General features: G+C 69.2%; 46 protein-coding genes and 1 pseudogene. 25 read left to right on the top strand and 22 right to left on the bottom strand.

All coding sequences use genetic code 11. The features are described 5' to 3' along the window. The 5 genes from IBL26_RS19855 to IBL26_RS19835 all read left to right on the top strand — a co-directional run. Nucleotides 1-2106 (top strand): hybrid sensor histidine kinase/response regulator (locus tag IBL26_RS19855; RefSeq protein WP_241749588.1); only part of this gene is annotated, 2106 nt, incomplete at its 5' end. 12 nt (nucleotides 2107-2118) lie between these two features. Then, the gene (locus tag IBL26_RS19850) at nucleotides 2119-2613 is read left to right on the top strand and encodes a chemotaxis protein CheW (RefSeq protein WP_187786248.1); all 495 of its coding nucleotides are present in this window, start codon (nucleotides 2119-2121) and stop codon (nucleotides 2611-2613) included. 16 nt (nucleotides 2614-2629) lie between these two features. Beyond that, nucleotides 2630-3022, top strand: a complete 393-nt coding sequence (locus IBL26_RS19845) for a response regulator (protein WP_187786247.1) — start codon at nucleotides 2630-2632, stop codon at nucleotides 3020-3022. Continuing rightward, a complete protein-coding gene (gene cheB, locus IBL26_RS19840) occupies nucleotides 3019-4122 on the top strand; it encodes a chemotaxis-specific protein-glutamate methyltransferase CheB (protein ID WP_187786246.1) in 1104 nt (367 codons plus the stop codon). The genes IBL26_RS19845 and cheB overlap by 4 nt, the downstream gene beginning before the upstream one ends. Beyond that, nucleotides 4119-4940: a CheR family methyltransferase gene (locus IBL26_RS19835; RefSeq protein WP_187786245.1), complete on the top strand. Its 822-nt coding sequence runs from the start codon at nucleotides 4119-4121 to the stop codon at nucleotides 4938-4940. Before cheB ends, IBL26_RS19835 begins: the two co-directional genes overlap by 4 nt. A 208-nt stretch (nucleotides 4941-5148) precedes the next feature. On the opposite strand, the gene ctrA is transcribed toward IBL26_RS19835, so the two are convergent. The 3 genes from ctrA to IBL26_RS19820 form a co-directional block, all read right to left on the bottom strand. Continuing rightward, nucleotides 5149-5895 carry a response regulator transcription factor CtrA gene (gene ctrA / locus IBL26_RS19830; protein WP_187786244.1) on the bottom strand — a complete coding sequence of 249 codons (747 nt, stop codon included), beginning with the start codon at nucleotides 5893-5895 and terminating at the stop codon, nucleotides 5149-5151. A gap of 398 nt (nucleotides 5896-6293) precedes the next feature. Beyond that, nucleotides 6294-7466, bottom strand: a complete 1173-nt coding sequence (locus IBL26_RS19825) for an acetyl-CoA C-acetyltransferase (protein ID WP_187786243.1) — start codon at nucleotides 7464-7466, stop codon at nucleotides 6294-6296. Between the two features lie 123 nt (nucleotides 7467-7589). Further along, nucleotides 7590-8825, bottom strand: a complete 1236-nt coding sequence (locus IBL26_RS19820) for an alpha/beta fold hydrolase (protein ID WP_187786242.1) — start codon at nucleotides 8823-8825, stop codon at nucleotides 7590-7592. Between the two features lie 520 nt (nucleotides 8826-9345). Here IBL26_RS19820 and phaR point away from each other — a divergent pair. From phaR to IBL26_RS19805, 3 genes are all read left to right on the top strand, one after another. Further along, on the top strand, nucleotides 9346-9957 hold the full coding sequence (gene phaR, locus IBL26_RS19815) for a polyhydroxyalkanoate synthesis repressor PhaR (RefSeq protein WP_187786241.1): 612 nt from the start codon (nucleotides 9346-9348) through the stop codon (nucleotides 9955-9957). 200 nt (nucleotides 9958-10157) lie between these two features. Continuing rightward, nucleotides 10158-10589, top strand: coding sequence for a helix-turn-helix domain-containing protein (locus IBL26_RS19810; RefSeq protein WP_187786240.1), 432 nt, complete (start codon nucleotides 10158-10160; stop codon nucleotides 10587-10589). Nucleotides 10590-10795: 206 nt separating this feature from the next. Further along, nucleotides 10796-12010 (top strand): TRAP transporter substrate-binding protein, encoded by a 1215-nt coding sequence (locus IBL26_RS19805; RefSeq protein WP_187786239.1) that lies wholly within the window; start codon nucleotides 10796-10798, stop codon nucleotides 12008-12010. Here IBL26_RS19805 and IBL26_RS19800 read toward each other — a convergent pair. Beyond that, complete coding sequence (locus IBL26_RS19800) at nucleotides 11929-13326, bottom strand: amidase family protein (RefSeq protein ID WP_187786238.1); 1398 nt, start codon at nucleotides 13324-13326, stop codon at nucleotides 11929-11931. The genes IBL26_RS19805 and IBL26_RS19800 overlap by 82 nt on opposite strands. Before the next feature lie 134 nt (nucleotides 13327-13460). On the opposite strand from IBL26_RS19800, the gene IBL26_RS19795 reads away from it, so the two are divergent. Continuing rightward, complete coding sequence (locus IBL26_RS19795; protein WP_187786237.1) at nucleotides 13461-13979, top strand: hypothetical protein; 519 nt, start codon at nucleotides 13461-13463, stop codon at nucleotides 13977-13979. A 320-nt stretch (nucleotides 13980-14299) separates the two neighbouring features. Here IBL26_RS19795 and IBL26_RS19790 read toward each other — a convergent pair whose 3' ends face one another. Continuing rightward, complete coding sequence (locus IBL26_RS19790) at nucleotides 14300-14749, bottom strand: TlpA family protein disulfide reductase (protein WP_241749586.1); 450 nt, start codon at nucleotides 14747-14749, stop codon at nucleotides 14300-14302. Nucleotides 14750-14857: 108 nt separating this feature from the next. Here IBL26_RS19790 and argH point away from each other — a divergent pair, with 108 nt between their 5' ends. Further along, a complete protein-coding gene (argH, locus tag IBL26_RS19785; protein ID WP_187786236.1) occupies nucleotides 14858-16258 on the top strand; it encodes an argininosuccinate lyase in 1401 nt (466 codons plus the stop codon). After that, nucleotides 16255-16383, top strand: a complete 129-nt coding sequence (lptM, locus tag IBL26_RS26005; protein ID WP_277817344.1) for an LPS translocon maturation chaperone LptM — start codon at nucleotides 16255-16257, stop codon at nucleotides 16381-16383. The genes argH and lptM overlap by 4 nt, the downstream gene beginning before the upstream one ends. Here lptM and IBL26_RS19780 read toward each other — a convergent pair. Then, complete coding sequence (locus tag IBL26_RS19780) at nucleotides 16352-16888, bottom strand: 2'-5' RNA ligase family protein (protein WP_241749585.1); 537 nt, start codon at nucleotides 16886-16888, stop codon at nucleotides 16352-16354. The genes lptM and IBL26_RS19780 overlap by 32 nt on opposite strands. A 273-nt stretch (nucleotides 16889-17161) precedes the next feature. Between IBL26_RS19780 and lysA the strand changes: the two genes are divergently transcribed. The 4 genes from lysA (at nucleotide 17162) to IBL26_RS19760 (ending at nucleotide 22710) form a co-directional block, all read left to right on the top strand. After that, the gene (gene lysA, locus IBL26_RS19775; protein WP_187786234.1) at nucleotides 17162-18520 is read left to right on the top strand and encodes a diaminopimelate decarboxylase; all 1359 of its coding nucleotides are present in this window, start codon (nucleotides 17162-17164) and stop codon (nucleotides 18518-18520) included. Continuing rightward, complete coding sequence (locus IBL26_RS19770; protein ID WP_187786233.1) at nucleotides 18517-21084, top strand: TIGR02302 family protein; 2568 nt, start codon at nucleotides 18517-18519, stop codon at nucleotides 21082-21084. Before lysA ends, IBL26_RS19770 begins: the two co-directional genes overlap by 4 nt. 67 nt (nucleotides 21085-21151) lie before the next feature. Next, nucleotides 21152-21706 (top strand): lipocalin family protein, encoded by a 555-nt coding sequence (locus IBL26_RS19765; protein WP_187786232.1) that lies wholly within the window; start codon nucleotides 21152-21154, stop codon nucleotides 21704-21706. Between the two features lie 320 nt (nucleotides 21707-22026). Then, the gene (locus IBL26_RS19760; protein WP_241749598.1) at nucleotides 22027-22710 is read left to right on the top strand and encodes a PEP-CTERM sorting domain-containing protein; all 684 of its coding nucleotides are present in this window, start codon (nucleotides 22027-22029) and stop codon (nucleotides 22708-22710) included. A 436-nt stretch (nucleotides 22711-23146) separates the two neighbouring features. On the opposite strand, the gene mdoH is transcribed toward IBL26_RS19760, so the two are convergent. The 7 genes from mdoH to IBL26_RS19725 all read right to left on the bottom strand — a co-directional run bounded on the left by mdoH (nucleotide 23147) and on the right by IBL26_RS19725 (nucleotide 31630). Next, nucleotides 23147-24889, bottom strand: a complete 1743-nt coding sequence (gene mdoH, locus IBL26_RS19755) for a glucans biosynthesis glucosyltransferase MdoH (RefSeq protein ID WP_187786230.1) — start codon at nucleotides 24887-24889, stop codon at nucleotides 23147-23149. A gap of 113 nt (nucleotides 24890-25002) precedes the next feature. Beyond that, nucleotides 25003-26094, bottom strand: a complete 1092-nt coding sequence (locus tag IBL26_RS19750) for a malate/lactate/ureidoglycolate dehydrogenase (protein ID WP_187786229.1) — start codon at nucleotides 26092-26094, stop codon at nucleotides 25003-25005. Nucleotides 26095-26382: 288 nt separating this feature from the next. After that, nucleotides 26383-27126: an SDR family oxidoreductase gene (locus IBL26_RS19745; RefSeq protein WP_187786228.1), complete on the bottom strand. Its 744-nt coding sequence runs from the start codon at nucleotides 27124-27126 to the stop codon at nucleotides 26383-26385. Further along, complete coding sequence (locus IBL26_RS19740; protein WP_187786227.1) at nucleotides 27123-28223, bottom strand: ABC transporter ATP-binding protein; 1101 nt, start codon at nucleotides 28221-28223, stop codon at nucleotides 27123-27125. The genes IBL26_RS19745 and IBL26_RS19740 overlap by 4 nt, the downstream gene beginning before the upstream one ends. Nucleotides 28224-28376: 153 nt before the next feature. After that, nucleotides 28377-29276 (bottom strand): carbohydrate ABC transporter permease, encoded by a 900-nt coding sequence (locus tag IBL26_RS19735; RefSeq protein ID WP_187786226.1) that lies wholly within the window; start codon nucleotides 29274-29276, stop codon nucleotides 28377-28379. 1 nt (nucleotide 29277) lies between these two features. Then, entirely contained in the window at nucleotides 29278-30210 is a 933-nt protein-coding gene (locus IBL26_RS19730) for a carbohydrate ABC transporter permease (protein ID WP_187786225.1), read from the bottom strand. Between the two features lie 64 nt (nucleotides 30211-30274). Continuing rightward, the gene (locus tag IBL26_RS19725; RefSeq protein WP_187786224.1) at nucleotides 30275-31630 is read right to left on the bottom strand and encodes an ABC transporter substrate-binding protein; all 1356 of its coding nucleotides are present in this window, start codon (nucleotides 31628-31630) and stop codon (nucleotides 30275-30277) included. Between the two features lie 182 nt (nucleotides 31631-31812). On the opposite strand from IBL26_RS19725, the gene IBL26_RS19720 reads away from it, so the two are divergent. From IBL26_RS19720 to IBL26_RS19695, 6 genes are all read left to right on the top strand, one after another. Then, entirely contained in the window at nucleotides 31813-32790 is a 978-nt protein-coding gene (locus IBL26_RS19720) for a threonine ammonia-lyase (protein WP_187786223.1), read from the top strand. Continuing rightward, entirely contained in the window at nucleotides 32787-33413 is a 627-nt protein-coding gene (locus tag IBL26_RS19715; RefSeq protein ID WP_187786222.1) for a DUF1345 domain-containing protein, read from the top strand. The genes IBL26_RS19720 and IBL26_RS19715 overlap by 4 nt, the downstream gene beginning before the upstream one ends. A 194-nt stretch (nucleotides 33414-33607) precedes the next feature. Then, entirely contained in the window at nucleotides 33608-34510 is a 903-nt protein-coding gene (locus IBL26_RS19710) for a bestrophin family protein (protein ID WP_187786221.1), read from the top strand. A gap of 484 nt (nucleotides 34511-34994) precedes the next feature. Continuing rightward, the gene (locus IBL26_RS19705; protein ID WP_187786220.1) at nucleotides 34995-36065 is read left to right on the top strand and encodes an ABC transporter ATP-binding protein; all 1071 of its coding nucleotides are present in this window, start codon (nucleotides 34995-34997) and stop codon (nucleotides 36063-36065) included. Then, nucleotides 36062-36973 carry an ABC transporter ATP-binding protein gene (locus tag IBL26_RS19700; RefSeq protein ID WP_241749584.1) on the top strand — a complete coding sequence of 304 codons (912 nt, stop codon included), beginning with the start codon at nucleotides 36062-36064 and terminating at the stop codon, nucleotides 36971-36973. Before IBL26_RS19705 ends, IBL26_RS19700 begins: the two co-directional genes overlap by 4 nt. Nucleotides 36974-37080: 107 nt before the next feature. Continuing rightward, a complete protein-coding gene (locus IBL26_RS19695) occupies nucleotides 37081-37626 on the top strand; it encodes a DUF4893 domain-containing protein (protein ID WP_367615472.1) in 546 nt (181 codons plus the stop codon). Nucleotides 37627-37955: 329 nt separating this feature from the next. Here the strand turns inward: IBL26_RS19695 and IBL26_RS19690 are convergent, their stop codons facing one another. Then, nucleotides 37956-38738 (bottom strand): FkbM family methyltransferase, encoded by a 783-nt coding sequence (locus IBL26_RS19690; protein WP_187786218.1) that lies wholly within the window; start codon nucleotides 38736-38738, stop codon nucleotides 37956-37958. A gap of 346 nt (nucleotides 38739-39084) precedes the next feature. On the opposite strand from IBL26_RS19690, the gene IBL26_RS19685 reads away from it, so the two are divergent. From IBL26_RS19685 to IBL26_RS19675, 3 genes are all read left to right on the top strand, one after another. Continuing rightward, complete coding sequence (locus tag IBL26_RS19685) at nucleotides 39085-39834, top strand: aspartate/glutamate racemase family protein (RefSeq protein ID WP_187786217.1); 750 nt, start codon at nucleotides 39085-39087, stop codon at nucleotides 39832-39834. A gap of 31 nt (nucleotides 39835-39865) precedes the next feature. Next, complete coding sequence (locus IBL26_RS19680; protein ID WP_187786216.1) at nucleotides 39866-40300, top strand: PaaI family thioesterase; 435 nt, start codon at nucleotides 39866-39868, stop codon at nucleotides 40298-40300. Between the two features lie 281 nt (nucleotides 40301-40581). Beyond that, on the top strand, nucleotides 40582-41103 hold the full coding sequence (locus IBL26_RS19675) for a pyridoxamine 5'-phosphate oxidase family protein (RefSeq protein ID WP_187786215.1): 522 nt from the start codon (nucleotides 40582-40584) through the stop codon (nucleotides 41101-41103). Nucleotides 41104-41184: 81 nt separating this feature from the next. Here the strand turns inward: IBL26_RS19675 and IBL26_RS19670 are convergent, their stop codons facing one another. The 4 genes from IBL26_RS19670 to gloB are packed head-to-tail and all read right to left on the bottom strand — an operon-like array spanning nucleotide 41185 to nucleotide 43580. Further along, nucleotides 41185-41793: a class I SAM-dependent methyltransferase gene (locus IBL26_RS19670; protein WP_187786214.1), complete on the bottom strand. Its 609-nt coding sequence runs from the start codon at nucleotides 41791-41793 to the stop codon at nucleotides 41185-41187. Beyond that, nucleotides 41790-42236 (bottom strand): cupin domain-containing protein, encoded by a 447-nt coding sequence (locus IBL26_RS19665; protein WP_367615473.1) that lies wholly within the window; start codon nucleotides 42234-42236, stop codon nucleotides 41790-41792. Before IBL26_RS19665 ends, IBL26_RS19670 begins: the two co-directional genes overlap by 4 nt. Then, nucleotides 42236-42856 carry a glutathione S-transferase family protein gene (locus tag IBL26_RS19660; protein ID WP_367615471.1) on the bottom strand — a complete coding sequence of 207 codons (621 nt, stop codon included), beginning with the start codon at nucleotides 42854-42856 and terminating at the stop codon, nucleotides 42236-42238. Before IBL26_RS19660 ends, IBL26_RS19665 begins: the two co-directional genes overlap by 1 nt. Continuing rightward, nucleotides 42849-43580: a hydroxyacylglutathione hydrolase gene (gene gloB, locus IBL26_RS19655; RefSeq protein WP_187786212.1), complete on the bottom strand. Its 732-nt coding sequence runs from the start codon at nucleotides 43578-43580 to the stop codon at nucleotides 42849-42851. Before gloB ends, IBL26_RS19660 begins: the two co-directional genes overlap by 8 nt. Before the next feature lie 201 nt (nucleotides 43581-43781). Between gloB and IBL26_RS19650 the strand changes: the two genes are divergently transcribed. Continuing rightward, a complete protein-coding gene (locus IBL26_RS19650; RefSeq protein ID WP_367615470.1) occupies nucleotides 43782-44462 on the top strand; it encodes a methyltransferase domain-containing protein in 681 nt (226 codons plus the stop codon). 402 nt (nucleotides 44463-44864) lie between these two features. Here IBL26_RS19650 and dmeF read toward each other — a convergent pair whose 3' ends face one another. From dmeF to IBL26_RS19630, 4 genes and pseudogenes are all read right to left on the bottom strand, one after another. After that, a complete protein-coding gene (gene dmeF, locus IBL26_RS19645) occupies nucleotides 44865-45782 on the bottom strand; it encodes a CDF family Co(II)/Ni(II) efflux transporter DmeF (protein WP_187786210.1) in 918 nt (305 codons plus the stop codon). 7 nt (nucleotides 45783-45789) lie between these two features. Continuing rightward, nucleotides 45790-46071, bottom strand: coding sequence for a metal/formaldehyde-sensitive transcriptional repressor (locus tag IBL26_RS19640; RefSeq protein ID WP_187786209.1), 282 nt, complete (start codon nucleotides 46069-46071; stop codon nucleotides 45790-45792). Between the two features lie 196 nt (nucleotides 46072-46267). Further along, the gene (locus IBL26_RS19635; protein ID WP_187786208.1) at nucleotides 46268-46555 is read right to left on the bottom strand and encodes an RNA-binding S4 domain-containing protein; all 288 of its coding nucleotides are present in this window, start codon (nucleotides 46553-46555) and stop codon (nucleotides 46268-46270) included. Nucleotides 46556-46567: 12 nt separating this feature from the next. Next, a pseudogene (locus tag IBL26_RS19630) lies at nucleotides 46568-46955 on the bottom strand (hypothetical protein); the annotation flags it as partial.

Genomic DNA, 46955 nt, shown 5'->3' with positions numbered 1-46955 from the left:
GCCCCCGAGCCAGCCGCGGCGCCGGCCACCGCGGCCGCAGCCCCGGCCGCCGGCCAGGGCGTGGTGCCGCCCCAGACCATCCGCGTCTCCGTGGATGTGCTGGAAGACCTGATGACGCTGGTCAGCGAGCTGGTGCTGACGCGCAACCAGCTGCTGCAGCTGGTGCGCGCCCGCAGCGACGCGGCGCTGACCGTGCCGTTGCAGCGCCTCTCCCACATCACCTCCGAATTGCAGGAAGGGGTGATGAAGACGCGTATGCAGCCGATCGGCAATGCGTGGCAGAAGCTGCCGCGCATCGTGCGCGACCTGGCCAACGAGCTGGGCAAGAAGATCGAGCTGGTGATGAAGGGCGCCGAGACGGAGCTGGACCGTCAGGTGCTGGAGCTGATCAAGGACCCGCTGACGCACATGGTGCGCAACAGCGGCGACCATGGGCTGGAGACGCCGGACCAGCGCCGCGCCGCCGGCAAGCCGGAAACCGGCCGGGTGATGCTGAACGCCTATCATGAAGGTGGCCACATCATCATCGAGATCGGCGACGACGGGCGCGGCCTGCCGGCCGAGAAGATCAAGCAGAAGGTGCTGAACCAGGGCCTGGCCACGGAAGCCGAGCTGGCCGGGATGAGCGAGCGGGAGATCCAGCACTTCATCTTCCGCGCCGGCTTCTCCACCGCCGCCGCCATCACCTCCGTCTCCGGCCGCGGCGTGGGCATGGACGTGGTGAAGACGAATGTCGAGAAGATCGGCGGCACCATCGAGCTACGCTCGGTGGAAGGGAAGGGCACGACCTTCTTCATCAAGATCCCGCTGACGCTGGCCATCGTCTCCGCCCTGATCGTCGAGGCGGGGAAGGAGCGCTTCGCCATCCCGCAGATCGGTGTGGTGGAGCTGGTGCGCGCCGGCAGCGGCGGCAGCACCATCGAGCGCATCGACCAGACGCCGGTGATGCGGTTGCGGGACCGGCTGCTGCCGCTCGTCTCCCTCTCCAAGCTGCTGAAGCTGGATGATGCGGAGATGGTGCGGGAGGAGGATGCCGGCTTCGTCGTGGTGACGCAGGTGGGGCCGAACGTCTTCGGCATCATCGTCGACAAGGTGTTCGACACCGAGGAGATCGTGGTCAAGCCGGTGGCGCCGATCCTGCGCCACGTCACGATGTTCAGCGGCAACACCATCCTTGGCGATGGCAGCGTCATCATGATCCTGGACCCGAACGGCATCGCCCGCGCCACGGGCGTCGGCGCCGATGGCCCGGCCGAAGATGCCGGCCGCACCGATGGCATGACCGGCTCCCGCTCCACCGAGCGGACGGCGCTGCTGCTGTTCCGCGCCGGGGACGAGACGCCGAAGGCGGTGCCGCTCGGCCTCGTCTCCCGCCTGGAGGATCTGCCGGCGGAGAGCATCGAAATGTCCGGTGGCCAGCCGTTGGTGCAGTATCGCGGCAAGCTGATGCCGTTGGTGCCGATGTCCGGCCACTGGATGGCGCCGGCGCCGGGCACCCGCCAGGCAGTGCTGGTATTCAGCGACCAGCATCGCGCCATGGGCCTGATGGTCGATGCCATCCTGGACGTGGTGGAGGAGCACCTGGAGATCGAGGGCAACCACGACCGGCCGGGCTTCCTGGGCGGCACCGTCATCGGCGGCAAGGTGACCGACGTGATGGATTGCGCCTGGTGGCTGCGCCAGGCCGGCGACGACTGGTTCAAGCCGCAGCCGACGCGGGAGAATTCCGGCAAGCGGCTGCTGCTGGTGGAAGATAGCGCCTTCTTCCGCCACCTGCTGGTGCCGGGTCTGACCGCCGCCGGCTACGACGTCACCGCCGTGGATACCGGCCTGCAGGCGCTGCGGTTGCGCGAGCAGGGGGCGATGTTCGACATCATCGTCTCCGACATCGAGATGCCGGAGCTGGACGGGCTGGGCCTGGCCCGCGCGGTGCGGGAAGGCGGCCCGTGGCAGCACCTGCCGATGATCGCGATGAGCGCGCGGGCGGAACCGGGCCATGCGCAGCGCTGCCGTAACGCCGGCTTTACCAACAATGTTGGAAAATCGGACCGCGAATCGCTGCTCTCCGCGCTGCGCGAGAACCTGGCCACCCCGGCAACCTTCTGAGGAGCAAGACCGATGCAGACCGAAGCGCGTGTGTCCGGCCTGCCGGGCGCATTGCCCGGCGTGCCCCCGGTGGCGGACGCCGCCGCCGAGATGTTCCTGACCCTGACGGTGGCGGGGCAGTTGTGCGGCGTGCCGGTGCTGGCAGTGCGGGACATCCTGTCCTCCCAGGCCATCACCCGCGTGCCGCTGGCGCCGGCCGAGGTGGCGGGTAGCCTGAACCTGCGAGGCCGCATCGTCACGGCGATCGACCTGCGCCGGCGCCTGGGGCTGCCGAAGCGCCCCGCCGGCAGCCCTTCGCCGATGAGCGTGGTGGTCGAGCAAGGGGGCGAACTCTACAGCCTGCTTTCCGACTCTGTCGGGGAAGTGGTGCCGCTCTCCGCCGAGGGCTTCGCCGGCAATCCGCCGACGCTGGACCCGGTGTGGCGGGAAGTTTCACGTGGCGTGCACCGGCAGGGCGACAGGCTGCTGATCGTGCTGGACGTCGACCGCATCCTGGCGATCGGCTGAGAGAGGAACGAGCAAAATGAACACTGCGGTGAACTGCCTCGTGGTGGATGACAGCCGGGTGGTGCGCAAGGCCGCGCGCCGGATCCTGGAACGGCACGGCTTCCTGGTGCGGGAGGCGGCCGATGGCGCCCAGGCGTTGGAAGCCTGCCGGGAAGCGCTGCCCAGGCTGGTGCTGCTGGACTGGAACATGCCGGTGATGGACGGCTTCGAGTTCCTGCAGGCGGCGCGGGCCGAGTTCGGCGCCGAGGAACCGCTGATCATGCTGTGCACGACGGAAAGCGAGTTCGAGCGCATCGTGATGGCGCTGGAGGCCGGGGCGCAGGAATACATCATGAAGCCGTTCGACGACGCCATCCTGACCGGCAAGCTGGCGCAGCTGGGGCTGGTGAGCGAAGACGCGGACGCATGACACCCGCCTCGCCGCAGGCATCGCCCGCCGTGCGCGTGATGCTGTGCGATGACAGCCCCACCGCGCGCACCGCGATGGGCCGGGTGCTGGAGACCGACCCACAGGTGAGGGTAGTGGCCCGTGCCGGAGATGGCAGGCAGGCGCTGGAGATGCTGGAAGCCATGCCGCCGGCCAACCGCCCCGACGTGGTGCTGCTGGACCTGGAGATGCCGGTGATGGATGGCATGACGGCGCTGCCGCTGCTGCTGAAGGCGCAGCCGAAGCTGGCGGTGATCGTCGCCAGTGCGCTGACGCAGCGTGGCGCGCAGGCGGCCATGGCGGCGATGCGGGCCGGTGCCGCCGATTACCTGCCGAAGCCTACCGCCGAGGGTGGCGGGCTGCGCGACCCTGCCTTCCAGGCGGAGTTGCTGGCAAAGGTGAAGGGCTGGGCGCGCATGCAGGCCCGGCCGGTACAGCGCCCTTCCGTGCCGACGGTGGCGCGGCCTGTCCCACGACTGGGCGGGATGGTGGCGCGGCCGAAGGTGCTGGCGGTGGGCTCCTCCACCGGGGGGCCGCAGGCTTTGGCCAGTTTCGTGCGTGCCCTGCGGATGCCGGTGCCGGTGCCGATCGTGATGGTGCAGCACATGCCGGCAGGCTTCACCGCCATGCTGGCCGACCATCTCGGCCGGCTGGGCGGCCCCGCCGCCGCCGAGGCGCTGGATGGCGAGACGCTGAAGGCCGGCCGCATCTACCTGGCGCCGGGGGACAAGCACCTGCTGGTGGAAAATCATGGCGGCAGCCTGGTGGCGCGGCTGGATACCGGCCCGCCGGAGAATTTCTGCCGCCCCGCTGTCGACCCGACGCTGCGCAGCCTGGTGGCCGCCTGCGAGGGGCGGATGACGGTCGTGATCCTGACCGGCATGGGTTCGGACGGGATGCTGGGCTGCAAGGCGGTGGCGGCGGCGGGCGGGATGGTGCTGGCGCAAGATGAGGCCTCCAGCGTCGTCTGGGGGATGCCGGGCGCCGTGGCGCGGGCGGGGCTGGCACAGGCGCTGTTGCCGCCGGACCAACTGGCGGAACGGGTGATGGCGCAATTCAACGCGGTGGGAGGAACGGCATGAACGCCGAAGGGTTTGCTTCGATCGCGGCGCTGGTGAAGGCGCGGTCGGGAATCGTATTGACGCCGGACAAGGAATACATGCTCGACACGCGGCTGGCGCCGCTGATGAAGCAGGCCGGCATTCCCAACCTTGATGCCCTGGCCTTGAAGTTGCGCGACCCGCGCGCCGACGCGCTGGCAAGGGACGTGACCGAGGCGCTGACGACGAATGAGAGCAGCTTCTTCCGCGACGGCAAGCCATTCGACCATCTGAAGCGGCTGCTACCGCCGCTGATGGCCAAGCGTCCGCCGGGGCACCGGCTGCGTATCTGGTCCGCCGCCTGCTCCACCGGGCAGGAAGCCTATTCGGTGGCGATGATCCTGCAGGAGCTGGGCATCAAGAATGCCGAGATCCTTGGCACCGACCTGTCCCGCGAGGTGGTGGAGCGGGCGCGGGACGGCGTGTTCACCCAGTTCGAGGTGCAGCGTGGCCTGCCGGTACAGATGCTGGTGAAGCATTTCCGGCAGGAGCGTGGCAAATGGCGCGTCGGCCCCAGTTTGCGGGAGATGGTGCGCTTCGAGGAACGCAACCTGCTGGGCGACCACCGGGCGCTGGGCAAGTTCGACGTGGTGTTCTGCCGCAACGTCCTGATCTACTTCGACCCGCAGACCAAAGGGCGCGTGCTGAATGCCCTGGCGGCGCAGATGGCGCCGGATGGCGTGATGTATCTGGGCGGTGCGGAAACGGTGCTGGGGCTGACAGACAGGCTGGCCCCTGTCAGCGGAGAGCGCGGTGCCTATGCGCTGGCGGCAGCGGGCCAGGCGCGCATGGCTGGCTAGGGCGTCATCGCCGCAGGTCGGGCCGACTGACAAGGTGGGATACGCGGTGGCTGGTGCGGGCTGCCGCATCCGCCAGTGGCGGATATGCGCAGGGCCTGCGCCGGCCGCGATTCACGCTGAGAGAGAGGCTGTGCATGAATCGCGGCAAGGTGCGCACCAGCCCCGCAAGGGGCCGGCGCGCACCGTCAGGCGCCTAAGGCTGGAAGGGTCAGGCGGCGGCGTGGGCACTCAGCGGCGCGGGGGCCGGCACTTCGGGGATGCCGCCGAAGCGGTTGGCCAGGGTGTTCGGGTCCCGCAGCACGTAGCCGCGGCCCCAGACTGTGCCGATCAACTCACCGGCGCCGGCCTGGGCTAGCTTCTTGCGCAGCTTGCAGATGAAGACGTCGATGATCTTGGCTTCCGGCTCGTCGATGCCGCCATACAGGTGGTTGAGGAACACTTCCTTGGTCAGCACCAGGCCCTTGCGCAGGGTGAGCAGCTCCAGGATGGCGTATTCCTTGCCGGTCAGGTGCACGTCCCGGCCATCGACGCGCACTTCGCGGGAGCCGAGGTTCAGCGTCAGCGGCCCGACCGAGAGGGTCGGCTGGCTGAAGCCCTTGGCGCGGCGGACGATGGCCTGGATGCGGGCCAGCAATTCCTGCTGGTCGAACGGCTTGGTAATGAAGTCGTCGGCGCCCATGCCGAAGCCCTTCACCTTCGCCTGCGGGCGGGAGAGCCCGGAAAGGATGAGGACGGGGGTTTCGACCCGGTTGCCGCGCAGGCGGCGGACCACCTCGTAGCCCTCCATATCCGGCAGCATCAGGTCGAGGATAACGATGTCGTAGTCGTAGAGGGCGGCGAGTTCGAGCGCCTCCTCACCAGTGGTGGCGATGTCCACCATCATGGAAGCGGCCTTGAGCATCATGGACACGCCACGAGCGGTGGTCAGATCGTCTTCAACCAGGAGTGTACGCATTTTTGGGTGCCTCTCAATCTATGCGTGTATTGATACCACCCAGAGGCGAGTTGCGAAGATGTTTTTCATCTTTGAGACGTATCAAGAAATATGTTAAGCGTAAAAAAAGATACTAAAAAGGTAGGTCTGCGGGTTTAGGAGCTGATAAATAACGCTTTAGGCGGGACAGCCTCTGTTCGAAGAAGCGCGAAAAATTTTCGCCTTAAAGTTGTATAGCCTGTCGCACAGAGCTCAGCAGGAACACAAAACAGAGATTTACGAAAAATGAGACGATTTTGGTAAAGGGATCTGCGCTCTCTCACCGAATCGCCGCCAAGCAAAAGGGCGCCGGATCTCTCCGACGCCCTTCCTGGCCAACATGCCGCATGCCGTTCAGGCGTGGCGGCTGCGCGGTTCCCTTAGCGCTCCAGGCAGAGCGCCACGCCCATGCCGCCGCCGATGCACAGTGTCGCCAGGCCCTTCTTGGCGCCGCGGCGCTGCATCTCGTACAGCAGGGTCGTCAGCACCCGGGCGCCGGAGGCCCCGATCGGGTGGCCCAGGGCGATGGCGCCGCCATTGACATTCACCTTGGACGTATCCCAGCCCATGTCCTTGTTCACCGCGCAGGCCTGGGCGGCGAAGGCCTCGTTGGCCTCGATCAGGTCGAGGTCGTCGATGCTCCAGCCGGCCTTCTTCAGCGCCAGGCGGCTGGCGGGGATCGGGCCGGTGCCCATGATGGCGGGATCGACGCCCGCCGTCGCCCAGCTGACGATGCGCGCCATCGGGGTGATGCCGCGCTTCGCCGCCTCGGCCGCGCTCATCACCACGGTGGCGGCGGCGCCATCGTTGATGCCGCTGGCATTGCCGGCGGTGACGGTGCCTTCCTTGCTGAAGGCCGGCCGCAGCTTGGCCAGGATTTCCCGCGTCGTCTCCGGCTTCGGGTATTCGTCGGCGCTGATCACCGTGTCGCCCTTGCGGCCCTTCACGGTCACGGCGGCAATCTCGTCGGCAAAGCGGCCGGCGGCCATCGCCTCGCCCGCCTTGCGCTGGGAGTTGTAGGCGAACTCGTCCTGCTCATCGCGCGTCAGCTGGAATTTCTGCGCCACGTTCTCGGCCGTGTTGCCCATGTGGTAGCCGTTGAAGGCGTCCCACAGCCCGTCGCGGATCATGGTGTCGATGAAGGCGAGGTCGCCCATCTTCTGCCCCGCGCGTAGATAGGCGGCGTGCGGCGCCAGGGTCATGCTCTCCTGCCCGCCGGCCACCATGATGGTGGCATCGCCAGTGGCGATCTGCTGCGCCGCCAGCGCCACGGCCCGCAGGCCGGAGCCGCAGAGCTGGTTGATGCCGAAGGCGGTGTGCTCCACCGGGATACCGGCGGCGACCGAGGCCTGGCGGGCCGGGTTCTGCCCGGCGGCGCCGGTCAGCACCTGGCCCAGGATGACCTCATCCACCTCTCCGGGCTCGACCTTGGCGCGGGCCAGCGCGGCCTTGATGGCGGTGGCGCCCAGTAGATGGGCCGGCACGCTGGCGAAGGCGCCGTTGAAGGCGCCCACAGGCGTGCGGGCCGCCGAGGCGATGACGATGTCTGTCATTGGAAGTCTCCCTGATCTGGGCCGTGCGACAGGTTTCACTCTGCGCTGCGGCCCGGGGCGCCACAAGCCTGTGCGAGGGCGGGCCGGCAGGCCCCAGCGCCTGGGCGCGCGGACGGCCGGTGCCTAAAGGCGCGACAGCCACTGCAGCAGGGGCGCCCACAGGGCTTGTTCCGCCCGGCTGCCGGCGGCCATGCCGATATGCCCGGCCGGCGTCATGTGGATGTGGGCGTGCGGGATCTGGCCCGCCAGGGCCAGGGCGGAGGCCGGCGGCACGATGCGGTCCGCCTGCGGAATGGCCAGGAAGCAGGGCAGGGTGAGCGCCTCCGGCCGCACCGCCGCGCCCGCCACCTGCCAGCGGCCGGAACCTGGCTCGTTGCGACCATACCAGCCGCCCAGGCATTCGCGGGCGACCGGGGCGGCCAGCGGGACGCCGTCGTTCAGCCAGTCCTCCAATGCCACGAACAGGGTGGCGCGCCGGTCGGCGGGGTCCAGCCGGCCGAAGGCGCGGAACTTGCGGGCGATGGCCCAGGGGTCCAGCCCGGCGAACAGCGCTTGCAGCACATCCACCGGCAGCGCGCCCTGCGCCTGCAACAGCGGTTCCAGCATCGGCAACATGCGGGCGGCGCCCTGCGCGCGGGCGGCTACGTCGGCACCGCCGGCGGCGAAATCCCACGGCGTAGCCAGCAGCGCCAGCGCGCGCACCCTGTCCGGCCGCCGCAGGGCCTCGGCCAGCACCAGCAGGCCGCCCATGCAGTAGCCCACCAGCACCGCCGGCCCCAGCGCCGCCACGGCGGGGGCGGTGAGGGCGCGTTCCAGCCGCCCGGCGATGTAGTCGGTCAGCGTGAAGCGGCGCTCGGCCTCTCCAGGCCAGCCCCAGTCCAGCAGCAGAACGCGGGTGCCCTGCGCCGCCAGGTGGCGCAGCATGGAATGGTCCGGCAGCAGGTCCAGCACATGGGCGCGATTGACCAGCGACGGCACCACCAGCAGCGGCACGCCATCCCCGCCATAATCCAGCAGGCGGCTGCCGCCTTCCTGCCAGAGCACCGGAGCCTCCGCCGCCTGCCGCTGCCAGGGGTGGCGGCGATAGGCCGCGATGCCGCTGATCAGCCCGCGGTCCTGCCGCGCCAGCCGGCGCAGCACGGCGGCGCGGAAGGCCTCAGGACTGTGGCGGCCGCCGGCGAGGGCGGCGCCGATCCGCTGGCTCTCCACCTGTCCCGGCTTCGAGAGCGGCCAGCCGGCGTTCAAGCCGTTCGATGTGCTGGCGTAGGGCGCTGTCGCCACCGCCGCCATCCCCCGGTTCAGGGCGAGGCTCAGATGCAGGGGCAGCGGGCGTGGGCCGCGGCGGAGCGGCGGTGTCATGCGGCGGGGCTCCCGCAGGCGGGAAAGGCCAGGCTGTTGCCGTGAAGGGGGGCATGCCCATGTTGGGCTGCATGGCTAAGCCGGGCCAGGCCTGGGGCCAACTGCCCGGCCAACCGCTTGGGCCCTGGAAGCCTTGTTGCGGAAAGCCCATCGGCGGCGGTCCGCCAGCGCCCTGCGGCGTCATTCCCGCGCGCATCCAGCCGGATGCCAGCGCCATGCCGTGCGCGGCCCAGTTGGCCCAGCTTTCCGCCAACTCCCGGTCGGCCGCCAGGGCGGAGATTTCGCTCTGCCAAAGTGCGATCCAATCGTCCGCGAGCCTTTCCAGTTCCTCCGGGGTATCGCCCGGCCCGTCCGTCTGCATCCGCTTCCTTTCGGTCCGCCGGCGCCGGTTGTCCAGCCGTGGTCCGGCACAGGAACGGAACGTGCCAGAACTGACACAGTTGGTTCGCACTGCACCAAAACGCGTGCTAGGCTTTCTGCGCGCGAAAAGTTGCGCGCGGGAAAGAAGGGCGGAACCCCCATGGGCGAAACGGCGAAACAACGCGAGAGCGGCGATCAAACCCTGCCGCCCGTCGTCATCAAGAAATACGCCAATCGGCGCCTCTATAACACCGAGGCCTCCTCCTACGTCACCCTGGAGGACCTGGCCGGCATGGTGCGGGAAGGGCGGGACTTCGTTGTCTACGACGCCAAGTCCGGCGACGACATCACCCGCGGCGTGCTCACCCAGATCATCGTCGAGGAAGAGTCCAAGGGCCGCCACCTGCTGCCGATCCCGTTCCTGCGGCAGTTGATCGGCCTGTATGGCGACAGCCTGCAATCCCTGGTGCCGCGCTACCTGGAAGTGGCGATGGGCAGCTTCTCCCGCCAGCAGGAGCAGATGCGCCAGTCGGTCGAGCAGGCGATGGGCGGCTTCAACCCGTTCGGCGGGTTGGAAGAGGTCAGCAAGCAGAACATGGCGATGATGGAGCGCGCCATGAGCCTGTTCAGCCCCTTCCCGCGCAAGGACTTGCCCGGCGCCCCGGCACCGTCGCGCGAGGCAGAGGAGCTGGAGGTTCTGAAGGCCGAGCTGCTGGCCGCCCGCCAGCAACTGGCGAAGCTGCGGCGCGAGGCCGGCAACCGGGATAGCTGATCCGCCAGGGCGCGGTCACCGCCACGGCGCGGTGGCCACGCCCGCCAGCGAAGACGGCTGTCTTGGCCTGTATGACCGCGCTGTGGCGGCAGGGCGTGGCGGCGGCCTCACGTATTGTTCACGCGCCGATTTAGCCTTCCAGGCATCGGGGTGCGCCACGGCATCCTATCTATGGTTGAATGACACATCGGATAGCAGGCATGGCTGACACGATGGCCGGATCTTCCACGGCCGCTGAGCAAGATGACCGTCCCACCGCCCGGGCGAAGCAGGCAGACCGCCATGTCGGTGCCCGCATCCGCGAGCGGCGCCTGATGCTGGGCCTTTCCCAGCAGCAGCTGGCTGCCATGATCGGCGTGACCTACCAGCAGGCGCATAAATACGAACGTGGCCTGAACCGCATTTCCGCTGGGCGCCTGTTCGAGATCGGCATCGTGCTGGACGTCCCTGTCTCGTGGTTCTTCGAGGGGCTGGGCGAGGACGGCGCGGCGCAGCCCCTGGGCACGCGCCAGCGCATGTGCCTGGAACTGGCCCGTAATTTCGCGCTGATCGATAACGAGAAGCACCAGGAGGCGCTGAGCCAGATGGCCCGTGCCCTGGCCGCACAATCCCAAGGCCGCCCGGTCGATTAAGGCGCGCCCGCCGCGGCAGAGCAGCCGGCCCTTGCTGGTTGATGAAGCGCCAGGAAGACCGATCTGGCCTGCGCGTCTGTCCGCAGCTTGAGAGGTTCGGATATTTCGAACCTTGGGGTGTCCTTACACTCGATAGTGATTGATTAACCCCCCGCGCGGCCTATCCTGGGCCCGTGCCAGATTGTCGCGACCTTTTGATGTCACGGATGCGTGGCCGGCTTCCGCTCCAATCGCTCAGGCGGTGGGGTATCGGGGCGATCTGTGCCGCCAGCGTCGGGCTGGCGCCGCTGCCCGGCGCGGCGCAGGCACCGCAGCCCGTCGCCCGGCTCACCGCCGCCAGCGTACCCAGCGTCAACCGGCTGGCGGTGGTCGGCGGCCTCGCCGGCGTCCGGCTCTACGAGGATTACGAGCGGGTCTTCTGGCGAGAGACGCTGCCGCAGCTGACGGGTGGGCGGGTCCAGGCCGACATCGTCGCCTTCGACAGCAGCGGCATCCGTGGGCAGGACATGCTGCACTTGATGCGGCTGGGCGTCGTGCCCTTCGGCACCGCGCTGTTGAGCCTGGCCGCCAATGACGAGCCGGAACTGGCGGCGCCCAACCTGGCGATGCTGGCGCCGGATCTCGGTACGCTGCGGCGTGTGGTGCAGGCCTACCGGCCGCATCTGGCGACGCTGCTGAAGCAGCAATACGGGGTGGAGATGCTGGCGGTCTACGCCTACCCCGCGCAGGTGTTGTTCTGCCGCCAGCCCTTCTCCCGGCTGGAGGAATTGCGCGGCAAGCGCGTCCGTGTCTCCAACGCCAGCCAGGGCGATGCGATGACGGCGCTGGGCGCCATCCCGATGGTCACGCCCTTCGCGGCGATGATGGAGGAGATCAGCGCAGGGCGGATGGATTGCGCCATCACCGGCTCGCTCAGCGGCAACCAGCTCGGCCTGCATCGGGTGACGGCGCAGATCCACCCGATGGCGATCGCCTGGGGCCTCTCGGTCTTCGGCGCCAATGAGCAAGCCTGGGCCGCCCTGCCGCCCAACGTACAGCAGACGCTGCGGCGCGGCCTCGCGCGGCTGGAATCGGATGTGTGGTCCGCCGCCGGGCAGGACACCGAGGACGGTTTCCTCTGCAATGCCGGCCGGCCGGAATGCCGCGCCGGGTCCGTCGGCCAGTTGCGCTGGCAGCCCGTCATCTCGCCCGAGGACGAGACGATGCGCCGCCGCCTGCTGGCCGAGACGGTGCTGCCCGCCTGGGTGGAGCGCTGCGGCGAGGATTGCCGCACCGCCTGGAACACCTACCTGGCGCCGATGACGCGCATCTTCCTGTCGGAAGCCGGCAAGCCGGCCAGTCAGGCCGGCTCTGCGATGCTGACAGCGGGGCCGCCGGCCTCAATCACCGCGCCGACATCCAGCAGCACGTCCTCGCGGTAGCGCCCGGCAATCAGCTGCACACCGACCGGGGCGCCGCTCCTGGCCTGGCCGGTGGCGACCGTCAGGCCCGGCAGGCCCATCAGCGGCAGGCCCACCTGCGTCAGCTGCGCTTCCATCGCGCGCCGGAAACCCTCCGGCGATTCGACGTCCAGCAGGTCGGGGAAGGGTAGCTCGGCGCAGACCGGCACCAGCAGCACCGGGTAGTTCTTCAGGAAGGCCTGCCACTGGCGGGTGAAGCCGGCGCGGGCCTGCAAGGCATCCTGGAAGGCGTTGAGATCCGGCTGGGCGCAGAGCGCTTCCATCTGCGCGAAGACGAAGCTGGCATCCGGGTCGCCCTCCCGCTCCAGCGCCGCATTCAGGCCGCGGCGGCTCTCGGCCAGCCACAGCATGGCCTGCAGGGCGGCGGGCTCGCGCAGCGGCGGGCAGGCGGTCTCGACGATGCTCCAGCCGGCGGCCTGCAGGCGCAGGGCAGCATCGCGCAGGGCGTGCTCCACCTCCGGGCTGGTGTTCAGGCCTTCCGGCCGCACGCAGAGCGCGGCACGCTTGGGGTAGGCCGGGCCTTCCAGCGGCGCCGGCACCCACCAGGGGTCGCGCAGATCCTCGGCCGCCATCGCCGCCAGGGAGAGGCGGATATCGGCGATGCTGCGCGCCATCGGGCCGGATACAGCCATCAGCTGCGCGCCCACCGCGCGTTCAGGGCCAGAGGGGTTCCAGGCCGGCACGCGGCCCAGGGTCGGCCGCAGGCCGTGGATGCCGCAGGCATAGGCCGGGTAGCGGATGGACCCGCCGATATCCGTGCCATGCCCGATGGCGCCGATGCCCGCCGCCGTGGCCGCGGCCGCGCCCCCCGAGGAGCCGCCGGGGGTGAGGGAAGGGTCACGCGGGTTCAGCGTATGGCCGTGCAGGCTGTTGCGGGTGAACCAGCGGAGCGAGAAGGCTGGCGTGTTGGTGCGGCCGATGATGATCGCACCGGCCTTCTTCATGTTGGCGACGACCGGGTTGTCCTCCGTCGCCACCAGGTCCTGCTGGATGCGCAGGCCGTTGGTGGTGGCGAAGCCCTGCTGGTCCACATTGACCTTGATGGTCACCGGCACGCCGGCCAGCGGGCCGGGGTTCTCGCCACGCGCGATGGCGGCATCCACCGCATCGGCGGCGGCGAGGGCCTGCTCCGGCATTTCCTGCACGACGGCGTTGATGCGCGGGTTCACCGCTGCCAGCCGTTCCAGCGCCGCCTGGGTCACCTCCCGGGCCGAGACCGCGCGGGATGCGACGCGGGCGGCGGTTTCCGTGGCGGTCAGGCGCCAGAGTTCGGTCATGCGAAGGCCTCCGTAAGCTCGGGCGTCAGTGTGAGTCCGCTGGAACGATCCGTCAAAGGGGCAGAAGCTGTGCAACGGATCGAACATGAATGTTTTGTCATGTTTGCCGAACACGAATAAGGAGAGGAACCACCATGAGCGCACCCATCGCTACCGAGCGCCGCATCCTGACCGACAGCGAGTTCGAAGCCGTCTCCCGCTCCCACTACCCGGCCGTCAGCCAGCTGGACCGCCCCGGGCTGGTGGAACTGGCCCGTGTCGTGCGCGAGTTCCGCGACAAGGCGCGCGATGTCTCCCGCCAACGCCGGCGTGAACTGCGCGGCAAGGCCGAGCCGCGGGGCGCAAACGTGGCCCGGGACGAAAGCGGGCTGGGCCGCAAGAAGGAAGTGTTCGTCTCCGCCCTGAAGCGGGTGAACCGGGAGATGACCCGGCAGGCGGAACTGGCCCGGCCGCGAAGCCAGGGTGAGATCAGCCAGGAAGCCCTGGCGCTGCATCGCGCTTCTCTGCTGCGCCACTACCCGGCGCCAGGCCGCACGCCGGACCAGGGCATGCGCGCCGTACCGAGCGGGCGGCGCCGTATGCAGGTTGATCCCCGCAAGGTCGGCAGCGTCTCGCAGGCCAACAGGAACGCCCAGGCGCGCCGGGACGGCTGACCGGAGGGGGGCCTGGAGAGGTTCAGGTTTGGAACCGGGGGAGAATGAATTCTCCCCCCCCGACCCCTGGTCCTTTTCTTTTTCAATGACATAGTCTTGCAGCCAGTGCTCGCTTCGGCAGCCAGGGAAGGGCTCTGGTGCGGCGCAGCCGTGGGCTCTCTTTGGATCACGAACATAAGGGTGCACGGGCTTAGCCCTGTTCTCAAGAGCAACGCCTCTGGCTCACAGGCCTTCGCTTTCCGAAGCCACGCCCGAAAACTTCCAGAAAAGAAGAAGGGGTCTGGGGAATTCCTTCCCCAGCCTTGCTCTCCCCGCCGGCTTCAGCCGCCGGCCAGTTCCCGCAGGCTGGCCAGCATGGCGGGCGAATCCCACTCGGCCTCGCCCTCCAGCCGGGCTAGTTCCTGGCCTTCCCGGTCGATGATGACGCTGGTGGGCAGGCCGCGCGCGCCCAGGGCGCGGGTGGCGGCGCTGCGGGGGTCCAGCCAGATGCCGAGGTTTTTCAGGCCGGTCCGCTCGTAGAACGGCGCCACCTGGGCCTTGCCGCCACGGTCGGAGGAGAGGGGCAGGACGGTCCAGCCCTCGGCTTCCAGGGCTTTCTGCGCGCGGTCCAGCGCCGGCATCTCAGCCACGCAGGGGGCGCACCAGGTGGCCCAGAGATTGACCAGCAGCATCTTTCCGCGAAAGGCGCCGAGGTCGTAGGGCTTGCCGTCCGCATCGGTGAAGGTGAGGGGCGGCACAGGCTTTGGCGGCGCGATGTTGAGCGTCCGCATCGCCGCCATCCCTTGCCGTGCCGGAAGCAGCGTGGTTAGGGTCGCCCCTGCGGCCAGCGACGAGAGAAGCGGGCGGCGTCCGATCGGCAACACGAGGCGAATCCTTCCTTGTCCACTCAGCAGCGCAGCCAGGGCAACCAGCAGTGGGGAGGCCGGTATAGCGGCGGCCCCTCGGCCATCATGGAGGCCATCAATGCCTCCATCGGCTTCGACCGCAAGATGTGGCGGCAGGATATCCGTGGCAGCCTGGCCCACGCGGCCATGCTGCGGCATGTAGGGATCATTTCCGCCGATGACGAGGCCGCCATCAAGGAAGGCCTGAACGCCATCGGCGCCGAGATCGAGGCTGGCGAATTCCCCTTCAGCGAGGCGCTGGAGGATATCCACATGAATATCGAGGCACGGCTGACGGAGCGCGTGGGCGAGGCCGGCAAGCGCCTGCACACCGCCCGCAGCCGCAACGACCAGGTGGCGCTGGATGTGCGCCTGTGGGTGCGCGATGCCATTGACGGGTTGGATGGCCAGATTGCCGACGTGATGCAGGCGCTGGTGGAACGGGCCGACGAGCACGCCGCCACGGTGATGCCCGGCTTCACCCACCTGCAGCCCGCCCAGCCGACGACGCTGGGCCACCACCTGTTGGCCTATGTGGAAATGCTGGGGCGGGACCGCTCGCGCCTCGGCGATTGCCGGGCGCGGATGAATGAGAGCCCGCTGGGTGCCGCCGCGCTCTGCGGCACCGGCTTCCCCATCGACCGGCACATGACGGCGCATGCGCTGGGCTTCGATGGCCCGACGCGCAACAGCCTGGATGCCGTGGCCTCCCGCGACTTCGCGCTGGAGTTCCTCTCCACGCTGGCGATCTGCGGCACGCATCTCTCCCGCTTTGCGGAGGAGGTGGTGCTGTGGACGAACCCGTATTTCGGCTTCGTCAAGCTCTCCGACGCTTACACCACCGGCAGCTCCATCATGCCGCAGAAGCGCAACCCTGACGCCGCCGAGCTGGTGCGCGCCAAGGTCGGCCGCGTCTCCGGCGCGCTGGTCGGGCTGCTGACGGTGATGAAGGGCCTGCCCATGACCTATGGCAAGGACATGCAGGAGGACAAGGAAGGCATCTTCGACGCCGCCGAGACCATGGCCCTCTCCCTGGCCGCGACCGCCGGCATGGTGCGGGACATGAAGCCCGACGCCGCCCGGCTGCGCGAAGCGGCGGGTGCCAGCTTCTCCACCGCGACGGACCTGGCCGACTGGCTGGTGCGGGAGCTGCGGATGCCGTTCCGCGATGCTCACCACGTCACGGGCCGCCTGGTGGCCAAGGCGGAGGCGAAGAATGTCGACCTCGCCGGCCTGTCGCTGGACGAGATGCAGGCGGAGGAGCCGCGCATTCATAACGGCATCTTCCAGGTGCTGAGCGTCGAGGCCTCGGTGGCCTCGCGCACCTCTTATGGTGGCACGGCGCCGGTGAATGTCCGCCGCATGGCCGCCGAGTGGCGGGAGCGACTGGCATGACGCGCGGTATCCTGGCCCTGCTGGCACTCAGCTTCCTGGTGGCCGCCTGCGGCCGCCCGGGGCCGATCCGCCCGCCCGGGCCGCCGGACCAGATCACCTATCCGCGGACTTACCCGAACCGCTGAAGCGGAAGCTCGCGGCGGGCTCCCACGGCCCGCCGCGATAGTGCCAGAGGGCGAGGCCCTCGCCCTGGCCCTCCCATGGCATGAAGCCGTCCTGCAACTCGGCCATCAGGGCCTGGGCCTGCGGCGTAGTCACCTTGTTCTGCACGGTCACATGCGGGCGGAAGCCCTGCTTGTCCTGCGCCCCCAGCACCGCGTGCCAGGCAGAAGCCAACAGGCCGCGCAGCGCCACCAGCGCCGGGCTCTCCACCGTGAAGGCGACGCCGCCGCCCAGCCCCCGCAGCCCGGCGAAGCGCAGTGCCATGGGCGGCGTACCTGCCGCGAGCGTGGCCAGGTTGGCCGAAATCTCCTCCAGCATCGCGCCGGGCAGGGCGTGGAACAACGTCAGGTGGGCAGAGAGGTGGTTCCGCTCCGGCGGGAAATGCGCCTGGCGCAGCGCGTCCAGCCTGGCGAAGGAGGCCGGGTCCAGTTGCAGGCAGAGGATGAGGGCGGGCTGAGACGTCTGCAAAGGGTGCGGCATCCGGTTCGGGGAGAGATGGACCGCAGCATGAAGCGGCTGCGCGGTCTTTGACAGCCGTGGTCCTCATGCGGAACCCGCCGGCTTTGGGACAGGCCCATCCTGGCGGGGATCACCGCCGTTGCGCGGATGGCGCACGTGGCGCTTGTGGCCTGATGCGGCGAAGGCCTGGTCGCCGGCGCGGCGCCGGAAGAGGGGCTGCCGGCACGGTGCAACCGCACTGCTCTTCCATCCGGCCCCCGGCGGCCCCAGAATAGGGGGATCATGGCCGCCCCCCTCCCCATCGCGCCCGACAGCGCCGATCCGACCTTCGACGAATTGCTGGCTGCCCGCCCGGCGCTTTCCTGGCACGCCCATGACGGGCTGCTGGTGGAGGACGTGCCGCTGGCGCGCATCGCCGCCGAGTTCGGCACCCCCACCTGGGTCTATTCCGCCGGCACGCTGCGCCGGCGCTACCGCGCGCTGAAAGCGGCGCTGGAGGGTGCGGGGCTAAATGCCGGCATCCACTACGCCACCAAGGCGAACGACAACCAGGCCGTGCTGCGCGTGCTGCGGGCCGAGGGCGCCGGGGCGGATATCGTCTCCGCCGGCGAGCTGCGCGCCACCATGGCCGCCGGCATCCCGGCGGGCGCCACCGTGTTCTCGGGCGTCGGCAAGACGCCGGAGGAAATCCGCTTCGCGCTGGGCCACGGCATCTACCAGCTGAATGCCGAGAGCGTGGAGGAGATCGACATGATCTCCGCCATCGCGGCGGAGATGGGCGTGCTCGCCCCGGTCTCGCTGCGGGTAAACCCGGACGTGGACGCCCGCACCCACGCCAAGATCACCACCGGCAAGGCCGAGAACAAGTTCGGTATCGCCTTCGACGACGCGATGCCGCTCTACGCCCGCATGGCCGCGCTGCCCGGCATCCGGCCGATCGGCATCGCCACCCATATCGGCAGCCAGATCACCGATGGCATGTCCGCCTACCGCGCCGCCTATGCCCGGCTGGCGGAGATGATCCAGGCCCTGCGCAGCCGTGGCCTGCCGGTGGAGCGGGTGGATTGCGGCGGCGGCCTCGGCATTCCCTACCGGGACGAGGTGGCGCCGACGCCGGAAGCCCTGGCCGGTGCCATCAAGGCCACGCTGGGCGGCCTGGGCATCCCGGTGATGCTGGAGCCGGGGCGCTGGCTGGTCGGCCCCGCCGGCGTGCTGCTGGCCTCCGTGGTGTTGCAGAAACAGGGCAGCCTGCATGGCAGTGGCGGCCGCCGCTTCCTGGTGCTGGATGCCGCGATGAACGACCTGATCCGCCCCGCTATGTACGAGGCCTGGCATGGCATCCTGCCGGTCTCGCCACTGGCGCGCGCGGCACGGCTCTCCCCCGCCGACATCGTCGGCCCGGTCTGCGAGAGCGGCGACACCTTCGCCAAGGGCCGGCTGATGCCGTCCATGGCGCCGGGAGATTTGGTCGCATTCCTGGATGCGGGTGCGTATGGTGCGGTGATGAGCAGCACCTACAACGCCCGGCCGCTGGCCGCCGAAGTGCTGGTGGATGGCGCCCGCGCCGCCCTGGTACGCGTGCGGCAGACCCATGAGGACCTGCTGGCCCACCAGCGCCTGCCGGAGTGGCTGGCGGGATGAGCGCGGCGCGCGAACCCTTCTCCCGTCGCCTGGCGCGCGGGCGAAGGCTCGCGCGTCTGGCCCTGGGGTGGGAGGCGCTGTGGCCGCGCCTCTGGCCCGTCCTGGGCGTGGCCGGGTTGTTCGTGGCCCTGGCTCTCTCCGGCCTGTTCCTGCATCTGCCCGGCTGGCTGCATGCACTGCTGTTGCTGGGCTTCGCCCTGGCCCTGGGCGCCGCCATCTGGCGCGCCGCGCGCGGTTTCGCGCTGCCGCGGAATGCCGAGGCCGACCGCCGGCTGGAACGCGAATCCGGCCTTTCCCACCGCCCCCTCTCCACCCTGACCGACCGCCCGGCGACGCAGGACGACCCGATGGCCGTCGCCCTGTGGCAGGTGCACCAGGCGCGGGCGGCAGCGGCGCTGGAGCGGCTGCGCGTTGGCACGCCGCGCCCCGGCCTGGCGGCACGGGACCGCCGCGCGTTGCGGATGGGCCTTGTGGTGGCGCTGGTCGCCGCCCTGGGCATCGCCGGGGGTGAGGCGCCGGAGCGGCTGCGGCGCGCGTTGCAGCCGGCCCTGGGCGGTGTCGGCACACCGATTCCAGGGCTGCGGCTGGAAGCCTGGATTTCCCCACCCGCTTATACTGGCGCGGCGCCGTTGTTCCTGCCGTTGAGCGGTGGGGCGTTGAACGTGCCGGCGGGCAGCCGCCTGCAGGTCTCGCTCTCCGGCGGCCAGGGCGGCGTGCCCGAACTGCAACTGGGCGAGGCGACGACGCCCTTCCGCGCCCTGGATGCCACCAGCTTCACCGTGGAAGCGCCGCTGGAAACGGCGGCGCGCATCGTCGTGCGGCGGGATGGGCGGGAGCTGGCGCAGTGGACGCTTTCCACCCAGGCCGACGCGCCCCCCACCATTGCCTTCGCCGAGCCGCCGGCCGCGGCCTCGCGTGGGCTGGCCATTCGGTTGCCCTGGCGGGCCGAGGACGATTGGGGCGTGACCGCCGCTCAGGCCGAGATCCATCTCTCCGTCCGGCCGGACGCGCCGCCGCTGGTGCTGGACCTGCCGATCTCTGGCCAGGCGCGGCAGCCGCGCGGCGTGGCCCAGCCCGACCTTTCGGCGCATCCCTGGGCCGGCCTGCCGGTGCGCATCCGCCTGCTGGCGCGCGACGCCGCCGGGCAGGAGGGACGCTCGGAGGAGGTGGAGCTGGAACTGCCGGAGCGCAATTTCACCCACCCCGTGGCACGCCAGCTGGCGGCGCTGCGCAAGTCGCTCTCGCTGGACCCGCTGGCGCGGGGCGGGGTGCAGCGTGGGCTGGATGAGCTGTCGCTCTCTCCCGACGCCTTCGACAATGACATCACCACCTTCCTGGCGCTGCGCAGCGCCCGCTACCGCCTGACGCATGACCAGCAGCCGGAAGCGGTGCCGTCGGCGCAGGAGCTGATGTGGCAGATTGCCATCGCGCTGGAGGAGGGCCGTACCGACCGCACCGCGCGCGCGCTGGCCGAGGCCCGGCAGGCGCTGCGGGAAGCCATGGCCGAAGCCGAGCGCAACCCGCAGGACGCCGAGCGGCGGGCGGAGCTGGAGCGGCGCGTGCAGGAGCTGCGCGAGGCCATCGCCCGCCACCTGCAGGCCCTGGCCGAGCAGCTGCAGCGCGAGAATGGCGAGACGCCGACACCGGACGCCGAGGCGCGGATGATCGACCCGCAGGAGTTGGACCGCCGCACGCAGGAGATGCGCGACGCGGCGCGCGAGGGCCGTACCCAGGACATGCAGCAGCAGCTGGCCGAGCTGGAGCAGATGCTGGAGGATTTGCAGAACGGCCAGATGGCCCGCCAGGAAGGCGGCCAGAACCGGCAGCAGCAGCAGCGCCAGCAACGCGGCCAGCAGCAGATGGGCGCTATCCAGGACATGGTGCGGCGTGAGGGCGAGATGCTGGACCGCAGCCACCAGCGGGACCAGGCCGAGACGGCCGAGCAGCAGCAGCAATCCCGCCGTGCCCCCCGCCGCCAGCCGCCGCAGGAAGGGCAGAGCGCCGAGCAGCGGGCGCAGGAAGCCCAGGGCGATGCCCGCCAGCAACGGGCGCTGCGCCGGGCGCTGGGCGAGTTGATGCAGCAATTCGGCGACCTGACCGGCGAGGTGCCGGAGGCGCTGGGCCGGGCGGACCAGGCGATGCGCCAGGCCCAGGAAGCGCTGGGCCAGGGTGGCGACGCCACGCCGCACCAGCAGCAGGCCATCCGCGAGTTGCAGGAGGGCGCCCAGCAGATGGCGCAGACCATGCAGCGCCAGTTCGGCCAGGGCCAGCAAGGCCAGGAGGAAGGCGAGGGCCAGGGCGAGGCTCGCCAGGGCCAAGGGCGCGACCCGAACGGCCCGGGGCGGGACCAGGCGCGTGGCCAGCGCGAAGGCCGCGACCCGCTGGGCCGGCCAACGCGCAACGAGCCCAATGCCAACGACCAGGGCAGCGACACCGTGGTGCCGGGGGAGGCCGAGGCACTGCGCACCCGGCAATTGCAGGAAGAACTGCGGCGCCGGGGCGCCGAGCGCGAGCGCCCGCCCTCCGAGCTGGATTACATCGAGCGGCTGTTGAAGACGTTCTGAACCGGACGGCCCGGCGGGGCCGCCGGCAGCGGCTGGAACCTTGGCCCCGCCGCCGAGTTCAAGCCCGATGAATCTGAAACGTGCGCTTCCCCTGCTTCTCATCACCGGCGCCGCGGTGACGCTGGCGGCCTGCGGCACCTTCTCCCGCGGCCCGGTCGGCAACACTTCGGTGCCGGAGCCGGCCAAGCCGGTGGAGCTCAGCCGCTATACCGGCCTGTGGTACGAGATCGCCCGCTACGAGAACAGCTTCGAGCGGGGCTGCGAGGGCGTGACGGCCGTGTATAGCCTGCGCGATGACGGGCTGGTCGGGGTCCGCAACGCCTGCCGGCAGGGTGGCGTGGACGGCGAGGAGAAGGTCTCCGAAGGCCGGGCCAGGATCGTCGAGGGCAGCGAGGGGGCGAAGCTGAAAGTATCGTTCTTCGGCCCGTTCTTCGTCGGCGATTACTGGGTACTGGACCGGGCGGACGATTATTCCTGGTCCATCGTCGGGGAGCCGTCCGGTCGCTATCTGTGGCTTCTGAGCCGGACCGCGCAGCCCACGCCAGAGATTCGCCAGACGATGCTGAACCGGGCGCGGGAGCTGGGCTACGACCTGTCCCTGCTGCGCGAGACGCAACACTGAGCGGAGCCGCCCCGGGCTGAGGCGCGAGCAAGTGCCTCGCCGTGGCGAATGGTGATGGGCCTGCGGGACTGGTGAGGGCCGGGCTATGGCAGTGGAAGCTGCCTCACAGGCGGCGTTGATCTGCGTAACCGGAAGGACGCGCACTGTAAGGCCATGCCCTACCGTCGGCCCGGCCGTGTCGGGATTTATGACAGGTCGCAATTCGTAAGCTTCGCTGATCGTCTACATAATTGATAAATCGCTATTCTATCAGCTGGTATGGTTTGTGCTTCCTGCCTTTTGCTGATGCAGGGGAGGCAAGGATGAGCCGGTTGAGGAAGATGGTCTTCGGCGTGATGGCAGCCGTGGCGCTGGCCGGTGCCGCCCCCCGGGCCGAGGCGGCGTATCTGAAGGTCGATGACTGGAATGCCGCGTTGGGTGCCCTGCCGGCCGTTGCCGCGAGCCCCCTGCCGCTGGTGGCGGAACAGTTCAGCGACACCTATGGCGGCTGGACCCGCGCCACGGCAAACGATCCGGTCTATGTCGGCCCTGGGGCAAGCCCCTATGCCCCGAGCGGCTACAGCGACCGCAGCCTGGCCGCACTGCCGCAGCCGCCGGCGGAAGGGCGGCTGTCGGGCGTATTCAATTGCCATCCGCTGTTCAACGGCTGCCTCGGCGTCAAGGCCATCACCTACAAGCTGCCCTACGAGGTGGTCGGCCTGTATGGCATGCTGGATTACCGGTTCGAGGGCTCGGGCTGGGGCAACGTGCCGTTCTTCGGCTTCCGGCTGGAGGATTTCTCCGGCCCCAGCCCGTTCCGCTACCAGGGCTTCTGGGGTGAGCTGTTCGCGCCGACCGATACCATCACCATCTTTCGCACGGCGGATACCGACAACTTTGCCTCGTTCAAACTGAACGAGGCCATGGTGCTGAGGTACACCCCTGTGCCGGAACCGGGCTCGGTCAGCCTCTTGGCGGTGGCGCTGCTGGGGCTTGGAGTAGCGCTGCGGCGGCGCCGGGCGTGACGCTCCGGCCTTTGGGAGCGATGGCTTAGCCGCCTGGCCTGCTGCCGCATGATGCCAGCAGTAGCGCGGGGCAGATCGACATGCAGCCTTGGCAGGAAGGCCGGGGAAGGAATTCCCCGACCCCTTCTTTTTTTTCTGCGAGTCGTTCGGGAGTAGCTCTGAGGGCGTCGGCCATTCTGGGCCCAGACCAACATCACGTCGTTGGTCAGAGCCGCCGGAGGCAGGCGGTTCCGCCCGAGCGGCCCATGATCTTGCTCACGGCTACACCCACCAGTCCTGAAGCCCCGCGCCAACGGACAGAAAAAGATGGCGTAAACGTATACGTTTACGCAGGGAAATTCGTCCCCCGACCTTCTTCCCCGCCCCACGTTGAATTGTCGATCGGTTCCAGCCCGGCATCACCCTTATCAGGCGTTGCTGTCCGGGGCACAGCTCCTCAGCCAGCCGTCCCCGCCAGTTCCTCTGGCGTGGCGCAGAAGCGACCGCGCCGCAGCCAGGACGACAGAGTGGGAGAAGCAGTGGCGACGCAGAACGGGATGGCCAGCAGCAGCGGCAGCAGAATCGGCGCGCCCCAGAGCGGCGCCGTACCGCCGGCCAACAGCAGCGCCGCCAGGCCGGCGGCCCCCAGCAAGGTCTGCGGCCAGAGCAGCCGCGCCGCGTCCGCCCAGGCCACGCCGCGGGCCTGGCGGTTTTGCGGTGCCCAGCCGGCGCCACCGCCAAAGGGCAACGCCAGCAGGTGCAGGCCCTTGCTGGTCAGGCTCACTGGCTCGAACATCGTGGTGAAGGCAATCTCGGCCACGATGCCGCGTAGCAGCATGCAGCGGCCGCCGAAGCTGCGCGCTAGTGGTGTGCGCAGCAGCGCTTCCAGGTAGCCAGTCAGCTTCGGCGCATAATAGGCGAGCCAGGTGGCGACCAGCACCGCCGCAAGCGCGCCGGGCGGCGTGGTGGCGCCGCCGCCGGAGACGGCGTTGCCCACCGCCGCCGCCAGCAGCACCAGCCAGAGCGGCGCGGTAACGAACAGCAGGATGGCCTGTGCCAGTTGCCAGCGGCCCATCGGCCGCAGCCAGGGCAGCGCCAGCAGCGGCCAGTACTGCATGTTGCCGGCGCCCCAGCGGCGGTCCCGCAACAGGAATTCCGGCATGGCGGGCGGGCTGGCTTCCAGGCTGCCGGTGTCGTCCGGCAGGCAGCGCACCTTCCAGCCGGCGGCATGCAGGCGCACGGCCTCGATCTGGTCGTGGCTGAGCAGCTGGTCGCCATTCGGCAGGTCGTCCAGCCGGGCATGGGCGCGGAAGGCGGGGATGCGGATGATGGCGTTATGGCCCCAATACGGGCCTTCATCCGCCTGCCACCAATCCTGCCCCGTCGCCCAGCTGCGCATGCCGGCGCGCATGCCGAACTGGAACAGGCGCGCGAAGGCGGCCTCGGCCGGCCGGCCGGCGATAAGCTGCTGCAGGATGGCCAGCTTCGGGTCGGCATCCATCGCCGCCACCAGCCGCAGCACAGCGGCGGCGGACATGGCGGAGTCCGCATCGAGGCTCAGCATGAAATCGAGGCCGGCGGCGTGCTGGTCCATGAACTCCATGACATTGCCGGCCTTGAAGCCGGTATTGTGCATGCGGCGGCGGTAGCGCACCGGAATCGGCCGGCCGGCGCGCTGGGCGAGGAAGCCGGCGATGGCCGTTTCCTCCCGTGCCGCCTTCACCGGGTCCTGCGTGTCGGAGAGGAACCAGAGCACGAAGCGGTGGCCTTGCCCGGCCGCTTCCAGCCCATCCAGCAGGGCGGGAAGCGGGGCCAGGACATCGGCCATCGTCTCATTGCGGATGCAAAGCGCGATGGCGGCGCGGGACGTGCCGGTGTGATGGCCCGAGGGGGAGGCGTCTTGCGCCGTGCGGTCGGGCAAAGGCGTGGCGTGTGCCCGGTGCAGGGAAGGAGCGGGCTCCAGCGGCGGCAGCGGGCGGGAGAGGCGCAGCACGAACCCGACCAGTGCATTGGCGGCGGAGATGGCGGACCACGGAATGGTGCCGGCATAGGCCAGCAGGATGGCGATTTCCCATCCCGTCCAGCCCCCCGGGGCCAGGGCCCGCCACAGCAGCGCCAGCAGCAGCAGCCCGATGCCCAGGCAGAGCAGGGTGAAAGCCAGCCGGCGCCGCGCCACGGCCGGTGGGGTGGCGACGCGCATGCGGCCGGCCTCCTGCAGAGCGTGTTCGCCTGGGGCAGGAGCGCCGGGCAGCGTCGGTCACGCAGATCCATGAAGCCGGGGCGGCGCCATGCGCCCGCCCCGGCCCAGGGTTCTTACACCGCGGGTACGGCGACCCCAAGGGTCGTCGCGGTGCGGCGCAGGTCTTCCCAGATGCTGGCGGGCAGGTTCAGGCCATCGCGCAGGCGGCTGGCGCGGTAGCGGGCCTCCACCTCGCCCGGCAGCAGGACGCCGGCGGCGGGGTCGATCGGCCGGCTGGCGGCCACCCAGTCCACGTATTCGCGGCCCATGCGCTGGAACTCCGCCTCGGTGCCGAAATGCGCCGGGGAGAGGTAGATGGAGAGCAGGCCGTTGGTGATGCAGCCGCGCGTCTTGGTCGGGCCGGCGCAGCCGCCGGCGGTGAAGGCACCGGCCAGCAACTCGCACATCAGGGCAAGGCCGGAGCCCTTGTGGTCGCCGAAGGCGCGGATGGCGCCGGGACCGTTGCCGGGGATGCGCGGACCCACCGCGGCATAGTCGCCATACAGGGTGTGCGGGTCGCTGGAGTAGCTGCCATCGGGCTCGATCAGCGCGCCGGCCGGCAGGTCCTTGCCGCCATTGCTGGCCACCAGCACCTTGCCTTCCGCCACCAGGGAGGTGGCGAAATCCAACACCACCGGGCGGCCTTCCAGCGGCATGCCGATGGCGATGGGCGCGGTGGAGAAGCGGCGGTCCACGCCGCCGAACGGTGCCACCAGCACCGAGCCGGCGACGTTGACGAAATGGATGGAGAGCAGCCCGGCGGCGATGGCCTGCTCGGCATAGGTGCCGATGCGGCCGCAATGGCCGGTGTTGCGCAGCGCCACCACGGCGGCGCCGTGCTGCTGCGCGCGCTCGATCCCCAGCGCCACGGCCTTCTTGGTCACGGACTGGCCGAAGCCGTGCCCGGCATCCAGCAACAGGAAGGCGCCGCCATCCGTCACCACCTCCGGCGTACGGCCGACCACCAGGTACCCGGCCTTGTGCCAGTCCACATAGCGCGGCACCCGCACCACGCCGTGGCTGTCATGGCCGGCGAGGTTGGATTCCACCAGGTGATTGGCAATGGTCTGCGCTTCATCCGCATCGCAGCCGATGGCGGAGAAGATGCCGCGGATCATCTCCTCCAGCGCGGCGGGCTGGATGGAAATGGCGGGTTCAGATGTCATGGACAGGGCCTCGGTTGGTATCTGGAAAAGCGAGCCGGGAGATGCTGCAGCATGGCGGCGGTGCTGGACAGGCGAGCACTTCGCGATGTGTCGGCAGGTGGCGCCGTGAGCGGGGCGCACAGGCGGATTCCCCCGTAAAGGCGTAGGGGCGAGCCGGGAGGGTGTGTCCGTGCGCCGCCGCGTGGCGCCTGCCACCGATGCGGCATGGCCGGGGAGGCGGGGGGACGGGCGAAGCCCATCCCCTAGCCAGCATCGTTTCAGGCCGGTGCGCCACGCTCGGCATGACGGTCAGGGCAGACTGTAGACGGCCTTCGCCCCTGCCGCGTGCTCGCGGTTGTAGGTGGGGGTGATGACGATCTCGTTCAGGCAGACATGCGGCGGCATGTTGGCGGCGAACAGCACGGCGGCCGCCACGTCCTCCGGCTGCAGCATGGTGGCGCGGTCCTCGGCCGAGGGCGGCGTCGGGCGCAGATCCAGGATCGGCGTCGCCACCTCGCCCGGGCAGATGCAGGTGCTGCGGATGCCGTGGATGCCGTTCTCCGCGTTCAGCGAGGCGGAGAGGGCGACGAAGCCGGTCTTGGCCGCGATATAGGCGGGGCCGGAGACGGGCGAGGCACCCTTACCGGCCACCGAGGCGATCTGCACGATCAACCCGCCGCCACGCTGCTTCATGCCCGGCAGCACCGCCAGGCTGGTGAGGAAGGGTGCCGTCAGGTTGGCATCCACCAGCGCCCGCGCATTGGCGGGCGAGATGTGGTGCCAGTGCCGCTTCGGCGTGTTGGCGCCGGCATTGTTCACCAGCAGCGAAGGCGCTTCCGGCAGCCGCGCGACGACGGCTTCCACCGCCGCGGAGTCGGTCAGGTCGGCCGGCAGGATCAGGGCGTCCGCCCCGCCGAGCATCGCGGCGGTTTCCCGCAACGCTTCCTCCCGCCGTCCGGTAAGGGCGAGGCGCCAGCCGGCCTTGGCCAGTGCGATCGCCACCGCACGGCCGATGCCGGAGCCGGCACCGGTAACCCAGGCGAAGCCGCTCACAGGACGCGGCCGCTTTGCGGGTCGAGGATATGCATGTTGTTGAGGTCGGCCGCCATTGCCAGCGGCTGGCCGGGATGCGCCGGGGCGTTGGGGTCGACGCGGCCGCAGATCTCGGCGCCGTTCATCTTGAAGTGCACCAGGGTCTCCATGCCCATCGGTTCCGTCACTTCCGGCGTGGCCGGGAAGCGGGCGAAGCCGGGACGTTCCAGGTTCTTCTCTTCCGTCAGGTGCTCGGGCCGCAGGCCGAAGATGACCTCCTTGCCCGCCAGCGCCGCGTAGCGGGCGGTGCGGGATTCCGGCACGTTCAGCACGATGTCGCCCGGCAGGTGCACGCGGAGCGCGCCGGACCCGTTTTCCAGCCGCCCGGGGATGAAGTTCATCGCGGGGCTGCCGATGAAGCCGGCGACGAAGCGCGTCTTGGGGTTGTGGTACAGCTCCTGCGGCGGGCCGACCTGCTCGATGACGCCGTTGTTCATGACCACCACGCGGTCGGCCAGCGTCATGGCTTCCACCTGGTCATGCGTCACGTAGATGGTGGTGGTGTGGACGGCCTGCTGCACCTTCTTGATCTCGGTCCGCATCTGCACGCGCAGCTTGGCGTCGAGGTTGGAGAGCGGCTCGTCGAACAGGAACACCTTGGGGTCGCGCACGATGGCGCGGCCCATCGCCACGCGCTGCCGCTGGCCGCCGGAGAGGGCCTTGGGCTTGCGGGCCAGCAGGGGGGTGATGTCCAGGATGCGGGCGGCGTTATCCACCCGGCGCTTGATCTCGTCCTTGGGGAATTTCCGCAGCATCAGGCCGAAAGCCATGTTCTCGGCCACGGTCATATGCGGGTAGAGCGCGTAGTTCTGGAACACCATGGCGATGTCGCGGTCCCGCGGCGGGACGTCGTTGACGACGCGGCCGCCGATGGCGATCTCGCCGTCGCTGATTTCCTCGAGCCCGGCGATCATCCGCAGCGTGGTGGACTTGCCGCAGCCGGACGGCCCGACGAGCACGACGAACTCGTGGTCCGCGATATCCAGGTCGATGCCCTTCACCGCCTGGACACCGCCCTCATAGGCCTTGACGACCTTCCTCAGCGTCACCTGCGCCATTCTTGTCTTCCCTACCGTTTGTCAGCGTCCGGCCCCCGTTCGCGGGGGTCGCGGCCCCGGCTCCCATGCCGCCAGCAGGTGGCGGGCACGGGCTCCGGCTCAGTGTCGTATCGCGCCTCGCGCCCTGGGTGATGCCACCCCGGGCGCTCGCGCCTAGCCCTTCGTCGCACCGGCGGTGAGGCCGGCGATATAATAGTCCATGAGGAAAGCATAGACGAGCAGCGGCGGCAAAGCCGCCATCAACGCGCCGGCCATGATCTTGCCCCACTGGAAGGTGTCGGCGCGGATGAGGTCCGACACGATGCCCACCGTCAGCACCATCTGGTCCGAGCTGACCAGGAAGGCGATGGGGTAGATGAACGCCGCCCAGGAGACCGTGAAGGCGAAGATCATCGCCGCCAGGATGCCGGGCAGGGCCACGGGGATGAAGATCTTCAGCAGCATCTGGATATGGCTCGCGCCGTCGATCAGCGCCGCCTCGTCCAGCTCCTTCGGGATGGAGGCGAAGTAGCCGATCATGATCCAGGTGCAGAAGGGCACCGTCAGCGTCGGGAAGATCAGCACCATGGCCCAGAGGTTGTTGTAGAGGCCGAGGCTGCCGACGATCTGGAACATCGGGATGAACAGCAGCGTCTCCGGCACCAGGTAGGTGAGGAAGACGCCGGTGGCCAGCGTGGCGCTGCCCCAGAACTTCATCCGCGCCAGGGCGAAGGCCGCCATGGTGGAGATGATCATGCTGATCAGCACCGTGCAGACCGTGACGATCACCGAGTTGCGGAAGTGGATCATGTAATTGCCCTGGGTCAGCAGCTCCCAATAGTTGGACAGGGTGGGGCTGCGGACGATCCAGGGATTGCCGGAGAGGTCGGCGATCTCGGCACTGCTTTTCAGGCTGGTCATCAGCATGTGGAAGGGCGGGATCATGAAGAACAGCACGAACACCGCCAGCGCGATATAGGCGCCGATCATCGCCCAGCGGCGTTCGTTCTTTAGGCTGCCATGCTTGATCTCGGCCGGCACGAAGGGAGTGGGGGAGGCGGCGGTGGAGCTCATCTCACGACATCTCCTTCGTACGCTTGTTGACACCGCGGAGCGTGAAGATCGCGAAGATCGCCAGCAGCGGGAACATGAACAGGCTGACCGAGGCGCCGAGCGGAATGTCGCCCGACTGGATGCCGACCTGGAAGGCGTAGGTGGCGAAGACATGCGTGCTGTCTTGCGGGCCGCCATTGGTCAGGATGCGGACGATGTCGAAATTGGCGAAGGTGACGATCAGGCTGAACAGCACGGTGATGCTGATGATGTTGCGCATCATCGGGAAGGTCACGTAGCGCAGCTTCTGCCAGCCGGAGGCGCCATCGATGGCCGAGGCCTCGTAGAGTTGGTCCGGCACCGATTTCAGCGCCGCCAGGTACATGATCATGAAGAAGGGTGAGCCGTACCAGACATTGACCAGGATGACGGAGAAGCGGGCCCAGCCCGTCGCGCCCAGCCAGGGCACCGGGTCCACGCCGATGCCGGCGAGCGCCCAGTTGAAGGCGGAGTAGGACGGGTCGAACAACCACCACCAGGCGAGGGTGGAGATAGCGGGCGGGATGACCCAGGGCACCAGCAGCATGCCGCGCCACTTGCGCTGGCCCTTGGCGGGCAGGGCGTGCAGCACATGCGCCAGGATGAAGCCGATCATCGCCTTCAGCAGCACCGCCGTCACGGCGAAGAGCACGGACTGGAACACCACGTCCCAGAACGTCTCCCGCCCCAGCAGGAAGGTGAAGTTGTCCAGCCAGACGAAGCGGGTCTGCCGCTTGTTCAGCATGGAGAGGTAGACGGCGTAGAGGAACGGATAGACCACGAGGCAGAGGATCAACAGGATCAGCGGCAAGGTCAGCAGGAAGGCGGTGGTGGAGTTGCGCCGCGCCAGCCGCCGCATGGCGCTGTTGCGCGCCGATGGCGGTGCGACGTTGGAGGATATGACGGCCTGGGACATGCCAGCTCTCCCCTGTCAGGCTTCGGAAAGGCCCGGCGGCGGAGCATGCCGCCGGGCGGGTGCGTCAGCCGCGCTGGAAGCCTTCCAGCTCCCGCGTCACCCAGGCGATGGTGCGGTCCACCGGCTCCTTGTTCTGCACGACGCGGGCGATCATCTTGGCCTGGATGCCCTGGTTGTACATCTGCACCGCGATGGCCGGCGGCGCCGGGTATGCCGCGATGAACTGCTGCGACTTGTGGTGCGGCCGCACCGGGTAGTTGTAGACCACGCCGGTCGGCGGGCCTTCCTTCGCCCAGGTGTCGAAATCCGTCATGCTGGTGAAGGGCGGGATGTCGTAGCCGCCGCTGGCCGCGACCATGGCCTGTGCTTGGTCCCGTTCGCTCAGATGCTCCATCAGCGCCTTGGCGGCGCCCTTGTTGCGGCTGAAGCCCCAGACGCCCCAGAAATACGGCAGGTAGGGCGTGAATCGCCCGGCGGCGCCGGCGGGGGCGGGGAAGGTCCAGCACTGCTCCGCCACCTGCGGCGCATCCCGCTTGGCCACCGCCCAGGCGCTGGGCGGATTGAAGATCAGCGCCGACTTGCCGGAGATCAGCGCGCGGTTGTTGGAGGCATCGTCCCAGGAGAACACGTCGTTCGGCAGGAACTGGCAGAGACGCTGCGCGTAGGCCAGCACGGCGCGGACATTGTCGGAATTGGCGGTGATCTCGCCCTTGGCGTTCACCAGCTCCGCGCCGAAGCTGCGGAACAGGCTGCCGACCCAGTCATTGGCGTCCGGGAAATTGCCCAGCGGCAGGCCGAAGGCGAAGCCGGCCTTCTGGCAGCCTTCCGCCGCCTTCAGGAACGTTTCCCAGTTCCATTGCTCGGCGGTATTGGCCGCGCTGTCGCTGGCCGGGTACATCGCCTGCACGTCGATGCCGCCATGCTGCTTCAGCAGGTCGATCCGCCCGAGGGAGGGCTTGTTCTGGCTGCCCGACACGGCGGGGATGGCGCGCCACTTGCCATCGATCTTGCCCAGATATTCGACGATCGGGTTGATGGCGCCGTATTTCTGCGACAGCCGGGTCATCACGTCGTCCATCGGCTCCAGGAGCTCGGACTGGGCGTGAATCTCCCACGTGGGGAAGGAGAGGACGTCATGGCCCTGCTTGGCCTGCGACTCGGCAGCGATGGTCAGCAGGTTCTTGTTGCCGACGCTGGTGATGAAATCGAGCTGGATGTCGACGCGGTTCTTCTGGCCCCATTCGGTGACCAGCTTCCGCATCGCGTCGTTGCCGACCGGGACCCAATGGTCCCACAGGCCAAGGGCCAGGCGGCCGCCGCCGGTCTGGCCATGCACGTTGACGAGCGGCAGCGCACTGGCCGCCAGGCCTGCCGCACCGGCGCGCAGCGCCGTGCGACGGGTGAACCCGTTGCCTTCCATGTCCGTTACTCCTCTCCCGCGCGGGCGGTCGTGCCGCCTGGGGCCTTGATGGCCCGTCGTCGCTGGCGGGAAGGTTACGCAGCCGGGGTGGCGGCTTGCAATGGTTGTATGACCTCTGCGCGGTGCTGGGACTCGCCGGCCGCCGCTTGTCGCCGCCCCGGCCGGAGCACAGGATGCGGCGCATGAGCACGCTTCCCACCCATGAAGATGTCCTGGCCGCCGCGGAACGCCTGCGCGGCCGCATCGTCCGTACCCCGATGCTGCGCCACCCCCTGCTGGACGAGCTGGCCGGCGGCACGCTGCTGATCAAGGCGGAGCCCTTGCAGCGCACCGGCAGCTTCAAGCTGCGCGGCGCCACCAACGCCGTCCTGGGCCTGGACGCGGCGCAGCGGTCGGCGGGGGTGGTCACGCATTCCTCCGGCAATCACGGCCAGGCCATCGCCTGCGCGGCGGCGGCGGAAGGCGTGAAGGCGCTGATCGCCATGCCCAGCAACGCACCCGCCATCAAGGTGGAGAGCACGCGCCGCTGGGGCGCCGAGATCACTTTCTTCGACCGCGCCACCACCGACCGCGAAGTGCTGGCGAAGCAGCTGGCGGCGGAGCGGGGCGCCGTCGTGCTGCCGCCCTTCGACCACCCGGACGTCATCGCCGGCCAGGGCACCCTGGCGCTGGAACTGATCGAGGATGCGCGCGAAGCTGGCCTGACGCTCGATGCGCTCGCCGTGTGCACCGGTGGCGGCGGGCTGGTGGCGGGCTGCAACCTGGCGGTGGATGGCGCTTCCCCCGGCACCGAGGTCTGGGCGGTGGAGCCGGAGGGGTGGGACGACACCGCGCGCTCCCTCTCCGGCGGCAGCCGCGTCGCCAATGACGGCCAGGGTGCGCAGCTTTGCGATGCGCTGCTCTCCATGGCTCCGGGCGAGATGACCTTCGCCATCAACCAGCCCCGCCTGAAGGGCGCCGCCGTGGTGACGGAGGCGGAGGTGTTCCGCGCCATGCGCCTGGCGTTCGAGGCGCTGAAGATCGTCGTCGAGCCCGGTGGCGCCGTGGCGCTGGCGGCGGTGCTGGCGGGCAAGGTGCCGGCCAAGGGGCGCACGGTGGGCGTGGTGCTCAGCGGCGGCAATGTGGACCCGGCGGTGTTCGCGCGGGCGCTGTCCGCGTGATCATCCCGCTGCGCTACCGCCCGCTGACGCTGCTGGCCCTGATGGCCGGCCTGGCGGTGGGGGCGGTGGCGCGGGGCGTGGGCGATGCCTGGCTGCATGCCGCCATGTTCGGTTGGTGCGCCTTCGTGCTGGTGCATGCCGTGTTGCTGCTGTTCCACATGTGGCCGGCGGATTCCGCCAGCATGCGCCGCCATGCGGAGGCGCTGGACCAGGGGCGGATGGCGGTGCTGCTCCTCTCTCTGGTCGCGGCCGCCGCATCGCTGGTGGCGGTGGGGCTGGACCTCGCGGACTCGACACCGGGCTACACGCTGCTGGGCGTGGTAACGGTGGTGCTCTCCTGGCTCTACGTCCATCTGCTGTTCGCGCAGGATTACGCGCGCGAGTACTGGCTTTCCGGCGGTGGCATCCAGTTCCCGGGCAGCCACGACTCGCCGCCTTTCTCAGATTTCCTCTATCTGGCGTTCAGCGTGGGCACGACCAATGGCGTGACCGACATGATCACCCATTCCCCCGCCATCAGGCGCGTGGCGACCCTGCATTCGCTGATCGCCTTCGCCTTCAACGCAGTGATCGTGGCGGGTACGGTCGGCATCGTCACCGGGTTGCTGAACGGGGGGCGGTAGTACATGTCCGTTGTTGGCGGATGCGGCGGCCATGGTGTCGCCCGCTGCCTTGTTGCGGCGCCGCCACCGGTCGGTTCAGCCATGGCACGTCCGCCGTGGATCGTCGCAGCGGACTTGTTCCAACTTTGTTTGACCGCGTGCCTCCTGTTTCCCGCTGATCCAGCCTGCAACGGTCACGCCCTGAAGAGCCTTGCATGATCCTGCGTTCCCTGCCGCATTCCTGGGCCCTGTTGTTCATCCTCCGCGGCTCCATCGTGCCCATCGTGGCGCCGCGCGTCATCGCCGTGGCGCTGCTGGGCGCCGTGGTGGTGCTGATCGACCGGCGCTGGCCGCATGTGATGCCGGAATTCCCGCTGGGCGGCTTCGCGCTGTTCGGCCTGGCGCTCTCCGTCTTCCTCGGCTTCCGCAACAACGCCTGCTACGACCGCTGGTGGGAAGGGCGGAAGCAATGGGGCCGCCTGATCATCGAGATGCGCGGCCTGGCGCGGGAGGCAGGCGCATTGCTGGGACCGCGCCCGGTGCTGCTGCGGCTGGGCATCGGCTACACCCACGCCCTGTGCGCCCGGCTGCGCAAGCGGGACGTGGTGGCCGCCGCCACGCCCTGGCTGCCGCCCGCCATCGCCGCCACGCTGCCAACCAGCCCCAACCCGCCCGACGCCATCCTGCGCGCCATGAATGCCGAGCTGGTGGCCGCCTGGCGCGACGGAGCGCTGACCGACATCCTCTATCGCGGCCTGGAAGCCCGGCTCACCGGCCTCTCCGAAGTGCAGGCGGCGTGCGAGCGCATCGTCACCACGCCATTGCCCTTCGCCTACACCCTGCTACTGCACCGAACGGCCTTCCTGTTCTGCCTGCTCGTACCGTTCGGCATGGTTAGCGCCATGGGGCTGGGCACGCCCCTGGTGGCGGCCCTGTTGGCCTACGCCTTCTTCGGACTCGATGCCCTGGGCGACCAGTTGGAAGAACCCTTCGGCGAGGAACCCAACGACCTGCCGCTGGACGCCATGACCCGCATGGTCGAGATCGAGCTGCGCGCCGCCAGTGGCGAGACAGACCTGCCGGCCCCGCTGGTGCCGGTACGGTATTATCTGGGTTAGCGGTTGCTTCGCGTATGGCTTTGATGGATGGAGTGAAGGCCGGGGAAGGAATTCCCCGGACCCCTTCTTTTCTTTTTCGAGTTTTTGGGCTGTCGCTGTTGAAGGGTTGAGCTTGAGAGACGGCTGGGTGCGCCAGAGTCCCAGGACCTCCGGCGACTGACGGTTCAGCCCTTGTTGCCCATATTTAAAATCATCAAGCAGCGTCCGCTCTCAGTCCTGCAGCGCCAATGCCAAGCTCGAAAACAGAAGATGGGGTCCGGGGAATTCCTTCCCCGGCCTTTCCACACCGGCCACCCACGCTCGCGCAGCCTGTAGTCCGCGTCTCCACGTCCAAATTCCCCGGCACACTCAGGCGAGGCTTAAGGCGCGGGGTACCGAAGCCACTTCCAGGCCGACTTCCCACCATCCCGCAAGATAGCCTTGCCATCCACATGCGAACGATAATAAGAATCACTCTCATATAAATCTTGCCGGAGAGTTGCCCATGCCATTGCTGGAGGTGAAGGACCTCACGGTTCGCTTCGATACGGGGGGCGGCACCGTCCATGCGGTGAGCGGGGTGACCTATGCCCTGGAACCGGGCGAGACGCTGGGCGTGGTGGGGGAGAGCGGCTCCGGCAAGAGCGTGCATGTGCTGTCCATGCTGGGGTTGATCCCGAAGCCGCCCGGGCGGATCGCCGGCGGCCAGGTGATCTTCGAGGGGCGCGACCTGCTGACCATGCCGGAAGGCGAGTTGCGGGACATCCGCGGCAAGAAGATCGGTGTGATCTTCCAGGACCCGATGACTTCGCTGAACCCCGTGCTGACGGTGGAGACGCAGATTGCCGAGGCCATTACCAGCCACGGCCTGATGTCCCGCAAGGCCGCCAAGGCGCGGGCGGTGGAGCTGCTGGATCTGGTGGGGATTCCGGAGCCGCAGAAGCGGGTGACGCAGTATCCGCACCAGTTCTCCGGCGGCATGCGCCAGCGCGCCATGATCGCCATCGGCGTCGCCTGCGAGCCAAAGCTGCTGATCGCGGACGAGGCGACCACGGCGCTCGACGTGACGGTGCAGGCGCAGATCCTCGACCTCATGAAGGATCTGAAGAAGAAGCTGGGCATGGCGATGATCTGGATCACGCATGACATGGGCGTGGTGGCCGGCCTCGCGGACAACGTGCAGGTCATGTATGGCGGCCGCATCATGGAGCGCGGGCCCTCCCGCGCTGTCTTCAACGATACGCGCAGCGCCTATACCTGGGGCCTGCTGCGCTCCCTGCCCGACCATAGCGAGGGGCGGGTGTACGAGACGCACACCCCCGGCCAGGCCAAGAAGCGCCCGCGCCTGCAGCAGATTGCCGGCGCGCCGCCGGACATGACCAACCCGCCGCCGGGCGATCCCTTCGCCCCGCGCAACCCCTTCGCCACCGAGCGCTGCCACCGGGAGGTGCCGCCGCTGGTGCAGGCGCGGGATGCCGCGCCGGGGCACCTCGTCGCCGCCTGGTACGACCTGCCGCAGGCACTGCTGACCAACCCCACGGGCGCGGTGCCCGCTGCCGCAGGAGAAGCCGCATGAACGCCAAGGCCGCACCGCTGCTGCGCGTGGATGGGCTGACCAAGCACTTCCACACCAGCAAGAACCTGTTCGGCAAGCCGACGCATACCGTGAAGGCGGTGGACGGCGTCTCGTTCGAGATCGGCTATGGCGAGACGCTGGGGCTGGTGGGCGAATCCGGCTCCGGCAAATCCACCACTGGCCGGCTGATCCTGCGGTTGGAGGAGCCGACGGCGGGGCAGGTGCATTTCGAGGGGCAGGAGATCGGCAAGCTTTCCAGCAGCCAGCTCTCGCCCATCCGCAAGAAGCTGCAGGTGGTGTTCCAGGACCCGTTCTCCTCGCTCAACCCGCGCCTGCGCGTGGGCGATAGCGTCGGCGAGCCGTTGCAGACGCACGGGCTGGTCAGCGGCGGGTCGGACAAGCGGGACAAGGTGGCGGCGCTGTTCAGGCAGGTCGGGCTGGACCCGAAATTCATGGACCGCTTCCCGCACCAGTTCTCCGGCGGGCAGCGGCAGCGCATCGGCATCGCGCGGGCCATCGCGCTGGGGCCGAAGCTGATCGTGGCGGATGAGCCGATCACCGCGCTGGACGTCTCCATCCAGGCGCAGATCGTCAACCTGTTCCTGGACCTGCAGGAGGAGCTGGGGATGGCCTATCTGTTCATCGCCCACGACCTCGGCATGGTGCGCCACCTGTGCCACCGGGTGGCGGTGATGCTGCGCGGGCGGATCGTGGAAATGGGCAGCACGGAGCAGGTTTTCGCGAATCCGCAGCACCCCTACACCCAGGCGCTGATCTCCGCCGCGCCGATCCCGGACCCGGACCGGGAGGCACTGCGCCGCCGCATTCCCTACGACCTGGTGCCGCCGCCGCCGGGCGCGGTGCTGCGGGAAGTGGACCCAGGCCACTGGGCCCTCTCGGCAGCTTGAACGCGGGGGCTGCCTGGCACCGCTGGGCAGCCTGCCGGCAGGTCGGTAAACCAGACGGCATGAACGGATCGTCCTTTCGCCGCGCCGCCCTGATGGCAAGCCTGGCCGTGACCCTCACGGCCGGCGCCGCCCTGGCCGAGGGCAGCTTTCCCAACACGCTCTCCGACACCGACCGGCAGGGGCTGGAGGCGTTCGCCCACACCCGCTTCCGGGCCATCGACACCGCCCGTGCCGAGGGCGATCCCGCCGACGTGGACCAGTTGGAACGCGCCCTTCAAGGCGAGGCCACCGCGCTGGCCCCCGCCGCCATGGCGGGCGACTGGCGCTGCCGCTCCATCCAGTTCAGCAAGTACCTCGCCGTCGTCGTCTATGCCGAGTTCCGCTGCCGCATCACCGACGATGCCGCCGGGTTGCGGCTGGAGAAGCTGACAGGCTCCCAGCGCACCTCCGGCACCTTCTACGACATTGGCGAGACCCGGCTGGGATACGCGGGTGCCGAAGCCTGGGGGGACAACGAGCAACCCTACCGCTACGGCCAGGACCCGGAGCGGAACCAGGTGGGCTATCTGGTCCCGGTCTCCTCCCGCCATCTGCGGCTGGAACTGCTGGACCGGGGCGGACGCTCCTTCTCCATTCTCGATCTGCGGCGCTGAAGGGGGCGGGGTACCGCTTTTTTGTCGCACGGGGAGAAGGCCGGGGAAGGAATTCCCCGGACCCCATCTTTTCTTTGTTCGAGTTTTGTTGGCGTGGCTGTTGGCAGGTTCGGTCCTGAGACACGGCTGGGTGCGCGGAGGTCCAGGACCTCCGGCGACTGACGGTTCAGCCCGCGCGGCCTATATTAAATGCATCAAGAAGCGTCCGCTCTCAGTCCCGAGCCGTGACGCTTAACTCGCAGAAAAAAGAACGGGACCGAGGAATTCCTTCCCCGGCCTTGTCTTCTACCCACAAATAGTCCCGTCTCCTGCCGGCCACAGCACCGCCCTCAATGCGCCGCGCCGGTCCCGATCTGCACATCCGCCGGTGCGAGTGCCTTGTTGATCAGGATGCAGTCGATTTCGACAAGGACCGGGAACTTGCCTTCGTTGTTGGGAACGAAGGCACTGACGACGAAGCCCTTGTCCTGGCAGGCGGAGAGGGTGGCGGCGAAATCGGCCGAGCCGTCATAGAGGCGGAGGATGGCCAGCTCCGTTTGCAGCCCGGCGAACGCGGCCAGGCTGTCCCCAGCGCCTTCCATCACCGCAAGGTCGTTGCCCTGGGTGTCCATCTTCAGGAAGGGGCGCTTGAAGCCGAGCTGGGTCTGCCAGCGCTGCATCTGCGCCTGGACGGTGGAGCGTTCGACCTGGATATCGCGCACGATGTCGTTGGCGGCGGCGAAGGTCCCCGGTTGGTTTCCGGCCGGGCGGCGGAGGGAGCTGAACTCGTTCTCGCGCATGACGTGGAAGGTGGCCGTGCCGGCTTCCCGGTCCAGTGCCATGGCCTCGATGTGCCAATCCGGGTCCTGCGCGGCGCGTTCGCGCAGAGAGGCGGCGAGCTCAGGGATGGGTTCGAAGGAGATGATGGGGCCACGATAGCCGACCTGTTCGCGCAGCATCGTCGCGTACTGTCCGGCATTGGCGCCGACATCGAAGACGCAATCGATGTCGAGATAATCGAACAGGCGCCGCAGGTGCAGCCGCTCGGGCAGCAGGTGCAGCTCGTGGGCGGGGATGATCAGGTTGCCGGACATACGCTCCAGCAAGTTCGCGGCCTGTCGCTTGAGGCTCATGGATCAATCTCTCCCAGGGGCGCCGGTACGCTTCGATTTACATGGCGATGTATCGGAGCGTAAAAGCCGGTCAGCGTTACAGATTTGGCCTGTTGATTTGGTTCGCTTTGGCCATCTTTTTCTCAAGTCTTATAGACCAGATACCCGAGATGCTATGGAGCGCGCGCTATTGTGTCTGGAACGGGCGATGTTGCCGAGGGCATTCGGTACGCCCGGCCGGTAAGGCATTCAGGCCGCCACGTCCGCCCAGCCTGGGCATGACCGGCAGGCGGGTCCGTGACACTCTGCCGCCTGCGTGCCGCAGAGCTTGCCTGCCCCAGAGCTTGCGTGCGCCAGAGGAAGACCGATGCGAATCCTGCTGCTGAACGGCAATACCGATACGGCCATGACCGCCCGCATGGCCGCATTGGCAGACACGGCCCTGCCGCGCCTGGGCCTGCCGGCCGTGACCCTGGTGGCGGCGACGGCGCGCTTCGGCGCCCGCTACATCGCCAGTCGCGCCGCCGCGGCCATCGCCGGCCATGCGGTGCTGGAGGCGGTGGCGCAGCACCAGGGACAGGTGGATGCCGTGGCCATCGCCTGCTTCGGCGACCCCGGCCTGGCGGCCGCGCGGGAGATCTCGGCCGTTCCCGTCACCGGCATGGCCGATGCCAGCCTGGACCTGGCGCTGGAGATGGCGCCGCGCGTGGCGCTGCTGACCGGCGGCACCGCCTGGGTGCCGATGCTGGAGGAGTTCTGCCTGCTGCGCGGCCTGGGCCGGGACCGCGTACGGGTCCACGCCGTCACCCCCACCGGTGACATGATCGCGCGGGAGCCGGAGCGCGCCCTGGGCCTGCTGGCCGATGCCGCGGCCCAGGCGGTGGCGCAGGGTGCCGGGGTGGTGGTGCTGGGTGGCGCCGGGCTGGCCGGGCTGGTGCCCCGGTTGCAGCCGCTGGTGGCCGTGCCGGTGCTGGACAGCCTGGAATGCCTGCTGCAAGTCGCGGCCCAGCCCGGGCGCCGACAGCCTGCCCCGCCACCGGGACCGGCCCCGACGCTGGGGCTGGCGGAGGCGTTGGCGCATTGCCTGGAGCATCCCCGCCGGGCCGAGGGCTCTTGACGGCAGCCTCCACGCCGGGCACCCAAATGTCATGTCCAGCGACCCGAATCCCGTGAAGCATTCCGCGCCCTACCACCGCCTGCTGGGCATGGAGGTGGATGAGTGGCGCGAAGGCTTTGCCCGCATGGTGATGCTGGCGGGGCCGGACCACATGAACCGCAGCAACATCGTCCATGGCGGCGCCATCCTGTCGATCATCGACCAGGCGGCGGGCATGTGCGGCCTGTGGTGCAGCGTGCCCGGCAACACCCGCAAGGCGGTGACGATCGACCTGGATTGCCGCTTCACCGGCCAGGTGCCGGCGGGGCGGGTGGTGGCGGAGGCGAAGATGGTCTCGCACGGCCGCAATATCTATTTCGTCCGTACCGAGGTGTTCAACGCGGCGGGCGAGATGGTGGCCTTCGGCAGCTCCACCCACCGCTGGCGCAAGGGCAGCGAGACGGTCGAGGGCAGCCCGGCCACCTAGGCGTGATGGCCTGAGGTGGAGGCACCGAAAGGCCTGAATGACGCGATCAGATAGAGGCTGAGAGCAGGCTGCGTGCACGATAGTGACCGCATCATGCTCCAGGGTTTGATCGTTGCGGACCGGATCGGCCGAGCGCGGACGACATCGGCTCGAGCATAGGTCTGAAATACCTCCCGTGGCTTTCAGGGGCATGGTTCACGCTGCCGGGCGGCCAGGGAGCGCAGGCGCAACCGGATGACGGGCGGGCCGTTCCTTCCCTGACACAGCAGGGAGACATCGCCATGGCCAATGCCGAGCCGCCGCGCAACGAGGATGAGATGCGCATCAAGGTGCGCGAGATGATCCAGGACATCCAGGTCGCCATGATGGTGACGACGGATTCCAATGGCCACCTGCATGGCCGGCCGATGCGGGCGCAGAAGCCCGATGCGGACGGCAAGACGCTCTGGTTCTTCACCCGCGACGACAGCCCGAAGATTGCCGAGCTGGAAAGCGACCGGCACGTGCTGCTGGGCTACTCCGACCCCAAGGGGCAGGACTTCGTTTCCGTCTCCGGCACTGCGCGGGTGGTGCGGGACAAGGCGAAGAACAAGGAACTCTGGACCGAGGACCTGCGCACCTGGCTGCCGGAAGGCCCGGAAGGCGATGGCATCGCGCTGATCGCGGTGCAGATCGAGCAGGCGGAGTACTGGGACGCCATCTCGTCCAACCTGACCTTTGCCTTCGGCTACGCCAAGGCGCTGGCCACCGGCAAGCCGGCCCATTCGGGTGAGAATGCCAAGGTGGGGTTCACCGGGCGCTAAGGCCAGGGAAGCATGAAGCCCGGGGAAGCAGCGAGGCCGGGGAATGAATTTCCCGGCCTTTTCTGCGTGCGGGTGGTGGCGTCAGCCGGGCTTGCGCCATGCCCCGCGTACGACCTCGGCGGGTCCCTGGTGCTTGGGGCCTTCATCGAGATGCACGCAGCCCTCCAGACATTCCAGGACATCCAGCGTCGCGAAGGCGCTGTCCGCCAGCTCGCGCGTCCACAGCAGCGCGGGATCGCGCGGCCCGCCGCTGCGGCGGCCCTGCTGGGCGGGCGAGAAACACTCCAGCACCAGCAGGCCGCCGGGCGCCAGGGCGCGCAGCGCGCCTGCCACCACCGCTTCACGGTCCTCCGGCGGCAGGTGCAGGAAGATCCAGGCGATGACGTCGAACCGCGCTTCCGGCCAGGACCATTGCGTCAGGTCGGCAGTCTCGGTGCGCAGCGCCACCCCCTCCGCCGCCGCCCAGGCGGAAGCGCGCGCCATGCCGGTGGCGGACCAGTCCACCGCCGTCACCGCCAGGCCATGGCGCGCCAGGAATAGTCCGTTGCGGCCCTCCCCATCGCCCAGCGCCAGGGCTTCGCCCCGCGCCGGCAGGCGGGCCGCAAGGCTTTCCAGGTAGCGGTTGGGCGCCTGCCCGAACATCCAGGGCTGGGCGTCGTAGCGGGCATCCCAGGCCTGGCTGTCGCTCATGGCGCGGGTTGCCAACTGGGCGGCGCCAGCTCGAACCCGGCGAAGTCGAAGGCCGGGCTGACGGTGCAGCCCACCAGCGTCCAGCCCGCCAGCGGCCGCGCCGCCTGCCACCAACCCTGTGGCACAAGGCCGAAGGGCTGCTGGCCGGCGGACAGATCCGGCCCCACAAGTTTCTCCTCGACGCCCTGGCCATCCGAGATGGAGAGCGCCAGCGGGCCGCCGGCATACCAGTGCCAGCATTCCGTAGCGTCCACCCGGTGCCAGTGGCTGCTCTCACCGGCTGCCAGTAGGAAGTAGATGGCGGTGCCGCTGCCACGGCCGCCGCCAGCGGGTGTGTCCCGCCAGATCTCGCGGTAGTGGCCGCCCTCCGGGTGCGGGGCGAGGCCCAGCGCCGCGATCACCGCCGCCGCCGGCAAGGCAGGGTCCCGCAGGTCCGGCGGAATCACGCCGGCACCGTCTCCGCCATGGCGGGATGGCTGGCGGCCTTGGTGAACCATGCCGCCAAGCTGGGCCGGCTGTCGCGCCAGGGCTCCGCGCCGAAGCGGAAATCCAGGTATCCCAGCGCGCAGGCGACGGCGATGCTGCCGATGTCGCGCAACGGCCCCGGCGGGTACTGCTCCAGCCAGTCCAGCGAGCGGTCGATGGCGGCTTTCTGCCGGGCGTCGAAGGCCTGGCGGCCCTCGTCCCGCGGCCAGGGCTGTTGGATGCGGCGGGCCACGGCCGCATCCATGATGCCGTCCCCCAACGCCTGCAGCACCAGGGAGCCTGTCCGCTCCGGCCCCGGATCCGGGAAGAGGGGGGAGGCGGTGCCGAGATTGTCCAGGTACTCGCAGATCACCCGGCTGTCGAAGATCGGCAGATCGTCCGATGGCACCAGGCACGGCACCTTGGAGAGCGGGTTCTGCGCCAGCAGCTCCGGCGGGCTGACATGCGGGTTGGTGGTGAGCAGCTCCAGCCGCTTGTCCAGCCCGCGCAGGATGGCGCAGATCATGACCTTCCGCACGAAGGGGCTGCCGGAGGAATAGAACAGCCGCAGCGTCGGCTGGCTGAGGGGCTCAGCCACGGAAATTGTCCTTGGCGCTGCGGATCTCGGCCAGGCGCTCCACCGTCGCCGCGCGCAGGAACGGGTTGGTCTGCATCTCCTCGCCCAGCGTCACCGGCAGGGTAGGCTGGCCGGCGGCACGGGCGGCGGCGACGGCCTCGGCCTTGCGGCGCAAAGCCTCGTTCTCCGGCTCCACCGTCACGGCGAAGCGGGCATTGCTCTCGGTGTATTCATGCCCGGCGCAGACCAGGGTCTCTGGCGGCAGCGGCTTCAGCAGGGAAAGCGCCTTGAACATGTCGGCCGCCGTGCCCTCCAGCAACCGGCCGCAGCCCAGCGAGAACAGGGTATCGCCGCACAGCAGCACGTCGCCATCGGCGAAGTGGTAGGCCACGTGGCCCAGCGTATGGCCGGGGCTGTCGATGACCTGCGCCTCCGTCTCCCCCACCTTGATGGTGTCGCCGGGGATGACGGATTGGTCCAGCGCCGGCAGCCGGTGCACATCCGCCTGCGCGCCGATGACCTTGGCGCCGTACTTGGCCCGCACCTCATCCACGCCGTTCACATGGTCCCCATGGTGGTGGGTGAGGATGATCAGGTCGCAGCGGCCACCGGCGGCGTCCAGTGCGGCGATGATCGGCGTGGCCTCGCCCGGGTCGCAGATGGCCACGGTGCCGGTGGCGGTATCCCGCAGAAGCCAGGCGTAGTTGTCGGAAAGGCAGGGCACTGCCTGGACCGTCACGGTCATCGCATCGTCCTCTTCTTCATCGTCCCGCAGGAAGGACGTGTCAGGTCACGCTTCCCTCCCTATATCGGGTGCATGCGCGCGGAGGTCCACGCCCCCCCCGAGTCCCATCGGCGGGAGGTCCAGCACCGGGAACATTCCCAACGGGAATTCCCCCACCGGGATTTTTACGCATCGCCCACCGGCCGGGTGGCGGCGCGGCTGTTGCGCGCGCGGCTGCAGGAAATGTGGCCGGACCTGACCGGGCGGCAGGTGCTGGGTCTGGGCCATGCCAACCCCTACCTGCGCCTGTGGCGGGACCATGCCGAACGCACCCTGGCCGCCGGCACCGCCGAGGCCGGCGTGCTGCCCTGGCCGCGCGGCGAGCCCAACCTGGCCACGCTGGTGGAGGAGACGGAACTGCCCTTCCCGGACTTCTCCTTCGACAACGTGCTGCTGGTGCATGGGCTGGAGACCGCTGAGAACGGCCGCCGCCTGCTGCGCGAGGTGTGGCGCGTGCTGAAGGAGGATGGCCGCCTGCTGGTGGTGGTGCCCAACAGGCGCGGCGTCTGGGCCCACCTGGATACCACCCCCTTCGGCCAGGGCCGCCCCTATTCCCCCGGCCAGCTCTCCCGCCTGCTGGAGCGCACCATGTTCACGGTGGAGCGCCGTCGGGTGGCGCTCTTCGTGCCGCCCTTCCGCACCCGGCTGCTGCTGCGCGGCGCCGGCATCTGGGAACGCGCCGGGCGCGCCCTGGCCCCGCGCTTCGCCGGCGTGGCCATCGTGGAAGCCCGCAAGGAAATGTTCGGCGCCATGCCGGTGAACGCCCTGCCCGCCAAAGGCCGGCGCGTGCTGATGCCGGCGGCGATGCGCTTCTCACCGGGCGAGGAGCGGGAGGAGAGGTAGGGGTTTTGCGGCCTGAAGCCCATAACCCTGGGGCCGATCGACATTCGGCGGGGGAGAAAAGGTCAGGGGAAAGAGTTCCCCTGGAACCCCATCTTTTTCTGTCAGTTGGCGTGGGGCTTCAGACTGGCGGGTGCGGCCATGAGCAAGGACGTGAGCCATCCGGGCTGAATGATCGGCCTCCGGCGGTCACGCACCTTCGGCGTACTCCGGCCTGGCCCGGAATGGCCGACGCCCCCCCGGTATTCACACCCAAAAGACTCGGAGAAAAAAAGAAGGGGCCTGGGGAATTCTTTCCCCAGCCTTTCTGCCCGCGGCTGCATGTCGATCCGCCCTGACGCGAAACGCGCGGGGAAGAGGCGCGGGTGATCACTTCCCAGCCTTCAGAGTACAACCTCAGACCATTCATGAAGCCGGTTGGCATTCCACTGTCAGATGCGCCAGTTCGTGAACGGGCGCCAGACGGGCGCGGATGGTGCCGGCATCCGGCGTGCCCGTGACGCTGACAATGGCGGCATGGGCTTCCGGCCCGACCCGCCAGACATGCAGGTCGATGATCAGGGCATCGCCCGGACCTTCCACATGCTCGCGCATCTCGGCTTCCAGGGCGGGGTTGGACGTGTCCAGCAGCACGGCGGCGGTCTGCCGCATGAGGGACCAGGACCAGCGGGCGATGACCACCGCGCCAACCACGCCCATCAGCGGGTCCAGCCACACCCAGCCCAGATAGCGGCCGGCCAGCAGCGCCACGATGGCCAGGACCGAGGTCAGCGCATCCGCCAGCACATGGAGGTAGGCGGACCGCAGGTTGTTGTCCGTGCCATGGGCATGGGCATGGTGGTGATCTTCGCCCGGGCCATGATGGTGGTGGTGGCCACCGGATAGCATCAGGGCGCTGACCAGGTTCACCGCCAGCCCCAGCACGGCCACCAGCGTCGCCTGGCCGAAGGCGACCTCGCGTGGCTCCAGCAGCCGCATGCCGGATTCCAAGGCAATTCCTAGCGCCACCAGGCCAAGCACCATGGCCGAGGCGAAGCCCGCCAGATCTCCCACCTTGCCTGTGCCGAAGCTGAAGCGGCGGTCATGCGCATGGCGGCGGGCGAAGGCATAGGCGCCGGCGGCCACCGCCAGGGCACCGGCATGGGTGGCCATGTGGAAGCCATCCGCCAGCAGCGCCATCGAGCCAAAGACCGAGCCGGCGACGATCTCCGCCACCATGGTCACGGCCGTCAGCGCGACGACCCAGCGGGTACGCCGCGCATTCTCGTCATGGGCGTGGCCGAGGAAGACGTGGTCGTGCGCATGGGCGGCTTGCTGGGTCATGGTGGACCTATTTGGAATAGCGGCGAATGACGACAGCGAGTTCCTCGGCCCCGGCGGCACGTTCCGCGTCGGTCAGGCCAGGGCGGGCGACGTGGTCGTGCAGGTGTTCCTCCACGATCTCATCCATCAGGCCGTTGATGGCCCCGCGCACGGCTGCCACGCGTTGCAGAGTGACGGCGCAGGGGGCGTCATCCGCCAGCGCGCGTTCGACGGCCTCGATCTGCCCGGCGATGCGCCGCACGCGGTTGAGCAGATCCTGCTTCTGTTGGGAGGAGCTGAGATGGGACATACCATACCCAGGTAGGGTATCTGCTGGCGCGCGGCAAGGACGAGGCGAGCACGGGCCATCCGCGACAACACGATAGCCCCGGCCGCGATGGGGGGAGAGTCCGTAGGGTTGGCATGGGCTCGCCTGCCAGCCCTGGCTGCCTGGTCTTGCGAGCGTCTTCACCGGGCCAGGCCATTCCGCCTGACCCGGGTATGCTCTAGCTCACTTCCTCATACAGTGTCCGCGCCTCGGGGGCCGGCCCGCGCCGCTCGGCCAGGGCGACCACCCGCCAGACGCGCACCACCCCGGTTTCCGCGCGGCCGAAGGCCAGGGTCAGGATATCGCCCGGGCGCAGCTTGGCGTGCGGCTTATCCACCGGTTGGCGGTTGAGGCGGATGCTGCCGCGTTCGACGAAGCGGCTGCACTCCGCCCGGGTCTTGGCCACCCGGGCGCACCACAGCCACTTGTCCAACCGCTGCCAGTCACGGTCCTCGGTTTCCGCCACGCCGGAGAAGCCTCAGCCCTTGCCGAGCTTCAGCTTGGCCAGCACCGCGAAGGGGCTGTCCGGGTCGGCCTTGGCAGGCTTCGGCGCATCGAAGCTGTAGGTCCGGCCCTCGTTGCCGCCGCCGCGCTGGTCGCGGTCGCGGTTGCCGCCACGCGGGCGGTCATCGCGCGTGCCGCGATTGCGGTCGTCCCGGTTGCCATCCCGCGGACCACGCGGGCGGTCGCCCTGGCGGAACTCGGGGCGGCCTTCGCGGGGCGGGCGGGGGGTCGCGTCGCGTGCCTCGGCGGGCTGGCCCTCTTGCGGGCGGGGGGCGCGGTTGCCGTCCCGGTTGCCGTCTCGGGGGCCGCGGTTGGGGCGGCCGTCCCGGCGGGGCGGGCGCTGCTGCGTCGCGGCGTCGGTG

It is taken from the genome of Teichococcus aerophilus (assembly GCF_014490485.1).
In the GTDB taxonomy this organism is placed as follows: Bacteria; Pseudomonadota; Alphaproteobacteria; order Acetobacterales; family Acetobacteraceae; genus Pseudoroseomonas; species Pseudoroseomonas aerophila.
The sequence above is the reverse complement of the archived record's forward strand: the minus strand, read 5'-3'. Positions and strand labels throughout refer to the sequence as shown.

What these genes read in the sequence shown, in the direction of transcription:
- IBL26_RS19850 (WP_187786248.1), top strand. Translation starts at nt 2,119, where the DNA reads ATGCAGACCGAAGCGCGTGTGTCCGGCCTGCCGGGCGCATTGCCCGGC.
- IBL26_RS19845 (WP_187786247.1), top strand. Translation starts at nt 2,630, where the DNA reads ATGAACACTGCGGTGAACTGCCTCGTGGTGGATGACAGCCGGGTGGTG.
- cheB (WP_187786246.1), top strand. Translation starts at nt 3,019, where the DNA reads ATGACACCCGCCTCGCCGCAGGCATCGCCCGCCGTGCGCGTGATGCTG.
- IBL26_RS19835 (WP_187786245.1), top strand. Translation starts at nt 4,119, where the DNA reads ATGAACGCCGAAGGGTTTGCTTCGATCGCGGCGCTGGTGAAGGCGCGG.
- ctrA (WP_187786244.1), bottom strand. Translation starts at nt 5,895, where the DNA reads ATGCGTACACTCCTGGTTGAAGACGATCTGACCACCGCTCGTGGCGTG.
- IBL26_RS19825 (WP_187786243.1), bottom strand. Translation starts at nt 7,466, where the DNA reads ATGACAGACATCGTCATCGCCTCGGCGGCCCGCACGCCTGTGGGCGCC.
- IBL26_RS19820 (WP_187786242.1), bottom strand. Translation starts at nt 8,825, where the DNA reads ATGACACCGCCGCTCCGCCGCGGCCCACGCCCGCTGCCCCTGCATCTG.
- phaR (WP_187786241.1), top strand. Translation starts at nt 9,346, where the DNA reads ATGGGCGAAACGGCGAAACAACGCGAGAGCGGCGATCAAACCCTGCCG.
- IBL26_RS19810 (WP_187786240.1), top strand. Translation starts at nt 10,158, where the DNA reads ATGGCTGACACGATGGCCGGATCTTCCACGGCCGCTGAGCAAGATGAC.
- IBL26_RS19805 (WP_187786239.1), top strand. Translation starts at nt 10,796, where the DNA reads ATGCGTGGCCGGCTTCCGCTCCAATCGCTCAGGCGGTGGGGTATCGGG.
- IBL26_RS19800 (WP_187786238.1), bottom strand. Translation starts at nt 13,326, where the DNA reads ATGACCGAACTCTGGCGCCTGACCGCCACGGAAACCGCCGCCCGCGTC.
- IBL26_RS19795 (WP_187786237.1), top strand. Translation starts at nt 13,461, where the DNA reads ATGAGCGCACCCATCGCTACCGAGCGCCGCATCCTGACCGACAGCGAG.
- IBL26_RS19790 (WP_241749586.1), bottom strand. Translation starts at nt 14,749, where the DNA reads ATGCGGACGCTCAACATCGCGCCGCCAAAGCCTGTGCCGCCCCTCACC.
- lptM (WP_277817344.1), top strand. Translation starts at nt 16,255, where the DNA reads ATGACGCGCGGTATCCTGGCCCTGCTGGCACTCAGCTTCCTGGTGGCC.
- lysA (WP_187786234.1), top strand. Translation starts at nt 17,162, where the DNA reads ATGGCCGCCCCCCTCCCCATCGCGCCCGACAGCGCCGATCCGACCTTC.
- IBL26_RS19770 (WP_187786233.1), top strand. Translation starts at nt 18,517, where the DNA reads ATGAGCGCGGCGCGCGAACCCTTCTCCCGTCGCCTGGCGCGCGGGCGA.
- IBL26_RS19765 (WP_187786232.1), top strand. Translation starts at nt 21,152, where the DNA reads ATGAATCTGAAACGTGCGCTTCCCCTGCTTCTCATCACCGGCGCCGCG.
- IBL26_RS19760 (WP_241749598.1), top strand. Translation starts at nt 22,027, where the DNA reads ATGGTCTTCGGCGTGATGGCAGCCGTGGCGCTGGCCGGTGCCGCCCCC.
- mdoH (WP_187786230.1), bottom strand. Translation starts at nt 24,889, where the DNA reads ATGCGCGTCGCCACCCCACCGGCCGTGGCGCGGCGCCGGCTGGCTTTC.
- IBL26_RS19750 (WP_187786229.1), bottom strand. Translation starts at nt 26,094, where the DNA reads ATGACATCTGAACCCGCCATTTCCATCCAGCCCGCCGCGCTGGAGGAG.
- IBL26_RS19740 (WP_187786227.1), bottom strand. Translation starts at nt 28,223, where the DNA reads ATGGCGCAGGTGACGCTGAGGAAGGTCGTCAAGGCCTATGAGGGCGGT.
- IBL26_RS19735 (WP_187786226.1), bottom strand. Translation starts at nt 29,276, where the DNA reads ATGAGCTCCACCGCCGCCTCCCCCACTCCCTTCGTGCCGGCCGAGATC.
- IBL26_RS19730 (WP_187786225.1), bottom strand. Translation starts at nt 30,210, where the DNA reads ATGTCCCAGGCCGTCATATCCTCCAACGTCGCACCGCCATCGGCGCGC.
- IBL26_RS19725 (WP_187786224.1), bottom strand. Translation starts at nt 31,630, where the DNA reads ATGGAAGGCAACGGGTTCACCCGTCGCACGGCGCTGCGCGCCGGTGCG.
- IBL26_RS19720 (WP_187786223.1), top strand. Translation starts at nt 31,813, where the DNA reads ATGAGCACGCTTCCCACCCATGAAGATGTCCTGGCCGCCGCGGAACGC.
- IBL26_RS19710 (WP_187786221.1), top strand. Translation starts at nt 33,608, where the DNA reads ATGATCCTGCGTTCCCTGCCGCATTCCTGGGCCCTGTTGTTCATCCTC.
- IBL26_RS19705 (WP_187786220.1), top strand. Translation starts at nt 34,995, where the DNA reads ATGCCATTGCTGGAGGTGAAGGACCTCACGGTTCGCTTCGATACGGGG.
- IBL26_RS19700 (WP_241749584.1), top strand. Translation starts at nt 36,062, where the DNA reads ATGAACGCCAAGGCCGCACCGCTGCTGCGCGTGGATGGGCTGACCAAG.
- IBL26_RS19690 (WP_187786218.1), bottom strand. Translation starts at nt 38,738, where the DNA reads ATGAGCCTCAAGCGACAGGCCGCGAACTTGCTGGAGCGTATGTCCGGC.
- IBL26_RS19685 (WP_187786217.1), top strand. Translation starts at nt 39,085, where the DNA reads ATGCGAATCCTGCTGCTGAACGGCAATACCGATACGGCCATGACCGCC.
- IBL26_RS19680 (WP_187786216.1), top strand. Translation starts at nt 39,866, where the DNA reads ATGTCCAGCGACCCGAATCCCGTGAAGCATTCCGCGCCCTACCACCGC.
- IBL26_RS19675 (WP_187786215.1), top strand. Translation starts at nt 40,582, where the DNA reads ATGGCCAATGCCGAGCCGCCGCGCAACGAGGATGAGATGCGCATCAAG.
- IBL26_RS19670 (WP_187786214.1), bottom strand. Translation starts at nt 41,793, where the DNA reads ATGAGCGACAGCCAGGCCTGGGATGCCCGCTACGACGCCCAGCCCTGG.
- gloB (WP_187786212.1), bottom strand. Translation starts at nt 43,580, where the DNA reads ATGACCGTGACGGTCCAGGCAGTGCCCTGCCTTTCCGACAACTACGCC.
- dmeF (WP_187786210.1), bottom strand. Translation starts at nt 45,782, where the DNA reads ATGACCCAGCAAGCCGCCCATGCGCACGACCACGTCTTCCTCGGCCAC.
- IBL26_RS19640 (WP_187786209.1), bottom strand. Translation starts at nt 46,071, where the DNA reads ATGTCCCATCTCAGCTCCTCCCAACAGAAGCAGGATCTGCTCAACCGC.